The 56,258-nt window shown below is 61.7% G+C and carries 58 protein-coding genes (1 of these 58 running past the window's edge); 41 read left to right on the forward strand and 17 right to left on the reverse strand.

Features of this window, described 5'->3' with window-relative positions; genetic code table 11:
• Positions 1–26: 26 nt before the first annotated feature.
• The 9 genes from rsmI to ffh all read right to left on the reverse strand — a co-directional run bounded on the left by rsmI (position 27) and on the right by ffh (position 6,334).
• Positions 27–887 (reverse strand): 16S rRNA (cytidine(1402)-2'-O)-methyltransferase, encoded by an 861-nt coding sequence (rsmI, locus tag C6366_RS03770; protein WP_107736017.1) that lies wholly within the window; start codon positions 885–887, stop codon positions 27–29.
• Positions 829–1,233 carry a YraN family protein gene (locus C6366_RS03775; protein WP_107736018.1) on the reverse strand — a complete coding sequence of 135 codons (405 nt, stop codon included), beginning with the start codon at positions 1,231–1,233 and terminating at the stop codon, positions 829–831. Before C6366_RS03775 ends, rsmI begins: the two co-directional genes overlap by 59 nt.
• Positions 1,215–1,904, reverse strand: a complete 690-nt coding sequence (locus tag C6366_RS03780) for a ribonuclease HII (RefSeq protein WP_107736019.1) — start codon at positions 1,902–1,904, stop codon at positions 1,215–1,217. The genes C6366_RS03775 and C6366_RS03780 overlap by 19 nt, the downstream gene beginning before the upstream one ends.
• Positions 1,905–1,912: 8 nt before the next feature.
• Positions 1,913–2,266, reverse strand: coding sequence for a 50S ribosomal protein L19 (gene rplS, locus C6366_RS03785; RefSeq protein WP_028573449.1), 354 nt, complete (start codon positions 2,264–2,266; stop codon positions 1,913–1,915).
• 70 nt (positions 2,267–2,336) lie between these two features.
• Positions 2,337–3,632 (reverse strand): tRNA (guanosine(37)-N1)-methyltransferase TrmD, encoded by a 1,296-nt coding sequence (gene trmD, locus C6366_RS03790; RefSeq protein ID WP_107736020.1) that lies wholly within the window; start codon positions 3,630–3,632, stop codon positions 2,337–2,339.
• A gap of 19 nt (positions 3,633–3,651) precedes the next feature.
• Entirely contained in the window at positions 3,652–4,206 is a 555-nt protein-coding gene (rimM, locus tag C6366_RS03795; RefSeq protein ID WP_107736021.1) for a ribosome maturation factor RimM, read from the reverse strand.
• Between the two features lie 11 nt (positions 4,207–4,217).
• Positions 4,218–4,448, reverse strand: a complete 231-nt coding sequence (locus C6366_RS03800) for a KH domain-containing protein (RefSeq protein WP_028573445.1) — start codon at positions 4,446–4,448, stop codon at positions 4,218–4,220.
• 105 nt (positions 4,449–4,553) lie between these two features.
• Positions 4,554–4,808, reverse strand: a complete 255-nt coding sequence (gene rpsP, locus C6366_RS03805) for a 30S ribosomal protein S16 (RefSeq protein ID WP_107736022.1) — start codon at positions 4,806–4,808, stop codon at positions 4,554–4,556.
• A 74-nt stretch (positions 4,809–4,882) separates the two neighbouring features.
• On the reverse strand, positions 4,883–6,334 hold the full coding sequence (ffh, locus tag C6366_RS03810; protein WP_107736023.1) for a signal recognition particle protein: 1,452 nt from the start codon (positions 6,332–6,334) through the stop codon (positions 4,883–4,885).
• Positions 6,335–6,696: 362 nt separating this feature from the next.
• On the opposite strand from ffh, the gene C6366_RS03815 reads away from it, so the two are divergent.
• The 17 genes from C6366_RS03815 to yqeC all read left to right on the forward strand — a co-directional run bounded on the left by C6366_RS03815 (position 6,697) and on the right by yqeC (position 27,461).
• Positions 6,697–7,743 carry an ABC transporter substrate-binding protein gene (locus tag C6366_RS03815; protein ID WP_107736024.1) on the forward strand — a complete coding sequence of 349 codons (1,047 nt, stop codon included), beginning with the start codon at positions 6,697–6,699 and terminating at the stop codon, positions 7,741–7,743.
• A 17-nt stretch (positions 7,744–7,760) separates the two neighbouring features.
• On the forward strand, positions 7,761–8,627 hold the full coding sequence (locus C6366_RS03820) for an ABC transporter ATP-binding protein (RefSeq protein WP_107736025.1): 867 nt from the start codon (positions 7,761–7,763) through the stop codon (positions 8,625–8,627).
• The gene (locus tag C6366_RS03825; RefSeq protein WP_107736026.1) at positions 8,611–9,372 is read left to right on the forward strand and encodes an ABC transporter permease; all 762 of its coding nucleotides are present in this window, start codon (positions 8,611–8,613) and stop codon (positions 9,370–9,372) included. Before C6366_RS03820 ends, C6366_RS03825 begins: the two co-directional genes overlap by 17 nt.
• 21 nt (positions 9,373–9,393) lie before the next feature.
• Entirely contained in the window at positions 9,394–10,707 is a 1,314-nt protein-coding gene (gene thrC, locus C6366_RS03830; protein ID WP_107736027.1) for a threonine synthase, read from the forward strand.
• 897 nt (positions 10,708–11,604) lie between these two features.
• Positions 11,605–12,459: a KilA-N domain-containing protein gene (locus C6366_RS03840; protein ID WP_107736029.1), complete on the forward strand. Its 855-nt coding sequence runs from the start codon at positions 11,605–11,607 to the stop codon at positions 12,457–12,459.
• 56 nt (positions 12,460–12,515) lie between these two features.
• The gene (locus C6366_RS03845; protein WP_107736030.1) at positions 12,516–12,809 is read left to right on the forward strand and encodes a helix-hairpin-helix domain-containing protein; all 294 of its coding nucleotides are present in this window, start codon (positions 12,516–12,518) and stop codon (positions 12,807–12,809) included.
• Between the two features lie 219 nt (positions 12,810–13,028).
• Positions 13,029–14,510, forward strand: a complete 1,482-nt coding sequence (locus C6366_RS03850; protein ID WP_107736031.1) for a pyridoxal-phosphate dependent enzyme — start codon at positions 13,029–13,031, stop codon at positions 14,508–14,510.
• A 102-nt stretch (positions 14,511–14,612) separates the two neighbouring features.
• Entirely contained in the window at positions 14,613–17,309 is a 2,697-nt protein-coding gene (xdh, locus tag C6366_RS03855) for a selenium-dependent xanthine dehydrogenase (RefSeq protein ID WP_233248383.1), read from the forward strand.
• A complete protein-coding gene (locus C6366_RS03860) occupies positions 17,294–18,571 on the forward strand; it encodes an amidohydrolase family protein (RefSeq protein ID WP_107736032.1) in 1,278 nt (425 codons plus the stop codon). The genes xdh and C6366_RS03860 overlap by 16 nt, the downstream gene beginning before the upstream one ends.
• Positions 18,572–18,687: 116 nt before the next feature.
• Positions 18,688–18,915, forward strand: a complete 228-nt coding sequence (locus C6366_RS03865) for a type II toxin-antitoxin system HicB family antitoxin (protein WP_107736033.1) — start codon at positions 18,688–18,690, stop codon at positions 18,913–18,915.
• Entirely contained in the window at positions 18,902–19,105 is a 204-nt protein-coding gene (locus tag C6366_RS03870; protein ID WP_233248384.1) for a type II toxin-antitoxin system HicA family toxin, read from the forward strand. The genes C6366_RS03865 and C6366_RS03870 overlap by 14 nt, the downstream gene beginning before the upstream one ends.
• A gap of 48 nt (positions 19,106–19,153) precedes the next feature.
• A complete protein-coding gene (locus C6366_RS03875) occupies positions 19,154–21,886 on the forward strand; it encodes a hypothetical protein (protein WP_158269630.1) in 2,733 nt (910 codons plus the stop codon).
• Between the two features lie 107 nt (positions 21,887–21,993).
• Positions 21,994–22,950 carry a selenium-dependent molybdenum cofactor biosynthesis protein YqeB gene (yqeB, locus tag C6366_RS03880; RefSeq protein WP_107736035.1) on the forward strand — a complete coding sequence of 319 codons (957 nt, stop codon included), beginning with the start codon at positions 21,994–21,996 and terminating at the stop codon, positions 22,948–22,950.
• Entirely contained in the window at positions 22,947–25,238 is a 2,292-nt protein-coding gene (gene xdhA / locus C6366_RS03885; RefSeq protein WP_107736036.1) for a xanthine dehydrogenase subunit XdhA, read from the forward strand. The genes yqeB and xdhA overlap by 4 nt, the downstream gene beginning before the upstream one ends.
• A gap of 11 nt (positions 25,239–25,249) precedes the next feature.
• Positions 25,250–26,179 carry a xanthine dehydrogenase subunit XdhB gene (gene xdhB, locus C6366_RS03890; RefSeq protein ID WP_107736037.1) on the forward strand — a complete coding sequence of 310 codons (930 nt, stop codon included), beginning with the start codon at positions 25,250–25,252 and terminating at the stop codon, positions 26,177–26,179.
• Positions 26,173–26,688, forward strand: a complete 516-nt coding sequence (gene xdhC / locus C6366_RS03895; RefSeq protein ID WP_107736038.1) for a xanthine dehydrogenase iron sulfur-binding subunit XdhC — start codon at positions 26,173–26,175, stop codon at positions 26,686–26,688. The genes xdhB and xdhC overlap by 7 nt, the downstream gene beginning before the upstream one ends.
• The gene (yqeC, locus tag C6366_RS03900) at positions 26,685–27,461 is read left to right on the forward strand and encodes a selenium cofactor biosynthesis protein YqeC (protein ID WP_107736039.1); all 777 of its coding nucleotides are present in this window, start codon (positions 26,685–26,687) and stop codon (positions 27,459–27,461) included. Before xdhC ends, yqeC begins: the two co-directional genes overlap by 4 nt.
• On the opposite strand, the gene C6366_RS03905 is transcribed toward yqeC, so the two are convergent.
• Positions 27,458–28,090, reverse strand: a complete 633-nt coding sequence (locus tag C6366_RS03905) for an NTP transferase domain-containing protein (protein WP_107736040.1) — start codon at positions 28,088–28,090, stop codon at positions 27,458–27,460. The two genes, yqeC and C6366_RS03905, sit on opposite strands and share 4 nt — an antisense overlap.
• A 65-nt stretch (positions 28,091–28,155) precedes the next feature.
• Between C6366_RS03905 and hydA the strand changes: the two genes are divergently transcribed.
• Positions 28,156–29,571, forward strand: a complete 1,416-nt coding sequence (hydA, locus tag C6366_RS03910; protein WP_107736041.1) for a dihydropyrimidinase — start codon at positions 28,156–28,158, stop codon at positions 29,569–29,571.
• A gap of 133 nt (positions 29,572–29,704) precedes the next feature.
• Here the strand turns inward: hydA and qrcD are convergent, their stop codons facing one another.
• From qrcD to C6366_RS03935, 5 genes are all read right to left on the reverse strand, one after another.
• The gene (qrcD, locus tag C6366_RS03915) at positions 29,705–30,940 is read right to left on the reverse strand and encodes a menaquinone reductase integral membrane subunit QrcD (protein WP_107736042.1); all 1,236 of its coding nucleotides are present in this window, start codon (positions 30,938–30,940) and stop codon (positions 29,705–29,707) included.
• Between the two features lie 3 nt (positions 30,941–30,943).
• Positions 30,944–31,717, reverse strand: coding sequence for a menaquinone reductase iron-sulfur cluster-binding subunit QrcC (gene qrcC / locus C6366_RS03920; RefSeq protein WP_107736043.1), 774 nt, complete (start codon positions 31,715–31,717; stop codon positions 30,944–30,946).
• 15 nt (positions 31,718–31,732) lie between these two features.
• Positions 31,733–33,892, reverse strand: coding sequence for a menaquinone reductase molybdopterin-binding-like subunit QrcB (gene qrcB / locus C6366_RS03925; RefSeq protein ID WP_107736044.1), 2,160 nt, complete (start codon positions 33,890–33,892; stop codon positions 31,733–31,735).
• 17 nt (positions 33,893–33,909) lie between these two features.
• Positions 33,910–34,500 carry a menaquinone reductase multiheme cytochrome c subunit QrcA gene (gene qrcA, locus C6366_RS03930; protein WP_306460420.1) on the reverse strand — a complete coding sequence of 197 codons (591 nt, stop codon included), beginning with the start codon at positions 34,498–34,500 and terminating at the stop codon, positions 33,910–33,912.
• Positions 34,501–34,701: 201 nt separating this feature from the next.
• Complete coding sequence (locus tag C6366_RS03935) at positions 34,702–36,156, reverse strand: mannose-1-phosphate guanylyltransferase/mannose-6-phosphate isomerase (RefSeq protein ID WP_107736045.1); 1,455 nt, start codon at positions 36,154–36,156, stop codon at positions 34,702–34,704.
• A gap of 347 nt (positions 36,157–36,503) precedes the next feature.
• Here C6366_RS03935 and C6366_RS03940 point away from each other — a divergent pair, with 347 nt between their 5' ends.
• The 3 genes from C6366_RS03940 (at position 36,504) to C6366_RS03950 (ending at position 39,771) form a co-directional block, all read left to right on the forward strand.
• Positions 36,504–37,022: a ferritin gene (locus C6366_RS03940; protein WP_107736046.1), complete on the forward strand. Its 519-nt coding sequence runs from the start codon at positions 36,504–36,506 to the stop codon at positions 37,020–37,022.
• A 131-nt stretch (positions 37,023–37,153) separates the two neighbouring features.
• Complete coding sequence (locus tag C6366_RS03945) at positions 37,154–38,911, forward strand: 2-oxoacid:acceptor oxidoreductase subunit alpha (RefSeq protein WP_107736047.1); 1,758 nt, start codon at positions 37,154–37,156, stop codon at positions 38,909–38,911.
• Positions 38,912–38,916: 5 nt separating this feature from the next.
• Positions 38,917–39,771 carry a 2-oxoacid:ferredoxin oxidoreductase subunit beta gene (locus C6366_RS03950; protein WP_107736048.1) on the forward strand — a complete coding sequence of 285 codons (855 nt, stop codon included), beginning with the start codon at positions 38,917–38,919 and terminating at the stop codon, positions 39,769–39,771.
• A gap of 120 nt (positions 39,772–39,891) precedes the next feature.
• Here the strand turns inward: C6366_RS03950 and C6366_RS03955 are convergent, their stop codons facing one another.
• Complete coding sequence (locus C6366_RS03955; protein ID WP_107736049.1) at positions 39,892–40,593, reverse strand: FlgO family outer membrane protein; 702 nt, start codon at positions 40,591–40,593, stop codon at positions 39,892–39,894.
• Between the two features lie 269 nt (positions 40,594–40,862).
• On the opposite strand from C6366_RS03955, the gene C6366_RS03960 reads away from it, so the two are divergent.
• Genes C6366_RS03960 through C6366_RS03970 form a run of 3 tightly spaced genes read left to right on the forward strand, consistent with a single transcriptional unit; the run spans position 40,863 to position 42,763 of the window.
• On the forward strand, positions 40,863–41,594 hold the full coding sequence (locus C6366_RS03960) for a hypothetical protein (protein ID WP_107736050.1): 732 nt from the start codon (positions 40,863–40,865) through the stop codon (positions 41,592–41,594).
• 12 nt (positions 41,595–41,606) lie between these two features.
• Positions 41,607–42,458, forward strand: coding sequence for a FlgO family outer membrane protein (locus tag C6366_RS03965; protein WP_107736051.1), 852 nt, complete (start codon positions 41,607–41,609; stop codon positions 42,456–42,458).
• Positions 42,459–42,499: 41 nt separating this feature from the next.
• A complete protein-coding gene (locus C6366_RS03970) occupies positions 42,500–42,763 on the forward strand; it encodes a hypothetical protein (protein ID WP_107736052.1) in 264 nt (87 codons plus the stop codon).
• A gap of 11 nt (positions 42,764–42,774) precedes the next feature.
• Here C6366_RS03970 and C6366_RS03975 read toward each other — a convergent pair whose 3' ends face one another.
• Positions 42,775–43,008 carry a hypothetical protein gene (locus tag C6366_RS03975; protein WP_107736053.1) on the reverse strand — a complete coding sequence of 78 codons (234 nt, stop codon included), beginning with the start codon at positions 43,006–43,008 and terminating at the stop codon, positions 42,775–42,777.
• A 35-nt stretch (positions 43,009–43,043) separates the two neighbouring features.
• Here C6366_RS03975 and C6366_RS03980 point away from each other — a divergent pair, with 35 nt between their 5' ends.
• From C6366_RS03980 to C6366_RS04060, 17 genes are all read left to right on the forward strand, one after another.
• On the forward strand, positions 43,044–43,616 hold the full coding sequence (locus C6366_RS03980; protein ID WP_107736054.1) for a peroxiredoxin: 573 nt from the start codon (positions 43,044–43,046) through the stop codon (positions 43,614–43,616).
• Between the two features lie 8 nt (positions 43,617–43,624).
• Positions 43,625–44,245, forward strand: coding sequence for a redoxin domain-containing protein (locus tag C6366_RS03985; RefSeq protein ID WP_233248385.1), 621 nt, complete (start codon positions 43,625–43,627; stop codon positions 44,243–44,245).
• A gap of 195 nt (positions 44,246–44,440) precedes the next feature.
• Positions 44,441–45,085 (forward strand): protein-L-isoaspartate(D-aspartate) O-methyltransferase, encoded by a 645-nt coding sequence (locus C6366_RS03990; protein WP_255412077.1) that lies wholly within the window; start codon positions 44,441–44,443, stop codon positions 45,083–45,085.
• 114 nt (positions 45,086–45,199) lie between these two features.
• Complete coding sequence (locus tag C6366_RS03995; protein WP_107736057.1) at positions 45,200–46,144, forward strand: Mrp/NBP35 family ATP-binding protein; 945 nt, start codon at positions 45,200–45,202, stop codon at positions 46,142–46,144.
• 34 nt (positions 46,145–46,178) lie between these two features.
• Complete coding sequence (locus C6366_RS04000; protein ID WP_107736058.1) at positions 46,179–46,781, forward strand: transglycosylase SLT domain-containing protein; 603 nt, start codon at positions 46,179–46,181, stop codon at positions 46,779–46,781.
• A gap of 3 nt (positions 46,782–46,784) precedes the next feature.
• Positions 46,785–47,336, forward strand: coding sequence for a CDP-diacylglycerol--glycerol-3-phosphate 3-phosphatidyltransferase (pgsA, locus tag C6366_RS04005; protein WP_107736059.1), 552 nt, complete (start codon positions 46,785–46,787; stop codon positions 47,334–47,336).
• A gap of 59 nt (positions 47,337–47,395) precedes the next feature.
• Positions 47,396–48,478, forward strand: a complete 1,083-nt coding sequence (locus C6366_RS04010; RefSeq protein ID WP_107736060.1) for a type IV pilus twitching motility protein PilT — start codon at positions 47,396–47,398, stop codon at positions 48,476–48,478.
• A gap of 3 nt (positions 48,479–48,481) precedes the next feature.
• Positions 48,482–49,669, forward strand: coding sequence for a type IV pilus twitching motility protein PilT (locus tag C6366_RS04015; protein WP_107736061.1), 1,188 nt, complete (start codon positions 48,482–48,484; stop codon positions 49,667–49,669).
• 59 nt (positions 49,670–49,728) lie between these two features.
• Positions 49,729–50,355, forward strand: a complete 627-nt coding sequence (locus tag C6366_RS04020; RefSeq protein ID WP_107736062.1) for a hypothetical protein — start codon at positions 49,729–49,731, stop codon at positions 50,353–50,355.
• Positions 50,356–50,362: 7 nt separating this feature from the next.
• A complete protein-coding gene (locus tag C6366_RS04025) occupies positions 50,363–50,635 on the forward strand; it encodes a hypothetical protein (RefSeq protein ID WP_107736063.1) in 273 nt (90 codons plus the stop codon).
• A 51-nt stretch (positions 50,636–50,686) separates the two neighbouring features.
• Positions 50,687–50,986 carry a septum formation initiator family protein gene (locus C6366_RS04030; protein WP_107736064.1) on the forward strand — a complete coding sequence of 100 codons (300 nt, stop codon included), beginning with the start codon at positions 50,687–50,689 and terminating at the stop codon, positions 50,984–50,986.
• Positions 50,983–52,311 carry a tetratricopeptide repeat protein gene (locus tag C6366_RS04035; protein WP_107736065.1) on the forward strand — a complete coding sequence of 443 codons (1,329 nt, stop codon included), beginning with the start codon at positions 50,983–50,985 and terminating at the stop codon, positions 52,309–52,311. Before C6366_RS04030 ends, C6366_RS04035 begins: the two co-directional genes overlap by 4 nt.
• 52 nt (positions 52,312–52,363) lie before the next feature.
• A complete protein-coding gene (locus C6366_RS04040; protein ID WP_107736066.1) occupies positions 52,364–53,128 on the forward strand; it encodes a hypothetical protein in 765 nt (254 codons plus the stop codon).
• A 25-nt stretch (positions 53,129–53,153) separates the two neighbouring features.
• Positions 53,154–54,161 (forward strand): class 1 fructose-bisphosphatase, encoded by a 1,008-nt coding sequence (fbp, locus tag C6366_RS04045; protein WP_107736067.1) that lies wholly within the window; start codon positions 53,154–53,156, stop codon positions 54,159–54,161.
• 30 nt (positions 54,162–54,191) lie between these two features.
• A complete protein-coding gene (gene tsaD, locus C6366_RS04050) occupies positions 54,192–55,286 on the forward strand; it encodes a tRNA (adenosine(37)-N6)-threonylcarbamoyltransferase complex transferase subunit TsaD (protein ID WP_107736068.1) in 1,095 nt (364 codons plus the stop codon).
• A gap of 121 nt (positions 55,287–55,407) precedes the next feature.
• Complete coding sequence (gene trxA / locus C6366_RS04055; protein ID WP_107736069.1) at positions 55,408–55,725, forward strand: thioredoxin; 318 nt, start codon at positions 55,408–55,410, stop codon at positions 55,723–55,725.
• A 9-nt stretch (positions 55,726–55,734) separates the two neighbouring features.
• A protein-coding gene (locus C6366_RS04060; RefSeq protein ID WP_107736070.1) for an NAD(P)/FAD-dependent oxidoreductase crosses the window boundary here: on the forward strand, positions 55,735–56,258 show its 5' portion. It continues 397 nt past the right edge of the window; only the first 524 of its 921 coding nucleotides appear in the window; its start codon is at positions 55,735–55,737; its stop codon lies beyond the right edge, outside the window.

Here is a 56,258-nt window from a genome sequence, read left to right on the forward strand (position 1 = left end):
GGACATGGGAGCTGTCACGGGGGTGGTCATGGGGTCCTCGAGGCGGGAGCGGCCCGGGCCAGGGCGATCAACCTGGCGTAGACCTCCTTGGAAGACCATCCATGAGCCGTGGCCGCGACCCGAGCGGCCACCTGTTTTGGCGGGCCGGTCAGCATCTCTTCCGACAGCATCTGGTCCACAACCACGTCCAAAGTCTTCTCCCGAGCTTCCGGCGGGCCGACGAGCACGGTCATCTCGCCGCGAGGGTCCCACTCCATGTCCTGATGGCTTTCCAAACGGCCCAGAATAATCTGCTCATGCTCCTTGGTCAATTCACGGGCCAGGCAAAGCTCCCGTGGCCCCAGACATTCCAAGGCCGTTTCCAGGGTGTCGCGCAGCCGGGAGTTGCGCTCGAAAAAAATCAGGGTAGTGGCCGCCTCGGCCCACGAAAGAAATAGCCGTCTTTGGTCCCCGGCCTGTCGAGGCAAAAAACCCAGAAAGGTGAACGGAGAGGGCGGAAGGCCGGAAGCGCACAACGCTGCAACAGGAGCGCAGGGACCGGGAACCGGAGAAACCGGGAACCCAGCGTCCCAACAGGCCCGGACCAGCCGGTACCCCGGATCGCCGATCAGGGGTGTTCCGGCGTCGGAAATCAAGGCAACATCGTGCCCCTGTTCCAGAACGCTCAGGACCGAGGGAATCCGATCCCGCTCATTGTGCTCGAAAAAGCTGCGCAGCGTCCCTTTGGGCACGACGCCGTGGCGCTGAAAAAACAGCCCGGCACGCCGGGTGTCCTCGGCCAGAATCAGGTCCGCACCTTCAAGCGCCCCTTTGGCCCGGGGTGAAAAGTCACCAGGGTTGCCAAGGGTTCCGGCCACGACCCAAAGTCTGGGGGAAGGAAAAGGCATCGGGAATGTGCTCCAGTCGGTGTCCCTGGGCTGTGTGGATCACCGCGACCACGTCGAACCGGCATGGCCGCTCCCACCAGTCGCGCCGGCTGAGATAGTAGCTGGCAGCCCGGGTCAGCTTGGTGATTTTGGAGCGATTCACGCTTTGGGCCGGAGAGGTTCGGGCGCAAGCCCCACGGGTTCGAACCTCGACGAAAACCACGGTATCCCGGTCCTGACAGATCACGTCCACCTCGCCGGATTGGCAGCGCCAGTTGCGTTCCAGAATCTGAAAACCCAGTTCTTTCAGCAACTGAACAGCGGCGTCCTCGCCGATCCGTCCCTGGGTCAGATGTCCGGCAACCATAGCTGCTTCTGCCGAGCATCCCGGCCGGTAGCGGCCAAAACGCCTTTGAAGGTCAGCCGATGCACCGGAGCCGGTCCGAGACGCCGCAGGGCCTCCAGGTGTCGGGCCGTGGGATAACCTTTGTGGATCGCCAAGTCGTAGCCCGGATGCCGGCGGTCCAGAAAGGTCAGGAGTTTGTCGCGAAAGGTCTTGGCCAGGATGGAGGCGGCGGATACAGCCGGAACCGTGGCGTCCGCCCTGACCACCGCCTGTTGGGGCATGTCCAGCGGAACCCGATGAGGCCCGTCCACGATCAACGCGTCCGGGCACACTTTCAGGGTGCGCACGGCCCGGGTCATGGCCAGCAGGGAAGCCCGCAGGATATTCACCCGCTCGATTTCCCGCGGCCAAGCCAGTCCCAGGGACCAGGCCACCGCCTGATCTCGAACGGCACGGGCCACGCGCTCCCGAGCCTCGACCCGAAGTTTTTTGGAATCGGTTAGGCCGGGCAGATCGTACGATTCAGGGAGAATCACCGCCGCGGCCACCACGGGGCCGGCTAGACACCCCCGCCCGGCCTCGTCCAACCCGGCGGTCAGACCGAGGCCGCGCGGCGCTTCTTCACCGACCAAAAGTCCGGGAAAAACTCCGGACAGTTGCCCAGTCGCGGGCCGATGCGTTGGCCCGGACATGAAAAACCCTAGTTGTCCCAGGCGTTCTTGGACTTGATCCGGCTGGCCTTGCCCCGGAGTTTGCGAAGATAAAAAATCCGGCTACGACGGACTCGGCCTTCGCTGAGAACTTCCACGCGCTCGATGAAGGGGGAATGCAGAGGGAAAATGCGTTCCACGCCGATTCCATCGGACATTTTGCGCACGGTGAAGGTGGCGTTGGTGGTGCCGCGATGCCGACAGAGCACCACACCTTCGAACATCTGAATCCGTTCTTTGTCACCCTCGATGATCCGGACATGCACCTTGACCGTATCTCCGGCCTTGAACTGCGGGATGTCCATTCGCATCTGGGAATATTCGATCTTTTTCATCAAATCCATGACCAAGTCTCCTTATGAATCAAGTAAATGTATTGCGGCCGAACGAAGCCGGACGAAACGGGGCAGGACATCAGCCGTTGTCGCCCAGTATCCGATCTAGCATAATGGCCGCCGCGGCGCGTACCGAAAGATGGTTGTAGTCGCTGAAACAGCGCACCGGGCGCAGTGTTCCGACGCAGTGTTCCAGTACCTCCTGGGCCAACCCGTACCCCGTGCCCAGGACCAGTAAAACCGGCTGGTCCTCCAGCAGGTCGCGAGTCTGGGGATAGGTCATGCTCCCCGCGCCCTGGGCCGAAGTGGCCACCAGCACCGGCCGCTTGCCACACCGTTCGGCCACCGCGTCAGCGGCCTGCTCCAGGCCGTCCACGACGCTCACCAAGCGCAACGCCTCCCCCCGATCCGGGTTTGCCGCGGCCCCTGGCCCGCTCAGCCAGTGGCCCAGCAGACGATTGGCCAACTGCTGTTGGTCCCGCAAGGGGGTGCAGATGAAATAGCCGCCCAGGCCGTATGTACGAGAACAGCGGGCAATATCGTGGATGTCCAGATTTGTCAAAGAAACCGCCCCGCTCTGCCCGAACTTGTTCAGAACCGGAGCATGGACCAAGGCCAGGAAACAGTTTCTGGCCGCCAGTCGCCGCCCCTTGGCCAACTCCCGCAAGGTCCGGATGTCTCCTGGCTCCAGCGCGGCCCTGGGCAACAGGTCCGGGCGCGATTCCAGGGTTGTCCGCAAAGACTCCTCTCGTCGCCAGGCCGCGACCTTGGCATGATCCCCGGACAGAAGAATCTCCGGCACCCGCAAATCTTCAAAAACCTCCGGCCTGGAGTAGTGTGGATACTCCAGCAGGCCGCGCACGAAACTTTCGTCCGCCGAGGACTCCTCGTGGCCCATGAACCCAGGCAAAAGCCGGGATACCGATTCCAGGACGTGCAGGGCGGGCGTCTCTCCGCCATTGAGTACCACGCCGCCCACGCTGACCTTTTCCAGGGGAAACAGGGACTCCAAACGGTGGTCGATGCCCTCGTACCGTCCACAAATCAGGGTCACGACCGGCTCTTCGGCCAGGGACGCTGCCAGGTCGTGATCCAGCGGTCGGCCCTTGGGACACAGCAAAACCATCCTGCCAGGCGCTTCCCTGGACGCTTCCAGGGACCGCAGGGCCGTCACCAGCGGCGGCAGGGTCATGACCATGCCCGGCCCGCCGCCGTAAGGCCGGTCGTCCACGCTGCGATGTCGATCCACGGCGAAATCCCGCGGATTGATCAACCGAACCGTGACCGTCTCCTGCTCCAGAGCCTTTCCCAGCAAGCCGCATTGCAGCGCCGAAGCGAAAAACTCCGGAAAAAGCGTGACGATGTTGAACTGCATGCCGCCTGAGTCCTGGTCCTTATCCTTCTTCGCCCAGATACAATTCCAGAAGCCCCGGCGGCGGATCAATGCGCACCGTCGCGGTCGTCCTGTCCGCTTCCAGAACGAAATCCTGGTGCGCAGGAAAGAGCACTTCTTGGCCAGACTCGGTGCGAATGCTCCAGATTTCCTGGCCGACTCCGGATCCGGCACTTGAGTTGACGCTCTCGATCCGGCCCAGCAGTTTGCCGGAAGGCAGCAGCACTCGCATGCCGATCAGCTCATGAATGTAGATGTCCTCGTCCGAACGATTGGGCAGGTCTTCAGGGCGCGCCAGCAACTCCGCCCCGCGCACCTGCTCCACCTCGTCCCGCCCCTGGACCTGGTCCAGGCGCAGCAGAAGCCGTGCGTTGTGCATTCTCCAGGAGGTCACGGCCACTGGACGCGGACGATCTCCAGGAGTGCGGCGCAGGTACAGACACGGAACATGAGCAAAAAAATCAGGGGAGTCCACGTGCACTTTGACACTGAACTCCCCTGCCAAACCATGCGGCTTGATCACTTCTCCGACCAGGACCAACGGCTGCTCGGGCATGTCGAAACCGCCTATTCGATGATTTCCAAAACAACCCGCTTGTCGGCCTTGGCCGAAGCGGCGGCGAGAATCGTGCGCAAGGCCTTGGCCGTCCGACCCTGCTTGCCGATCACCTTGCCCAGATCTTCCTTGGCCACACGCAGTTCCACCACGGAGGACTGTTCACCCTCCACCAGGGAAACCTGCACGGCTTCGGGTTGATCCACCAAGGACGTGGCAATGTACTCGATGAGTTCCTTCATGCCGTCTTCACTCCGTAAAAGCTCATCGACGTGGAACAGTTCAAAAAAACGTCTGGGCCCGCGACGTATGAAACATGCGGACGACAAACGTTTTTCAACGAACCGCTAGGCCTGGGTTTGATTGAAGCCTACCTTGGTCAGCAGCGAGCGAACCGTGTCCGTGGGCTTGGCGCCCTTGGCAATCCACTCGCGGACCTTGTCCGTGTCGATCTTCAGTTCGTTGGGCTCTTTCATCGGGTTGTAGTAGCCGAGAAAATCCAAAGCGCGGCCGTCACGGCGGGTTTCGCTGTTCAGGGCGACGATGCGGTAAAACGGCTTCTTCTTGGAGCCCATCCGGGTCAGTCTGATTCTCATTGCCATTGCTGCGTTCCTCTCTTCAAGTTGATCTGAAATGTTGTCGTGAAATGGGAGCATCAATTTCCGCCGACGGATGATCAGCGGCGTTTTTTCTTGCGCCGTTCCTTTTTCTTCTTGGTCGCGGACTTGGTCCCGAGCTTCGGCATGCCCGCGGGAAGCCCCAAGCCGCCCATACCGCCGGGCAAGCCCATTCCTCCAGAGCCGGAGGGCATCTTCATCCCTCCAAGACCTCCTCCGCTGGTCATTTTCTTCATCATCTTCTGCATCTGCTCGAAATTTTTCAACAGCGCGTTCACGTCCTGGACTTTCACGCCGCTGCCCTTGGCCACCCGGAGCTTGCGGTTCGCGTTCATCAGCTTGGGGTTCTTGCGCTCCGCCGAAGTCATGGAGTTGATGATCGCCTCCATGCGGCCCATTTCCTTTTCCGGCATCTTCATCTCGCCAAGCTGCTTGCGCACATCGCCCATGCCCGGAATCAGCTTGAGCATGCCCTCCAGGGAGCCAAGCTTGCGCAACCGGCGCATCTGGACGCGAAAATCCTCCAGGTTGAACTCGGCCTTCTGCATCTTTTTCTGCAGGGCCTCGGCTTCATCCTGGTCGATGGAGCCCTGGGCCTTTTCGATCAGCGAGAGGATGTCGCCCATGCCCAGGATGCGTGAAGCCACGCGGTCCGGGTGGAAGGCCTCCAGGTCGCTGACCTTTTCGCCCATGCCCACGAACTTGATCGGCTTGCCGGTCACGGACTTGATGGACAGGGCCGCGCCGCCCCGGGCGTCGCCTTCCATCTTGGTCAGCACGATGCCGGACAGATCCAGAAGCTCGTCGAACTTGACCGCCACATTGACCGCGTCCTGACCGGTCATGGCGTCGGCCACGAAGAGAATCTCCTGGGGACTGAGAGCCTGCTTCACGGCCACCAGCTCTTCCATCAGCAACTCGTCGATGTGCAGCCGCCCGGCCGTGTCCACAAGGAGAACGTCCAAACCCTTGCGGGTCGCCTCGTCCCGGGCCTGGAGGCAGATGTCCACGGGCCGCATCTGGGCGGTGGAGGCAAAGGCCGGAACCTCCAGTTGGGAAGCCAGTTTGTGGAGTTGATCGATGGCGGCGGGGCGGTAGACGTCCGCGGGAACCAGGTAGGGGGAACGCTTCAGGCGGCGCAGATGCAGGGCCAGCTTGGCCGCGGTGGTCGTCTTTCCCGATCCCTGCAATCCGACCAGCATGATGACCACCGGCGGCTTGCCCTGCAGTTGCAGCCCCAGATGCTCCCCGCCCAGTAAATCGACCATTTCGTCGTGGACGATCTTGACCACCTGCTGACCGGGCGTCAGGCTGCCCAAAACATCCTGGCCCATGGCCCGTTCCCGGACCCGTTCCACGAAGTCCTTGACGACCTTAAAATTGACGTCCGCCTCCAGCAAGGCCAGACGTACCTCGCGCAGGCCTTCCTGGATGCTCTTCTCATCCAATCGGCCGTGACCGCGGATTTTTTTGAAGACGGATTGCAGACGATCCGCTAAACTGTCGAACATGGGGTATCCGGACTTGAAGCTTCAAGAAACAAAACGAAAACATATGCCAATATCGGAGAGCCGGACCGGAGTCAACCGCCCGCATAAAGCCGACGCAAGGTGAATTCGCCCTGCCGTTTTTGTAATCCGAACTTGCAAAAATGCACGTTTTTTGAAAGATTCCCAACGCGCAAGAGTTCGACGCGGACCCCGACGGCGGCAGGAACATCTTTGAAAACCTCTGGTTTCCGTCCATGGCACATCCGTTGCTATCGATCCTTTTCGTCGCCGGATTCCGCGCACGGCAACCCGGCAGTCAGATCCGGCGACCACGTTCGTCGCCCAGCCCCTCACCCCAAAACGCTCCCGCTTGGAGGAACCCCATGCTCAAGACCTTGTCCTCGCTGTCTTCCCGCATCACCCTGAGTTTGTCCACGCTGTGCTTATGCCTGGGCCTGTCCCTTGTCCTGACCGCCTCCGCCTCGGCCCAAACCCCGGTCCGCTTCACCCTGGACTGGAAGTTCGAGGGCCCCATCGCGCCTTATCTGCTGGCCCATGCCCGCGGCTACTTCGCCGAGGAAGGGCTGAACGTGACCATCGACTCCGGCACCGGATCGGCCGGGGCCGTGAACCGGGTCGCCTCCGGGGCCTACGACGTCGGCTTCGCGGACATCAACGCCATGATCGAGTTCAACGTGGGCAACCCGGACCAGGCCCTGAAGGCCGTGTTCATGATCTACGATCACCCGCCCTTCGCCATTTTCACGAAAAAGGAAAGCGGCATCCAGACCCCGGCGGACTTGGCAGGCAAGACCCTGGGCGCACCGGTCTTCGACTCCCCGCGCAAGACCTTTTCCGCCTTTGCCGCGGCCACCGGCCTGGACGCCGATGCCGTGAACTGGACCTCCATGGACCCGCCCCTGCGCGAGCCCATGCTCCTGCGCGGCCAGGTGGACGCCATTTCCGGCTTCTATTTCACCAGCCTGCTCAACCTGGAGAACCTGGGCATTCCCGCCGACGACCTGACGGTCTTTCTGTATCCGGACTATGGCGTTAATCTGTACGGCAACGCCATCATCGTCTCCCCGCAACTGGCCGCCCAGCCCGAAGTGGTCAAGGGCTTCCTGCGCGCCGTGGTTCGGGGTTGGGCTGAAACCCTGGAAGATCCAGCAGCGGCCATCGCCTACGTCCGCCAACGGGACGGCCTGATCGACGTGGACCTGGAAACCCGTAGACTGAAGCTGGCCATCGAGACCAGCGTGGCCACGGAATACGCCGCTGCCAACGGCATGGGCGACGTGGACGACGAGCGCCTGGCCAAGGCCATCGCCGAAGTGGTCAACGCCTTTGGTCTCTCCACAACACCCGCTCCGGAAGCTGTTTTCGACCGCTCCTTCCTGCCCGATCAAGAAACCCGGTCCATCTTCTAAGGGCGATCTTCCACCCCATGACATCGCAAGCAGATCACGCGGACCCGCACGGCCAAACCGGCCGTGCGGGCCTGTTCGTTGAAATAAAGGACGTCGACCTGGCCTATGGCGAGGACGCCGAAAGCCTGGCCGTCCAAGGACTGAACCTGGATATCCGCGAAGGGGACTTCGTGGCCGTGGTCGGTCCGTCCGGATGCGGCAAGTCCACCCTGCTCAAGCTGGTCACCGGCCTGATGCCCCCGACCCGGGGCGCGGTCTTCGTGGACGGCAACCGGGTCAACGGCACGCTCTCCTTCGTGGGCATGGCCTTCCAGAACCCCACCCTCCTGCCCTGGCGCGACACCCTGCGCAACATCATGCTCCCCCTGGAAATCGTGGAGCCCCACCGCGGCCGACTGCGCAAGGAAAAGGCCGCCTATCTGGAACGGGCCCGCAACCTGTTGCGGACCGTGGGTTTGGCGCCCTACGAATCCAAGCAACCTTGGGAACTCTCCGGCGGCATGCGCCAGCGGGCCAATCTCTGCCGCGCCCTGATCCACGATCCCCGCCTGCTGATGCTGGACGAGCCTTTCGGGGCCCTGGACGCCTTCACCCGTGAAGAATTGTGGTGCGTGCTGGCCGATCTGCGCCGCGCCAAGCAGCTCACCGTGGCCCTGGTGACCCACGATCTGCGCGAGGCCGTGTTCCTGGCGGACACGGTCCACGTGATGAGCAGCCGTCCCGGACGCATCGTGCACAGCCGCCGCGTGGACCTGCCAGGACCGCGCACCCTGGAAACCTGCTACGAACCGGCCTTCGTGGACATCGTCCACGAGCTGCGCGGCCACATCGAACGCGTGCGCTGCGACGGCCCCCAAGGAATAGCCGATGTCCCCACTGCGTAAGAACCTGGAGCGCTACTCCCCGGTGATCGTCACCGTGGCCATGTTCGTGGCTTGGGAAGCCGTCTCCCGGCTGGCCAAAATCCCCAGCTACATCCTGCCGCCGCCCAGCGAGGCCGTGATGGCCGGATACGAGTTCGCCGGCCCCATCAGCAAGCACGCCTTGCAGACCCTCTACACCACCCTGGCCGGATTCGGGCTGGCCGTGGTCTTCGGCATGCTCGTGGGCGTGATCATCGGCTCGTCCAAACTGCTCTACCGGGCCTTTTACCCGATCCTGATCGGCTTTAATTCCGTGCCCAAGGTGGCCTTGGTGCCCCTGCTGGTGATCTGGTTCGGGATCGGCACGGTCCCGGCGATCATCACCGCGTTTTTGATCTCCTTCTTTCCCGTGGTGGTCAACGTGGCCACCGGCCTGGCCACCATCGAGCCGGAGTTGGAGGACGTGCTCCGGGTCCTGGGCGCGTCCAGGCTCACCATTCTGCTCAAGGTGGGCATCCCCAATTCCATGCCTTATTTCTTCGCCTCCTTGAAAATCGCCGTGACCCTGGCCTTTGTCGGCTCGGTAATCTCCGAAACCGTGGCCTCCAACGAGGGCATCGGCTACCTGATGATGTCCGCCAGCGCCCGGTTCAACGTGCCCCTGGTCTTTGCCGGACTGATCGTCATCGCGGCCATGGGCATCGGCATGTACGCCATCTTCGCGGCCCTGGAAAAGCGGACCACGGGTTGGGCCTTCCGAAGCTAACCCTTCACCAAGGAATCGTTCATGACCACGGGCCACGCCGTAACGCCGCCCTTTCCCCAAGGCCCCTTCGTCACCCACGCCGTCTGCCAAATCTGCGGCAGGACCGTCGCCCCCAATGACATGGGCTACGTCTGCCCGGACCATGCCGGAGACCTCAAGGACGAGGGCATCCTGGACCTGCGCTACGACTACCAGGCGGCCCGATCAGCGTTCACCCCGGAAGCCCTGGCCCGGGGCCCTGAAACCCTATGGCGCTACCGTTCCCTCCTCCCCCTGCCCCTGGACGCCGAAACACCGCCCCTGACCGTCGGCTGGACGCCCCTGTACGAGTCGCCGCGCCTGGCCAGGCTGCTGGGCGTGGCCCGTGTGCTGATCAAGGACGAAACCCGCCAACCCACGGCCTCGCTCAAGGACCGGGCCAGCGCCCTGGCCGTTGCCCAGGCCAAGTCCATGGGCCTGACCACCGTGGCCTGCGCCAGCACGGGCAACGCCGCCGCGGCCCTGGCCGGCATGGCCGCGTCCATGGACCTGGAGTGCGTGATCTTCGTCCCGGCCTCGGCCCCCCAGGCCAAAGTGGCCCAATTGCTGGCCTTCGGAGCCCGGGTCTTCACCGTGCAAGGCAGCTACGACGACGCCTTTGACCTGTGCATGGCCGCCTGCCAGGTCCGCCCCTGGTACAACCGCAACACTGCCTACAACCCCTTCATGACCGAGGGCAAAAAGACGGCGGCCTTCGAGATCGCCGAACAGTCCGGTTGGGAGGTTCCGGACCGGGTCTTCGTGGGCGTGGGCGACGGCTGCATCATCGGCGGCCTGCACAAAGGCTTCGCCGACCTGAAAGCCCTGGGCCTGACCACCCGCCTGCCCCGATTGATGGGCGTCCAGGCCGCTGGCAGCGACTACCTCCACCAAGCCTGGCACAACAACGAAGACACGCTGACCAAACCCGCCATCCCGGCCCACACCGTGGCCGACTCCATCTCCGCCGGCCTGCCCCGCGACCGCCTCAAGGCCCTGGCCGCGGTCCGGGAAACCCACGGCGCGTTCATCAAAGTGGACGACCCAACCATCCTCCACGCCATCCCCACCCTGGCCCAAAACACCGGCGTCTTCGCCGAACCGGCAGGCGCCGCGGCCCTGGCCGGCGCCCTGACCGCGGCCCAAGCCGGAAATCTTTCCCCCGAGGATACCATCTGCCTGCTGATCACCGGCTCCGGCCTCAAAGACGTAGCCTCGGCCATTCAGGCCTGCTCGGACCAGAACCTTACACCGACGCCGGTGTCTGTTGGGCGGAGAGGTCTGGACCAAGTCTTGGATGTATTGACAGCGCGGTAGATCGATACGGTTGAAAGATGACGCGCAATATCTTTCCCCGGCGAACCTTGATGGACACCTGCAAAAACCTGTATAATCAGGCTATTATCCCTAAAGTGGAGTATCTATGAAACTTTACGCATTTGCATCAAAAAATCTTACGAATATCTGGGCAGGAGTTGGTGCGCGGATGTGGGCCGTGGCAGAGACGTCTGAAAACGATATGAAAACACGCACTACAAAGTCGCGTTCAATGCAGATTGGTGCGTCTGGAATTCTATATTGCAACGAAACGCATAGTTTTACTACACCGTTTCTAGTCTATTCGCCTCCTAATCCTGATCAAGTGGTAACAGGTATCTGGCCTGAAAGATGGAGGCTTCCATTTCGCATACTACCACTAGGAAATCCGGAACGTCAGATGCACAAAGATACTGCTTCGAAAAAGCTTTGAATTCTGTCGAATATGGGCCAAGGTGGTATCTCCGCAGCCATGCATATCACCGGAACCACCGTATTTGTACCGAAAGAAATTCCAGATGAAGATTGGGCCACTCTTCTCTCGAATTTGGCATCAATCTAAAAAACGTTGGCTTCGAAGAAATAATCGCTACTCATCACATCTTTTTCGTTAACCTGCAAAACGGATTTGCGATCCTCGAAAACATCGCAACAATCTTGCGCTCATCGTATAGAGTTTTTTCCATATTTATTTCCAAAGCACAAATCAACAATCATACGCGAGTATTAAATTTCATTTACAAATTGCAAGACATTTTCCGTTTTAACATCGTAATCTTTCGCAACCATTATCGCTTCAAAATCACGTTGAATTGCCATAGAATCTTCCACATCCACCGCACATAGCCAGCTAAAGTATTTTTAAATTCTCCTCACCACAGCTTGAAGGATATCCTGATGCGTAAAAACACGGAGATAACGGTTCTAAATGCAACAGTGCGGGTGCAGCGGATTGAGAGGGAGGATTTTATTTCCCTCACCGATATCGCCAAACACAAGAACTCGGATGACCCCCGTTTCGTCATTCAGAACTGGATGCGAACGCGTTCATCCATCGAATTTCTGGGAATTTGGGAGGTCTTGAACAACCCTGATTTTAACCGTGTGGAATTCGACACGGTTAGAAATAAGTCGGGAAGCAACGCTTTTGTGATGACGCCGTCCAAGTGGATCGAGCTAACTGGCGCCATAGGCATTTTATCCAAAGCCGGCCGCTACGGTGGGACGTATGCTCATCGCGACATCGCCTTCGAGTTCGCCTCCTGGGTTTCCGTGGAGTTCAAGCTCTACCTGATCAAAGAGTTCCAACGGCTCAAGGAGACCGAGCAGGCGCAGTTGGGCTGGGACATCAAGCGCAATCTTGCCAAGATAAATTACCGCATCCACACCGATGCCATCAAGGCGTACCTCATCCCGCCGGAGCTGACCGGCCAACAGGTCAATCTGGTCTATGCCAACGAAGCTGACGTGCTGAACATGGCGCTTTTCGGCATGACGGCCAAGCAATGGCGGGACGCGAATCCCAAGGAAAAAGGCAATATCCGCGATCAGGCCAACGCGGCCCAACTGGTTTGTCTGGCCAACCTGGAAAATTTGAACGCTCTGTTCATCAATGAGGCCGTTGAACAATCCGAACGGCTGCGAAAGCTGAACCGCATCGCCATCGAACAAATGGAAATCCTGACCACCGACCGGAGCATCAAACGACTGGAAGGTGGAGTCATCAATGCGTCCTCAAGGTCTGTAGATTAATTCCTGGTTGAAATATCTCAACAGCCCACGCACCGCATACAGCCAAGGAGCCTCCCTTGCACCCCGCCAAAGTCCACCGCGACCGTCTCCATGAACTGACGGACCTGCCGAACATCGGGCGGGCCATGGCCGAGGATCTTCGGCTTTTGGGCGTTCACCGGCCCGAACAGCTCAAAGGCATGGACCCGCTGGAAATGTATAAACGCCTCCAGGCCGTCACCGGCAAGCACCAGGATCCCTGCGTGCTCGACGTGTTTCTCTCCGTGACCCGGTTCATGAACGGCGAAGAGCCCCGGTGCTGGTGGGAATATACCCAGGAACGCAAACGGATGCTGGAATCTATTCGCTGAAATCCAGGCGGTGAGCGCCAACGGATCACCACGGCCGGATCACCCCGGCCCGCCCTCATCAAGCCATTGAGGCTTGAAGCACGTTCCTTCTGCTGGTAACTACCCGAGACAGCCTGCCTGAAAATCCATCCTCCCCGACACACGGGCGGCTCCGCTTTGCAAGCGGTGGACGACACGACACCAATCTCACCAACATCTTTACTGAAAAAGGAACTCATCATGTCCGCGGCCATCGATCTGACCATCAACGAAGCCGGGCTGGACCGGGCCGTGGAGCGGGCCCGGGAGCGCGGCGTCATCATTCCCACCTTTGCCCAGATGCGCGACCCGCAAACCATCCCCGCGGCCATGCGCGAGAAACTGTCCGGCCTCGGCCTCTGGGATCTGGACCCGGCCAACCTGTTCCGGATCACCTGGCGCAACGAGCCCACGGCCTCGGGCGGCGGATTCGGCGGAGTCAACCATCTGGTTCTGCCCCCGGAGCTGACCGGCGCGCCCTGCCGGATCGTGGTCCTCACCGGCAAATGGTTCCCCACGGGCGCGCACAAGGTCGGCGCGGCCTTTGGCTGCCTCGCGCCCCGGCTGGTCACCGGCCAGTTCGATCCCAGCACCCAGAAGGCGGTCTGGCCCTCCACGGGCAACTACTGCCGGGGCGGGGCCTATGATTCGGCCTTGCTGGGCTGCTCCTCCATCGCCATCCTGCCCGAGGGCATGAGCCGGGAGCGCTTCGAATGGCTGACCACGGTGGCCGGAGAGATCATCAAGACGCCGGGTTCGGAATCCAACGTCAAGGAAATTTTCGACAAGTGCCATGAGCTGCGGGCTTCCGGCGACGACGTGGTCATCTTCAACCAGTTCGACGAATTCGGAAACTACCTCTGGCACCACGAGATCACCGGCCCGGCCCTGGAAGAGGTCATGACCGGGCTGACGGACAAGCCCTCCCGGATTCGCGGCCTGATCCTGGCCACCGGCTCGGGCGGCACCCTGGCCGCCGGGGACTACCTCAAAGCCCGCTTTCCGGCCCTGAAAATCGCGGCCTGCGAGGCCGGCCAGTGCCCCACCCTGCTCTTCAACGGCTTTGGCGAGCACCGCATCGAGGGCATCGGCGACAAGCACGTGCCCTGGGTGCACAACGTCAAGAACACGGACATGATCCTGGCCATCGACGACGAGGCCCCCATGCAGCTCATCCGCCTGGCCAACGAGGAAGCCGGACGCGAGTACCTGACCTCCCGGGGCGTGGCCCCGGCCCTGGTGGAACAGCTGGACCTGATCGGCATCTCCGGGTGGTCGAACATCATTTCCGCGGCCAAGTTCGCCAAATGGTTCGAGCTGGGACCGGACGACGTGGTGGCCACCGTGGCCACGGACTCCATGGAAATGTACGGCAGCCGCCTGGAAGAACTGACCGCCGAGCGCGGCCCCTTCAGCTCCACGGACGCCGCCGTGGCCTTCGAACGCTACCTTTTGGGCCAGGGTCTGGACAACCTCCTGGAACTGAACCACTGGGACCGCAAACGCGTCCACAATTTGAAATACTTCACCTGGGTCGAACAACAGGGTAAGACCTTTGAGGAAATCCAGGCCCAATGGTACGACGAGAACTACTGGACCAGCATCCCCCGCCAACTGCCGGAGATCGACCGGCTTATCGAGGCGTTCAATGAGCGGGTGGGGTTGTTGGCGGATATGGGGTAGGAGCACGGCACCACCCGTAGGGGCACGGCGCGCCGTGCCCCTACGGGATGGCGCGTTACCGCATAGTTATGTTTGCCAAAGATATTTCTGCGGTCCCATTGCATGGGCACGGCGCACCGGGCCCTGACACATTGCACCCGCGCTAAAACCTTCAACCTCTTGCAGCACACCATGAACTTCATCCTCAACAACACCCCCACGACCTACGACGGCGACCCGGAACGCTCCCTGCTCATCTGGCTGCGGGAGGACCAGGGGCTGACCGCGGCCAAGGACGGCTGTTCCGGTCAGGCGGCCTGCGGGGCCTGCCTGGTGGAGGTGGACGGGCGGGCCGCCTTTGCCTGCGCCACGCCCATGCGCAAGGTGGCGGGCAAGCACGTCCTGACCCTGGAGGGTTTTCCGGAAGACCTGCGCCGCCTCCTGGGCCGGGCCTTTGCCGAAAAGGGCGCGGTGCAGTGCGGCTTCTGCACGCCGGGTTTTCTGACCCGGACCAAGCTTTTGCTGGAGCAAACCGCCGAACCCTCCGTCGAAGAAGTGGTCAAGGCCGTGCGGCCGCATCTGTGCCGGTGCACCGGGTACGTGAAGATCGTGGACGCCATTTTGGAGGCTGCCCGCATTCTTCGTGGCGATGTCTCCCCGCGTTTGGATGCCGACCCGCCGGTGCTCGGCACCAGTCCCGTCCGCTACGGGGCCTTTGAGCGGGCCGTGGGCAGTAAACTGTTTACCGACGACCTCCGCTTTCCGGGCATGCTCCACGGCGCGCTGCATTTCAGCGCCCATCCCCGGGCCCGGGTCGTGGCCATCGACACCAGCATGGCCCTGGCCGCGCCGGGCGTGGTCCGCGTGCTCACTTCGGCGGATGTGCCCGGAGAGCGCAGCGTTGGCATGATCGTCCCGGACTGGCCCATGTACGTGGCCCCGGACGAAACCACCCGCACCGTGGCCGACGTGCTGGCCTGCGTGGTGGCCGGGACCAGGGAGCAGGCCCGGGCCGCGGCCGCGTTGATTCAGGTGGAGTATGAAGTCCTGGAACCGTTGACCGACATGGAACGGGCTGAACAGAGTCCGATCCGGGTTCACGAGGCCGGGAACCTGCTGGCCGTGAAGACCGTGCGCCGGGGCGGGGACGTGGACGAGGCCTTGCGCGGCTCCGCCTTCGTGGTCACGGAGACCTTCCACACCGCGCCCATTGAACACGGCTTCCTGGAACCCGAATGCGCCGTGGCCCTGCCGGACCCGGACACCGGCGGAATCCACTTTTACACCCAGGGCCAGGGCATCTACCACGACCGGGACGACGTGGCCCGGGTTCTGGGCCTGCCCAAGGACAAAGTCCGAGCGACCATGGTGGATTGCGGCGGGGCTTTTGGCGGCAAGGAGGATCTGACCGTGCAGCACCATGCGGCCCTGGCCGCGCTGCTGCTTACGGCTCCGGTGAAGGTCAAGCTCTCCCGGCCCGAGTCCCTGCGCATGCACCCCAAGCGCCACCCCATGCGCCTGGCCTATGCCGCGGGCTGCGATTCCCAGGGCCGACTTACGGCTCTCAAGGCGCGCATCCTGGGGGATACCGGAGCCTACGCCTCGGTGGGCGCGGCGGTCATGGCTCGGGCCGCCACTCATGCCAGCGGGGCCTACCACGTCCCGGTGGTGGACATCGAATCCCGGGCCGTGTTCACCAACAACATTCCCAACGGGGCCATGCGCGGCTTCGGCGTGAACCAGGCCGTCTTCGCCATGGAGGCCATGGTGGAACGGCTGTGCAAGGCCGGCGGATTCGATCCCTGGCAATTTCGGTACGACAACGCCCTGGACCAGGGCCGGATGGTGGCCACGGGCCAGGTGCTGGGACCGGGCATCGGTCTGCGGGCCTGCCTGGAAACCCTGCGCGAGCCCTGGGAGCGGGTCAAAAAATCCGGCAGGGCCGGCCTGTCCTGCGGAATCAAGAACTGCGGCATCGGCAACGGCTTGGTTGAAGAATGCGTGGCCCTGGTGGAAATCCACGAGGGCGGCCGACTGGTTCTGCACCACGGCTGGTCTGAAATGGGCCAGGGCATCCACACCGTGGCCGCCCAGTTCCTGGCCGAGGTTCTGGGCATCGACGATCTGTCAAAAATCGCGGTGGACTCGGACACCCGCCACGGAGCCGTGGCCGGAGCGACCACGGCCAGCCGGGGCACCTTTCAGCTTGGCCGGGCCGTGTTGGACGCCGCGGAAAAGATCAAGGCCGACATGGCCACGGCGGGCGGACTGGAGGCCTTGGCCGGGCGGACCTACGAAGGCCGCTACCTGTGCACGGACACCGCCCCGGGCGGCGAGCCGGGCACGTTTCGCAGCCACGTGGCCTACAGCTTCGCGGCCCATCTGGTGCTCCTGGACGCCCACGGCAAAGTCCAGGAAGTAGTGGCGGCCCACGACGCCGGAACCATGGTCAACCGCCGGATGCTGGAAGGCCAGATCGAAGGCGGGGTGCTCATGGGCATGGGCGCGGCCCTTTCGGAACGGCTCCGCCTGGAGGGGGGGCGTCTGACCTCGGACAAATTCCGGGACGTGGGGCTGCTACGCGCCGACGTCATGCCCAAGATCACGGTCGTCGCCGTGGACAACGCGGACCCGGAAGGCCCCCGCGGGGCCAAGGGCGTGGGTGAGATCGGCTCCATTCCCACGGCCCCGGCCATTGCCGCGGCCTATTACCGCTACGACGGCCTGCCCCGCCGAACCCTGCCTCTGGAGCCCCTGGGAGAACCAGTCGGCGTAACCGCACAGGATAGCGAAGGAGACACCGCATGGAGCTGCTACTGACCAATGCCCGCTGGCTGGACCCGGACACCCTGACCCTGCATGACGCCTGCCTTCGGGTCACGCCGGGATCTGACGGCGACCTGGAAATCCTGGACCGCCGCCCGCAATTCTCTGACAACCAGCAAGAATTGGACTGCGCCGGGAAGCTGGTAACCCGCTCCTTTGCCCTGGGCCACCATCACCTGTACTCCACCTTTGCCCGGGGCATGCCCGCCCCGCCCCGCACGCCCACCAATTTTCCCGAGATTCTTGATCTGGTCTGGTGGCGACTGGACAAACGGCTGGATCTGCCCATGATCGAGGCCAGCGCCCTGGCCACGGCCCTGCTCTGCGCCAAGCGCGGGGTGACCTTTGTCGTGGATCACCACGCCTCCCCCTTTGCCGTGGAGGGCAGCCTGGAGACCATTGCCAAGGCCTTTGACGCCGTGGGGCTGGGGCATCTGCTGTGCTATGAAATGTCCTGCCGCGACGGCGAGGCGGTCAAGGAGGCCGGGCTGGCCGAGACCGAAGCCTACCTTGCATCGGGCCGGATCGGTCAGGTCGGGCTGCATGCCTCCTTTACCGTGGACGACGATCTGCTCGCCCGGGCCGTGGCCCTGGCCGAGAAATACCGGACCGGGCTGCACCTGCACGTGGCCGAGGATCCGGCGGACCAGAACCACTGTCTGGAGCAACACGGAAAACGGGTGGTCCAACGCCTGGCCGACGCCGGAGCCCTGACCTCGCCGTGCACTTTGCTGGCCCACTGCGTGCACCTGGACGACACTGAGCGGGAACTGCTGCGCCGCTCCCCGGTCTTCGTGGCCCAGGCCAGTGAATCCAATCTGAACAACAACGTCGGCCTGGGCCGCTACGACGACCTCGGCCCCCGGGTGATCCTGGGCACGGACGGAATGCACGTGGACATGCTCCGGGCCCTCAAGGCCGCCTTCATCGCCGGACAGAGCGCCGAAAGCCTGGACTTCCGCGAAGCCTACGACCGCCTGCGCCGCACCCACGAATTGATCCGCCGCGTCAACGCGCCGGGCGACGGCCCCAACAATCTGGTCATCCTGGACTACGACACGCCCACCCCCATGACCCCGGACAACATGCTCGGCCATTTCCTCTTCGGCCTGGAAGCCGTCCACGTGCATACGGTCATCGCCCAAGGCCGAATCGTGGTCGAAAACCGCCGTCTGGTCAGCCATGACGAAGCGGACATTCTGGGCTATGGCCGGGAACAGGCCCAAAGGTTGTGGGAACGATTGGCGGACAGTTGAGAAATGCAGCATAGTGATCGATAATTCCAGCGTGGGGCTGGACATAAAAATCGCGTGAATCAACGCCACAACCGGAGAGTATTTCTGAACAGTCACATCTGAAATTGGAGGATCATATGGCCAAGGACTTTTTCGTCGTGGTCGAGAAAGATGAGGACGGCTTTTTTGTCGGTGAAGTTCCAAGCTTACGAGCCTGTTACGCGCAGGGACGAACCATGGAAGAGATGTTGCGCAACATCCAGGAAGTCATTGAGATGTGCATTGAAGAACCCTACTCGCAAAACGAATTCATTGGAGTCCAAAAGGTGAGCATTGATTATGAACCTTCCCATGCTCACGTCTGAAGAGGTTCTCAAGGCGCTGAAGAGGCAAGGCTTTTTGGTTGTCCGCCAGCGTGGCAGCCATGTCCGACTGCGTCATCAGGATGGACGTACGGTAACAGTCCCTTCTCATTCCTGTCAGGATGTCGGCAAAGGCCTGTTAAGGAAAATCCTGAGAGATGCCGAGCTTTCCTTTGACGATCTGTTGAAATGAGAAGGAAAATTTTGATTACCAGCCGAGTAGCTGAATAGAGAAATGACCATGGACCGCTTCCACCCCATCCCCCACGACCAACTTCTGGCTTCCATGCTCGACGAACTCGAGCACGGACAAATCCTGGGCATTCCCAAAGGCTGTTTCTTTCGGCCAAGCCCCGAAGATCCCTTCACCACGACCCGCTACGGCCAACGCCTGGAAACGCCCATCGGCGCGGCCGCCGGGCCGCATACCCAGTTGGCCCGCAACCTGGTGGCCGCCTGGCTGTGCGGGGGACGGTATCTGGAATTGAAGACCGTTCAGATTCTGGACGAACTGACCCTGGCCAGACCGTGCATCGACATGCGCGACGAGGGTTACAACTGCGAATGGTCCCAGGAACTCAAGCTGGAGCAGTCCTTTGACGAGTACCTGCACGGCCTGCTGCTGATCCTGGCCCTGCGCCGAAAAATGAATTTTTCCGCCGGCGAGGACGGACGCGATCCCGGTTTCATCCTGAACATGAGCGCGGGGTACGATCTGGCCGGGATTACCAGTCCGGCCATGACCCGCTTCCTGGACCGCATGGCCCACTGTCCGGAGGACATGGCCGAGGCCGCGACGCGCTTGTCCCGCGTCTGCCCCGAACTGGCCGAAGTGGACCTGCCCGACGGGGTCAGCACCAGCCTGACCATCTCCACCATGCACGGCTGCCCCCCGGACGAGATCCAGCGCATTGCCCTGCATTTCATCGAGGACCGGGGGCTGCACACCACCTTGAAGCTCAACCCCACTCTGCTCGGGCCGGAACGGGTCCGCGCCCTGCTCCAGGGACTGGGCTGGGACCTGGAGGTGCCGGATGCGGTTTTCGCCAAGGATCTGTCACTGGATCAGGCCCTGCCCATCATCCGCTCCCTGTCCGCCGCGGCCCGCAAGCGGGGCGTGGAGTTCAACCTCAAGCTGACCAACACCCTGCCCTGCGTGAACCGCTCGGCCTTGCCCGAGGCGGAACAGCAGGTCTATTGCAGCGGCCGCCCCCTGCATCCCCTGGCCGTACACGTCGCCTTGCTGCTGCGGGAACACCTGGGAGGGCAACAGGACTCCAAACCGGAGAATACCGGAGCAAACGTCGAAGGCTGTCCGCCCATATCCTTCTGCGCCGGGGCCGACGCCTTCAACATTCCGGACCTGTTGGCAGCAGGACTGGGACCGGTGACCACATGCAGCGACCTGCTCAAACCCGGCGGTTACGCCCGATTGCGTCAATACCTGGACATTCTGATGGAACGGGTGGCCGCTGCCGGAGCCGGAAGTCTGGAGCAATGGCAAGCCCGCGGCCCAGGCATCGCCGCCTACGCCCGGACCACGGCCACGGCCTACCGCTATGCCAAAAAGGCCAAGCCCCATGCGGACGTAAAAATCCCCCGCCCCTTGCCCCGCCGGGACTGCTTCACCGCGCCCTGCGTCTCTGTCTGCGCCGCTGGGCAGGACATTCCGGCCTACCTGGGCCACCTGGCGCAAAACGCCCCCCAGGCCGCGCTGGCCACCATCCGGGCCACCAACCCTCTGGCCCATCATCTGGGCCTGGCCTGCGACGCCTTGTGCCGCAATCGCTGCACACGGGGCAATATTGACGCGCCCCTGCGCATCCGGGAGGCCAAGGCCGCGACGGCCCGCATAGGAGGATATGCTTCAGCGAGTTCACCTGACCACTCGCGAGCCGCTAGCCAAGCCTCCGTGGCAGTTCACGGCCTGGACGCCCGGAGCGTTAGTTGCGCCGGGATACTGATTCAGGCCGGAGTGGACGTGGCCCTGCTCGTACCGGAGAACGCCCTCCAAGCGGATGAGGCCACACCCGCCAAACGCGCCCTGCTCGCGGACATCGCGGATATGGCCGTCTTAAGCCAATCAAACACTCCCCAGAACGAGACACTGTACGGGGCCATGGTCGTCATTGAGAGTGCAACCCAGGATCCTCATAAATGTGACCATATCTTCACCTTTGACGCCCCCCTGCCCACCGGTCCCGCCGGCCTGCCCAAGGCCGTGGCCATGGGCCGCGAGGCCGCGCAAGTCTATTTACGATCCAGAGGCTTCAGTCCACGGCTTACGCCTCGCCCCGACGCCGACGTTGCACCCCTGCGCCTGGCCCGGCATGTCCGCGATTTCGGCCCATACGCCGATCCTGATTCCGGGTCTCGGAAAGTCACCGACGACGAGGCCATGCCCTTGGAGGCCGCCCGCTGCCTGCGCTGCGACAGTCTGTGTGAAATCTGCGTCACGGTCTGCCCCAACCGGGCCATCGTGGCTCTGCCGTCCTTTCTCGGCCCCATTGCCAGGGGGAAAGTCCACCGCGGCCCGGACGGTAAGCCCGCCCTCCGCATCACGGAAAACCGCCCCCTGGCCGACTGCACCCAGATCGTGATCCTGGCCGACGTCTGCAACACCTGCGGCAACTGCGCCACCTTCTGCCCCTCTTCCGGAGCGCCCTTCAGCGACAAGCCGCGCATTCACCTGACCAGATCCAGCTTCGAGGACGAGCAAAACGGCTATTTCCCGGCCACCCAGGACCGAATGGAAATCCTGCATCACGGCACCCCGGCCAGTCTGATCCGCACCGCCGAAGGCCTGCGCTACGAAAGCAATTCTTTGACCCTCACCCTCAACCCGGATACGTTGAGCCCCATTGATGCCGACCTGCCCCCGAACTCGAACCAGGCCGACCTTGAACCAGCCATGGAGGCGGGATTGCTGTTCACCATGATTATGAGGTCGAAACTGGGGATGTTTGCAACATGAATAGCGCTTTTTTTTCAGAGAAACACTATCAACAAGCAAAGGCGTTCGGATTACAGAGTAAAGAGACGAACGAACAGCATCCTACTTGAATTTTCTCACGCATTCTCATGCTCCCATCCAATATACCAACTTCCCCAACCATCCTCATCCGCGGAGCCGGAGACCTGGCAACCGGCGTCGCCTTGGAGCTGTACGAGGCCGGTCTGCGGCATCTGCTTTTATTGGAAAGGGATCGCCCATTGGCCGTGCGGCGGCTGGTGGCGTTTTCCGAGGCGGTTTTTGAGGATCGGGTTGACGTGGAGGGGATTGCAGCCTTTCGGATCGACGCTCCGGACCAAGCCGTGGTAGCCTGGGCCAAGGGCGAGATTCCGGTTCTTGTTGATCCGGACATGGCCTGCCTGAAGCAGTTCCAGCCCCGGATTGTCCCCCAAGTCTTGATTGACGCCCTACTGGCCAAGCGCAACACCGGGGTGCATCGCGGCTTGGCTCCTCTGGTCATCGGGCTGGGGCCGGGCTTCATCGCCGGAAAGGACGTCCACTGCGTAGTGGAAACCCATCGCGGGCATGGCCTCGGGGAAATCCGCTATACCGGCTCGGCCTTTCCGAACACTGGCATTCCGGGCCCGGTGCTGGGCAAGTCTCTGGAGCGGCTTTTGCGTGCGCCCCGGGACGGCGTCTTTACCGCTTGCCGGGCCATCGGCGACATGATCCAGGAGGAGGAGACCGTGGGCCAGGTGGAAGCGCACGGGACCATCGCCCCGGTGACGGCTCAGACTTCCGGGGTGATTCGAGGCCTGCTGCGCTCCGGCGTCATGGTCGAAAAAGGTTTGAAACTTGGGGATGTTGACCCAAGAGGCGAAACATGGCGTTGCCGCCGCGTCTCGGACAAGGCCAGGGCCGTGGGCCGGGGCGTGCTGCAAGCCGTTCGCGCTCATCTGGACGGCCTCCGGGCCGGGACCGTTCCCGAGCTTGAGCCTCGCCTTAAGCCTGATTCGGGCCAGACCCCGCCGAAGTCCCATCCTGAACCATCAATCGTACCCATCCATCTCGGGAGAACCGGATGAGCATCGGACAACCCGTCAAGCGTCTGGACGCCGAGGCCAAGGTCACGGGCCGGGCCCGGTACACCGAGGACCTGCTCCCAACGGGCATACTCTCGGCCGTGTATATCCGAAGCACCGTGGCCCACGGCAGGGTCGTGGCCATGGATGTTTCCGCTGCCCTGGCCCTGCCCGGCGTGGAGGCCGTTTTCACCCATGCCGACGTGCCCAAGCTACTCTTCGCTCCGGCCGGCCATCCTTACTCCCTGGACCCGGCACACGCCGACGTGGCCGACCGGTTGCTGCTCACCGAGCATGTCCGCTTTCACGGCGACGAGATCGGCGTGGTGGTGGCCCGGGACGAACTCACGGCCCAACGCGCCGCGGCTCTGGTCGCGGTATCCTACGAGGAACTCCCGGTGCTCACCGATCCACGGGAGGCCATGGTCGACGGGGCTCCGGCCATCCATCCCGGCGGCAATATCGTCAAGCAAACCGGATTCAGCGTGGGCGGGGACGTGGATGCGCTCCTTGCCCAGGCCGACGTGGTGGTGGAGGGCGAGTACCAGACCCCGGTGACCCAGCATTGCCACATGGAACCCGTGGTGGCCCACGCCTATATGGAGGACATGGACCGGATCACCGTGGTTACCTCCACCCAGATCCCGCACATCTGCCGCCGGGTTGTGGGCCAGGCCCTGGGCATGGACTGGAGCCGGGTGCGGATCGTCAAGCCGTATGTGGGCGGCGGGTTCGGAGCCAAGCAGGACGTGCTCCTGGAGCCCATGGTCGCCTTTCTGGCCTGGAAGCTGGGCCGACCGGTACGCATGGCCCTGACCCGTGAGGAAAGCATGATCACCCGCACCCGCCATGCCATGCGCATCCGGACCAGGGCGGGTTTTGCACGGGACGGGCGGCTGCTGGTCATGGACATGGACGCCGTTTCCAACACCGGAGGCTACGCCTCCCACGGCCATTCCGTGGTCTCCGCGGGCGGGGGCAAGCTGTGCAGCATGTATCCCCACGCCGCGGTGCGCTTCCAGGCGGCCACGGTTTACACCAATCTGCCCATTGCCGGAGCCATGCGCGGCTACGGTTCGCCCCAGATCATCTTTGCCTGCGAATGTCTGCTGGAGGATGCGGCCAGGGCCCTGGACATGGATCCCCTGGACCTGCGCCTGATCAATGCCGGTCGCCCCGGAGACGTCAACCCGCGCTCGGGAAAACCCATCGAAACCCACGGCCTGGCCGACTGTCTGCGCCTGGGCCGGGAGCGGTTCCGCTGGGACGAACGGAGGGCCGCGGCCCAGGCCACTCAAGCTGACCCGGAAACACGCCGCGGCTTGGGCGTGGCCTGTTTCAGCTTCAATTCCGGGGTCTACCCCGTGGGCGTGGAAATTTCCGGGGTCCGCCTGACCCTGGCCCAGGACGGCTGCGTGACGCTCCAGTCCGGGGCCACGGAAATCGGCCAGGGCGCGGACACGGTCTTCGCCCAGATGGCCGCTTCGGTCCTGGACCTGCCCGTGACCTCGATGCGCGTGGTCTCCACCCAGGATACGGACGTGACGCCCTTTGATCCCGGGGCCTTTGCCTCCCGCCAGACCTACGTGGTCGGCCCGGCAGTCAAGGCCGCGGCCCTGGAACTGCTGGATCGAATTCTGAACCATGCGGCGCTGATGACCGGTTATCCGGCGCATGCCCTTGCGTTGCAGTCCGGCTTCGTGGTCGCGGCCCGTCAGCCCTCCCGGATATTCATGAGCCTGAACGAACTGGCCCTGGACGCCTATTATCATAAGGATCGGGGCGGCCAGCTCACCGCGGAGCGCTCGGTCAAGACCCGGTCCAACGCACCCTCCTTCGGCTGCACCTTCGTGGAAGTGGAGGTGGACATCCCGCTGTGCCGGGTCCGGGTCACGGATATCCTCAACGTCCACGACTGCGGCGTGGTCATCAACCCGGTCACGGCCCGGGGCCAGGCCCAGGGCGGCATGGCCATGGGAATAGGCTGGGCGTTATATGAAGAGCTGCTGGTGGACCCGCGCACCGGCCGGGTGCGCAACAACAACCTGCTGGACTATAAAATGCCCACCTTCCTGGACCTGCCCGACCTGGACGTGGCCTTTGTCCAAACCGCCGAGCCCTCCGGGGGCTTCGGCAACAAATCCCTGGGCGAACCGCCCCTGCTCTCCCCCGGCCCGGCCATTCGCAACGCGATCTGGGACGCCACCGGCGTCAAGGCCGACTTCATCCCCCTCACCCCCAAGGCCCTGTTCCCGCTGTTCCGGGACGCCGGGTTGCTGGGACCGCGCTGAGGACATCCGCCATGTACGCCTTTGAATCCTATCATCGCGCCCAAAGCCTGACCGAGGCCGTGGAGCTGCTGGCCGCGAATCCGTTCGCCCGGCCCATGGCCGGGGGGACCGACATCCTGGTTCGGTTGCGGGAAAGGCACAAGGAATACGCCGAGATCGTGGACATCCACGACCTGCCGGAGCTGGAGGGCATCACCGAGGATCGCGGCGAACTGCGCATCGGTTCGGGCACGACCTTTGCCGCGCTGATGGCCTCGCCCCTGGCGGCCCGCCTGGCCCCGATGCTCATCGAGGCCGCGGGCTGGGTGGCCGGGCCGCAGATCCGCAATACGGCCACCATTGGCGGAAACATCTGCAACGGCTCGGCCTGCGCTGATTCCGCGGCCCCGCTGTTGATCCTCAACGCCCACCTGGACCTGATCGGCCCGGAAGGCGAACGGCTGATCCCCCTGCGCGGATTTCACCTCGGTCCGGGCCGGGTGGAGCTGCGCCAAGGAGAAATCCTGCGCTCGGTCCGGATCAAGCCCGAACCGGGTCAAGGCCAGACCCTGGGCCTGGGCACGGCCTACGTCAAGTATTCCATGCGCCAGGCCATGGACATCGCCACCATCGGCTGCGGCGCGGGTATTCGCCTGCGAGACGGACAATCGGAGAGGCGCGAGAGGATCGTGGACGAACTGCGCCTGGCCTTCACCGTGGCCGCACCCACCCCGGTGCGTTGCCCGGCCGCAGAAGCCGCGGCCAAAGGCCTGCCTCTGGACGAGGCCATCCAGGCCGCCCTCGCGGTCCTGGATCATGACGTCTCCCCTCGCACCTCCTGGCGGGCGGCGGGAGATTTCCGGATGCACATCATCCGCACCCTGACCGGGCGCATGATCCGCACCGCCGCGGAACGCTACGCCAAGCACGTCGCCAAACACTTCGAGGTCCGGACATGCTGACCATCTCCTGCGCCATTAATGATCGCCCCTACGAACTGACCATCGATCCCCGGGCCTCACTCCTGGATATGCTCCGGGACCAGGGCCTGACCAGCGTCAAACAAGGCTGTGGCATGGGCGAGTGCGGGGCCTGCACCGTGCTGGTGGACGACGTGGCCGTGAACGCCTGCCTGTATCTGGCGACCTGGGTTCACGGCAAACGCATCCGCACCGTGGAGGGGGAGGTGAAAAACGGCCAACTATCCCCGGTCCAGCAAGCCTACGTGGATGCCGGGGCCGTGCAGTGCGGGTTCTGCACCCCGGGGCTGATCATGACCACCACCGCCTTTGTGGAGTCCTGCCGCGACAATATCCGCAATCCGGAAGACATCACTCCAGAAGACATCCGGCGGGCCCATGCCGGAAACCTCTGCCGCTGCACGGGCTACGACACCATTGTCCAGGCCGTGCGCCAATCCCTCGGCCAGCCCGCCTCATCACAAGATATCACCAAGTCCTCGCCGCCTTGATCCTCAACGCACCGGACGAACTCTACCTGCCGGACGCAACGGTCGTTGCTCTGGTGGGCGCGGGCGGCAAGACCAGCCTGATGCAGTCCATGGCCGCCCATGCCGTGGCCTCGGGCCAAACCGTGATCCGGACCACGACCACCAAGCTGGCTGGCGATACGGATAACCCTTTTTTTTGGGATGGACGAAAGACGTCGCTTCCCTTGATCCAAACCCGACTCTCCCACGACCGGTCCCTGACCCTGGTCCGGGACCGGGATTCCACCACAGGCAAACTCCTCGGCCTTGCGCCCGAGGCCGTGGACCTCCTGGCCGCCTCCAGCCTGGCCGACCGCATCTTCGTGGAGGCCGACGGCGCACGCGGCAAATCGATCAAGGCCCCGGCGGACCACGAGCCAGTGATCCCCCGTTCCACGAACATGGTGATCGGGATCATAGGCGCAAACGCCCTGGACGCGTCCCTGGACGAGACACTTGTTTTTCGCCCCGAGCTGCTGGCCGCGATCTGTCGCGCACGTTCCGCCGAGCCCGTGGACGCCCGTATCCTGGCCTGCCTGGCCGCGCATCCCCAGGGTCTGTTCAAAAGCGTACCTCCACCTCCGTGTCGGCGCATCCTGTTCGTGAACAAAATGGACATGGCCGGTGAAGCCGCATGGGAAATGTTGGCCCAGGCCCGACGACTCGTCAGAGCGGAGCATCCGGACGAATCGGGGTTCGCGATGCAATGGTTCGCGGGGTCAGTCAACGAGGGGTGGCTGCGGTCCGTGGACTAGGGTTGAATCCCGGCTATCAAAAGCGCCTGATAGTCTTCGACCGTGTCCACGTCCCGCAGCACCCCGGAATCCTCCACGTCCACCAGATGCAGACACGCATCCGAATGATCCAGAAGCGCACGTGCTCCGACGTCCCCATCCAGAGTCATGACCCGTGGGAACCATGCCCGGGGAATGCAGACCGGGTTGCCCCGTCGCTCATCATATCGCGGTGCGACAAAGGATCGCGGATCGCCGCGAAACGCCTCGGCCAAGGCCGTTAAGGTTTCCAACCGCACCAGAGGTTGATCGCCCAGCAAGACCAGCGCTCCGAGCATGTCGCCCCCCTCTTTCTTTTCCACGTCGTCTAGTCCGGCCAGCCCCGCCCGCAGGCTCCGAGCTTGGCCGCGGTTCCAGTCAGTTGCCTGGATGATCCGCAAGGTGCTATCCACGTCCTTCAGGGCGTGGCCCACCTCGGCGGCGTTACAGCCGGTCACGACCACCACCGGATCGCAGACCGCCAAGGCTTTGCGGAGCACATGGACCACCAGCGGCTCGCCGCGGTACGGCAGCAACAGCTTGCCCCCAAGCCCGCCGCCCATCCGCCGACCGGCCCCGGCCGCCAGGATCAAGCCGGCTATCTTGTTCATTCGCAATCCTTGCCAACCCAACCGTATTTCATTCCCCACCCCTCACCTTTTTGCACGGAGGCAGCATGCAGCTCATGATCCGAGGAGCAACCGTGGTCAACGCCGACCACTCCGCCAGGGCGGAGATCCTCGTTTCCGACGGAATGATACTCGCAGTGGGCCGTGATCTGGACATCCCTTCCGGCGCCCGCATCGTGGACGCCGACGGTCTGCTGGCCCTGCCCGGCGGCATCGACCCGCACACCCACCTGGACATGCCCATTGCCGGAACCCGCACCGCGGACGATTTTGAACAGGGCGGACGGGCCGCCCTGGCCGGGGGGACCACCACGGTCATCGACTTCGTCATCCCCAACCAGGGGCAATCCCTGCTCCAGGCCTTCGACGCCTGGATGGACCTGGCCCGCACCGCCACCTGCGACTACTCCTTCCACGTGGCCGTGACCTGGTTCGACGCGAGTGTTGCCCAGGAAATGGGCGTACTGGCCTGGGAGCGGGGGGTCAATTCCTTCAAGCACTACATGGCCTACAAGGGCACGGTGATGCTCGATCCCGAACAGATGCCGGACAGCTTTGCCCGGGCCGGGGAGCTGGGCTGCCTGTGTACGGTGCATGCCGAGAATGACGAGATCATCCCCTTTCTGCAACGCAAGCTCCTGGCCCAGGGTGTGACGCATCCCCGGGGGCACCCTGTTTCCCATCCCCAGTCCGGCGAGGCGGATGCCACCTGGCGGGCCATTGCCGTGGCCGAGGCGGCTGGCGTGCCGCTTTACGTGGTCCATGTGTCCTGCGCCCAGGCCCTGGAAGCGATCATATCGGCCCGAACCCGCGGCCTGCCCGTGTTCGCCGAATGCCTGGGCGGCCACCTGACCCTGGACGCGTCAGTTTACGAGCAGGATGACGCCCAGGCAGCGGCCCGCTTCGTGATGAGCCCGCCGTTTCGGCCAAAACAGGACCGAGAGGCCCTTTGGAACGGGCTGGCCACCGGGGCCATCCAGGTGACGGCCAGCGATAACTGCGCCTTCACGGACGCCCAGCGCTCCAAGGGACTCGGCGATTTCTCCAAACTGCCCAGCGGCACGCCGGGGCTGGAGGACCGGATGCGGGTGGTCTGGGACGGCGGCGTGGCCCAGGGCCGCCTGACCCCGGAACAGTTCGTAGCCGTAACCTCCACCAACGCGGCCCGGCTGTTCAACATTTACCCGCGCAAAGGCTGCATCCTACCCGGCGCGGACGCGGACATCGTGCTCTGGGACCCGGAGGCCGAGCATACGGTCAGCGCCAAGACCCATCACCATGCCGTGGACTTCAGCGTGTTCGAAGGCATGACCTTTCGCGGTGGGCCAGTGGCCACCTACTTGGGGGGACGGGAGGTGTTTCGAGAGGGACGCGTTAACGCCGAACCGGGCATCGGCCAGCACATTGCCCGACCGACTTTTGGGCCTGGATTCAACTTCCTTCGAGACTTGCTGGAGAATTAACGACAAAGGGGCCTCCCTTTCCGAACTCGCATACCTCCTCTGCTCCGCCGAAACCCTTTCAAGCTCCAGACGTAAAAAAGCGCCCCTCTCCTCACGGAAAGGGGCGCTTTCTTTTTCAAAGCCTCAGTGGTTCTTAGGCCTGATTCAACTTCCGTTCCTGCGGGAAGACCGGAAGGTAGCGGTAAGCCAAGCTGAGGATTAGTGCGCCGTAGGCGATGACCGCCAACGAAGGAGCCCATTCAGCCCATGTCGGCACATAGACGTACCAGCGGTCGAAAGGCATGATCGGGTGGGCCAGGGTTTGGGCGGTTTGGACGTAACGGTTGATGATCACCCCGATGCCAACCATGGTGCACGCGGAGTAGAGTATCCACGGCGTATTGCGGGTCTTGGAGTAGAGCAGCAGGACAGCGGGGAACAGGCCGAAAACGACCAATTCAGAGAACAACAGCCACTTGCCGTAGGCCACCCCGTAGAACACTTCACTGAAGGTCAGACCGGACCGGGGCAGGATGCCGGTGGCCCAGGCCCACGTGTCCAGATACTTGAAGACCAAATAGATGGCCAGCATGGTACCGGAAATCTTGCCCATCAGGGCCTTGACGCTGAAGTCCACCAGCTTGCGGCCGGTCATCTTTTCCATCAGCGTGGCGACCAGCATGGTGAAACCCGGCCCGGAGGCCACGGCGGAAAGGATGAACAGGAAGAAGGTCCAGGGCCAGATGAAGAAGCCTTCACGGAAGGCGTAGGGCCGGGAAAACAATACGCCGTACATGCCGCCCAGGGAGCCCTGGTGGAAGAAGGACAGGAAGGCCCCGACGCCAGCGAACAAGGGCATGATCACATGGAAGTTGTGGGCCATGTGATGCAGGAACTTGATCTTGTTCAGCTTGCGGTTCTCCAGAATGATCGGAATGAACTCGATGGTCAGCACCAGCATGTAGCAGGTGATGCAAAAGATTACTTCCGTGAGCATGGAGTGGACGTTGGGGTGCCAGAAACCGAACCAGGCCCTGAGCGGCTGACCGACTTCCAGGGTCAGGATCAACAAGGCTCCGGAATAACAGATGAAGCCGATGATGACCGCCAGATTGATGATGTTTTTCAAGCCTTCGACGCGGACCAGATAGTACAGAAGCCCGCTGAAAAAGGCCCCGGCCCCCAGGGCGATCACGCCCAGGTCGAAGATGATGTACAATCCAAAGGCGAAGTAGTTGTCCATGCCCGTGACGATCAGCCCGCCGGACCAGACCACGTAGGCGGCGTAAACGCCCCAGACCAGCACGGCGAAGACGACCGCCAGCCACGCAATGAACAGCTTCAAGGAGCAACGCTGGACCCCTTCGGGCCACAATTCTTTATCACTCATGGTCTAGACCCCTCCGACCGTTTCATGTTCAAGATAGTTGTCGCCCTGTTTCCGGACCCATTCCCGTTTGCTGTAGTAATAGACCTGGGGCTTGGTGTTCAGGCGCTCCAACAGGCGAAACGCATACGGACTCTTGGACAGCTTGTGGACCTTGTGCTCCGGATTCTGCAGGTCGCCGAAAACCATGGCCCCGGTGGGACACATTTCCACACAGGCGGGGATATAGTCGCCCTCGTTCAAGGCGTTGGGGTCGCGCCCCTCGATCCGGGCCTTGTCTCGGGCATACATATAGCGATGGTGACAGAACAGACACTTTTCCACCACGCCGCGGGGTCGGGTGGAGACGTCCGGAGTGAGGGTCTTTTCCATGCCTTCAGGCCAGACCGGATCTTGCCAGTTGAAGTACCGGGCATGATAGGGACAGGCGGCCATGCAGTACCGGCAACCGATGCACCGGGCGTTGACCTGGCTGACAATCCCGCCCTCCTGGTTCTTGTCCGTTGCGATGACCGGACAGACCGGCACGCAGTTCGGCTTTCCGCACTGCAAGCACGGGCGCGGCATGTAGGCGACGTCGTGGTTCGGATAGGGCTGCTTGTTTGAGAGCTGGTAGACCAGCAACCAAGTCATGCTGTAGCGCTTGTTCGAGGCGTCCACCGGCGGGGCGATGTTGTTTTCCGCCTGGCAGGCGACCATGCAGGCCCCGCAGCCGGTGCAGCGGTCCAGGTCGATGACCATTCCCCACTTGATTTTGAATTCCTTGAGATACAAAACCATATGCTCAACCTTCCTTTAGGCTTTGGCGATGCGCACGCGGGAATCGGCCCAGACGGCCAGGTTGCTCCCCGGTTCGGTACGTACCGTCAACACTTTGTAGATGTTGTCTCCCTTGTTCCGGCTGAACTTGTCCCAAGCCGTATGGCCGAATCCCAGCGGAGCGGCGACCATGTTCCGGCCAACGCCCTCAAAGATGCGCACTTTGGCCAGACAGGAGCCGTTGGGGCCGGCCAGCTTGACCTTGTCCTCGGCTTGCAAGCCGTAGGCGCGGGCCGTGGCGGAGTTCATCCAGACGTAGAACACGTCGCCCTGGATTTCCTGTTCGCCCAAAAGCGGCAGGCAAAAGGGCGGGATGGCAATGTGCCTGGAACCGTAGGTCCGGCTATCCATTGCCGCCAGGCTGACCGGGAAGGTCCAGTCCTCGGCGTCCGGGGGAGCGGTCTGGGAAATGATCGTGGAGCCGAGCTGCATGGCGGTGGGGAAGGGTTCCTGGATGGAAGCCCAAAACGAGCCCCTGGAAATATTCCGCCACAAATTGCCCGAAGCCGCGGCGGGAACCTTGCCGGCTCTGGCCTCCCAAGGCTGAACCTTGTCCGTAAAGAAGCCTTCCAGCTCGCTCAGAGCGGCGACCTTGGCCTCCAGGACCTTGTCGAAGGAATCGTATCCGAGATCGATGTCCAGAGCCTTGGCCACGCCCAGCAAAACATCACCCGTGGGCTTGGTGTCGAAAATGGGCTGGCGGATTACGGGCCGCGTCAGGCTGTAGCTGGCGAAACCGGAGCCGTAAGGGGTCTGAACGTCGTCGAACCGCTCGATGAAGGTCGGCGTGGGCAGCAACAGATCCGCCTGAACGGCAGTTTCATCATAGAACGTGCTGAAGCTGACCAAATAGGAACCATCAAAGGCTTTGGCCGCCACGTCGGGCTGCGGCAGGGCGAAAAGCGGATTGGCCTCGTATACCAGATAGACGCCCGGCTTGCTCACTTTGCCATCGGCAACTCCCTGAACATAAGCGACCAGATCCTTGGCGCGAATCTGGGCCTGGGCCTTGGCCCCTTCGACCACCTTGGGCAGATCCGGCAGGACTTGAATCCCACCGACGGAGTTGACGTTGTCAAACAGCATGTTCAGGCTCAAGGCCGCGGCGAAGCTGAACACGCCGCCGCCCTGGGCGATGGTGGACCCCGGGATGATTAACGGCTTGTTTGCGGTGCGGAGCTTTCGGGCCAGTTCGGCCACCTGCTCCGGTGCCACGCCGGTCAGGCGTTCCACATAGTCCGGAGTGTACCGATTGATGACGAAATTGCGATAGGCGAAAAAATCATGGGCCTGGGGAGCGGACATCCCACCCTGAAGGAGGTGGTAGGCGATGCCCAGAGCCAAAACGCCTTCCATGCCCGGAGTAATGGCAATCCATTGGTCGGCCGCGCCGCCCGTGACGTTCTGCGTCGGTCCGACGTAGACGTATTCCGCCGAGGCTTCCTCGCCCACGGGGTGCGCAGCGCCGTAGGCTTTCTTGTTCCGAACGGCTGTGCCCCAGCTGTCCAGCATGTCCGCGCCGAAGGCCAACACGAAATCCGCGTTCTCGAGGTCGTAGCCGATGCTTCCCTCGCGAAGAATCTTGGAGGCCACGAGCTGTTCCCCGGGCATCAGGAAGCAGCCGTCCGATCCCAGGCCGCCCAGCAAGGCGGAAAAGAGTTCGTTGATGGTCCCGTTTTCATCCCCGCTGACACAGACCACGGCGTCCTTCCTGCCTTTCTGCTCGGCCAGCTTCTCCTGCAACAAGGCTTCGGCCTCATCCCAGGAAATGGGCTGGTGCGACCCGTCGGCCTGCTTTTGCATCGGCCCTTTGATCCTGGCCGGGGCGTACAGCAGTTGCACGGCCGCCGCGCCCAAAGGACAGATCCCGCCCTGGCTCAAGGGATGGTCGGTGCGCCCTTCCGCGGCCACTGGACGGCCGCCCGCGGTACGAATGTTCAGTCCGCACCCGGCGGGACAGAGCTTGCAGGTGGTCGCGGCATAGGCCCGCGGCCCGTACTCCAGCCGGGGAATCCACGGCCAGTTCTGGGTCCAGATGGCCGAGTCGTCGATGGATTTCCAAATCACCGGGGTGAACAGGGTTCCCGCGACACCCCCGGCAGCAAACGTGAGAAAACTTCTCCGATTAAGTGCCATAGTATATCACCCCTTTCCTATTTATGACAGGTCTGGCAAGCGTTGGGAGCACCAGCGAACCGCTCCGGCTCCTGGGCGGCCACCGTGGCGTGACACCGCTCACAGTCCTTCATCTTCATCGTATCCCGACTGTACTTGGTCAAGCGGTTTTCATAGTAGACCGGCAACTCATTGGAACTGCCCACGTCCGGGTGACACCCGGCGGTGGCGCAATCATACTCTCTGTGCGCGGCATGGGAGAAAAAGACGTTGTCCGGTTGATACTGATAAACCAGCCAGGGCACTTCAATCCCCTTTTCGTAATACTCTTCCACGAATTTGATTTCATCCGGATGATCCCCCATGGGAAAAGAGTGGCACTCCGCGCACTTGGCATTGTCGGGCAAGCCCGAAAAAGAGCCGTCGCGCCGAAAAGAGTGACAGTCGTCACAGCTCATCCCGTACAGTTCAATGTGGTTTTGGTGTGTAAAAACAAGCGGCTGGGTCTTCTTGCTGAATAACAGCTGTGGAACTCCCCACCATCCGAAGGCCAACGCGGCCACAAACCCCAACAAGAACGGCAGAACTACTCCGCCCGCACTCGTTCCCCCTTTCTTTTCTTCCATCATGTTGCCTCACATGCTGTAGTGTTGATGATGAAAAGAGCCTCAACGTATCCTGCTTGGATCCAAATTTTCGGCACCCTATGCAAGAGAGCAAAGCCCTGTCAAGCGCTAATGAAATAATTCACGAAACTTGGGAACACGTTAAGGTTAATAAAAAAAACAGGTTATCTGACTAATGAACAATTCAAACACCCCGTATCCGCCTCACTCGGATGTTTGAGGCCGACTCCGCCCGTAGACATCGTCGAAACGGACGATGTCGTCCTCTTCCAGATAGGGACCGCTCTGGATCTCGATGATCTCCACCGGAACCCGCCCCGGATTGGAAAGCCGATGCATGGCGGTTTTGGGAATGTCCACGGACTGATTCTCCGCGACAAGCGTTTCCTTGTCCCCCACCTGGACCAGGGCCGTGCCCTTGATCACCACCCAGTGTTCGCTGCGGTGGTGGTGCATCTGCAAGCTCAATCTCGCCCCGGGGTGGACCATGATCCGCTTTATCTTGTAGAACTGGCCCTCTTCCAAAACCGTGTAGCTGCCCCAGGGCCGACGCACGGTGACGTGAGCCTCCACCAGGGTGGACTTTTCGGCCTTGAGCCGGTTCACCACGTCCTTGACCCGCTGAACCTGATTCAACGGGCAGACCAGGGTCGCGTCCCTGGTCTGGACCACGGCCATACCCTCCAGGCCCACGGCGGCCAACTTGCCGCCCGAGGAGAACAGCAAGCTGTCCCTGCAATCCATATTCAGCACGTCGCCCTTGACCACGCAATGGTCAACGGCGTCCCGCTGGCCCATCCGGAACATGGCCTCCCAGCTTCCCAGGTCGTCCCAGGAAAACCCGGCTTCGACCACCGCCAAGTGTCGGGCATATTCCATGATCCCGTAATCCACCGAGATATCCGGGATGTCGGCGTATCCTGACGCAAGTCCCTGGTCTTCCCGCTCCAGCCACCAGGTCCAGAGCTGGGGCTGAAACTCTTCAACGGCGCCCAGGAACGCCGTAGCGGGAACGATGAACATCCCGCTGTTCCAGGAGTGGGTGCCGGCGCTGACGAACTCCCGTGCAGCATCCAATGGGGGCTTTTCCACGAAGCCGGCTACTTTGTAAGCTCCGGGCGCCAGTACTTCGGCCTTGGCAATGTACCCGTAGCCGGTCTCCGGCTTGGTCGGCGGAATACCGAAGGTCACGAACCAGTCCTGGTCCGCCAGGGCCAGGGCCTGTTCCCAGTCAGCCTCGAACCGCCCTTGATCGCCGATCATGTGGTCCGAGGGAAAAACGCCCACCAGGGCCTGACCGCGTTCCGGATCCTGAATCGTGACGATCTTATCCAGGCCGAGCAGGATCGCCGGAAGCGTATTCCGGGCCATGGGCTCCTTGAGCACCTGTTCCTTCAAGCCCGGATGCACCTCGGCCAACTGCGAGCAAACCTCGAAGAAGTGCTCCTCATTGGTCACGGTAACGATCCGTTCCGCGGGCAGTCGCCCCAGCAATCGCTCGGCGGTCTGTTGCAGCAAGGTTTTATCCCCGTTCAAGGCCAACAGTTGCTTGGGCAGCAGGGAACGGGACATGGGCCAAAGCCGAGTGCCGGATCCGCCGGCCAGCACAATGGCCCAGGCATTCTCCCATATCTGGGAACCAACTACATTTTTTACCATCAAATCAACTCCTTGCGATACTTTCCATGGAGAACTCCGTGGCAGCCCTGATGATGGCCAAGTGCCTTGTTCCGTTGTGCACAAGCGAACACGGCACTTCCTTACCCTGCTCAAGGCATCCCTGCAACCATTGCCCGATTGTTGAAGGATACTTGTTGAAGGCTCTGCCAAGCCATTCGTTTATTATTTTTTGTTCTTTCGACGACCTCAAGACGGCTTTGACCTGTGCATTGAGATTCTGTACGTTTCTTATCCATCTTGGACGAGCCTCTTGTGCTTCGGATTGATTCTGACCGCGAAAGCGAGGCTCGCCGCCCTACCCCCCCAACTTTCAGGAGGAATCCCGCATGCTGACCCCGAAAATAGAACAGGTCCTCAACGAGCAAGTCAACGCCGAACTGTACTCGGCCTACCTCTACCTGGCCATGGCCGCGTATTTCAGTGACCACGACCTGGAAGGCTTCACTCACTGGATGAACATGCAGTCCCAGGAAGAGCTTGGTCATGCCATGAAATTCTACGCATTCATCAACGAACGGGGCGGGAAAAACACTCTGAAAGCCATTGAGGCCCCACCTTCGTCCTGGGTCTCTCCGACGGCCGTGTTTGAGGCCGTTCTTGAACACGAACAAAAGGTCACTGCCCTGATCAACAACCTGGTGGACCTGGCCATTGCCGAGAAAGACCATGCCACGAACATCTTCTTGCAGTGGTTCGTCACCGAACAGGTGGAAGAGGAGTCCAGCGTGAACGCCGTGCTCCAAAAACTGAAACTCCTAGGCAAGGACGGCGGAGGCTTGTTCATGATCGACCGGGAACTGGCCGCCAGGGCCTCTGCTTGTCCGTGCTCCCAGCCGACCGCCTGATCGCCAGGCTGCCGATTTCTCGCTTTTCATCGCACCTCCCTTGATACGTCGCCTTGCTCGGCCCGAGGCAAGTCGTTTTTCCGATTTTCAGGCCGGACACATGCGGCCAACATTTCATCCCGGAGTCGTTTATGCGCCTATCCAAAAACATCCTGATCGCCGGGGAAGCCGGGCAGGGCTTGGTCACGGTGGGCATGCTTCTTGCCAAGGCCCTGGTCAGATCAGGTTATGAGGTTTTCGTCACCCAGGGCTACGAATCTCGCATCCGCGGCGGGCACAACACCTTTGCCGTACGCACCGGCCTCGGACCGATCCGGGCCGGAATTCGGGACGTAGATCTCCTGATCGCCCTGAACCAAGAAAGCATTTCCTTGCATCGCGAGGAGCTGACCGAAAACGCCCTGGTCCTCGTGGACGCTGAACACGAGGACCAGGGCGCGACTCGGGACGCGGATCAGGAAGCCAAAAAGGACCGCGCCCTGCGCGTTCCCTTCGCCGAGCTGGCACCCCAAAAAGTCTTCCACAACATTGTCGCCTTGGGAGTCGCGGCCCGGCTCCTTGGGCTGCCCGAAAACGTGATCACCGACCTGGTTCGGGAAACCTTCGCCAAAAAAGAGACTGACGTGGTGGAGAAAAACGTGAACGTCCTTCAAGCCGCCACCGCTTGGGCCGCCGAACATTCCGCGACCTTTCAGCCCCTCCCCGAACCCCCAAAACCGGCTAAGCGCATGGTCTTAAACGGCAATCAGGCCGTGGCCCTGGGGGCCTTGGCCGCCGGAACGCGTTTCTGCGCCTTCTACCCCATGACCCCGGCCACGGGCGTGGCTCTGACCCTGGGCGCCGCGGCCAAAGACTTCGGGCTGGTGGTGGAGCAGGCCGAGGACGAGATCGCTGCGATAAACATGGCCATTGGCGCGTCCTATGCCGGCGCCCCGGCCCTGGTGCCCACCTCCGGCGGCGGATTCGCCCTGATGACCGAAGGAATAAGCCTGGCCGGAATGACCGAAACGCCACTGGTGCTTGTTCTGGGTCAGCGCCCCGGACCGGCCACCGGCCTGCCCACCCGGACCGAGCAGGGCGACCTGAACCTGGCTCTGTACGCTGGACACGGTGAATTTCCCCGGGCCATCCTGACTCCGGGCAGTATTGAGGAGTGCTTCCGCCTGACCCACACTGCCGTGGATATGGCCGAACGCTCCCAAGGTCCGGTCATCGTCATGACCGACCAGTACCTGGCCGACACCATCCAGGCCATCCCGCCGTTTGACCTGGAAATGCTCGCCGAGCCGAGCCGCCCGGCCCGGACCTGCGACGAACCGCACGCCTACAAGCGCTACGCCTTCACCGAAGACGGCGTCTCCCCCCGGCTGCTGCCCGGCACCGGGGAACATTTGGTAGTCCTGGACAGCGACGAACATACCGAGGACGGACATATCACCGAGGATCTGGCCATCCGAAAGCGCATGGTCGAAAAGCGGCTGGGCAAGGAGCGGAAGCTGCGGGAAGCCGCTCTGGCCCCGACCTACATCGGCGACGAACAGAGCGACCTGCTGTTGATCTGCTGGGGATCAACCCTGGGGCCGGCTGACGAGGCGGCGGAAATTCTGCGCAAAGAAGGATGCAACGTAGGGCTGCTCCACTTCCGCCAGGTTTGGCCCCTGCGGCCGGAGCAGTTTCTGGAGCGGTTGCGGCAGGCACGGGAAACCGTCTGCGTCGAGGGCAATGCCACGGGGCAATTCGCCGGACTGCTACGCAAGGATGTCGGGTTCAGCGTCTCTCGCTCCATCCTGCGCTACGACGGACTACCGTTCACCGCGGCGGACATTTTGCGCGAGTTGAATATCGAAACCGGCCGGGCACAGGAGTCCCACGAGGCCATGGAGAGGTGAGGCACATGACGACAATCGAAGATTTCGGGGAGTTTGAGACGGCGTGGTGCCCGGGATGCGGAAACTTCTCCATCCTCAAGGCCCTCAAAAAGGCTCTGGCCGACAGCGGCCTGGCCCCCCACCAAGTACTGTTGGTCTCCGGCATCGGCCAGGCCGCCAAGACGCCGCACTATCTGCGCTGCAACGTCTTCAACGGCCTGCACGGTCGGGCCCTGCCCGCGGCCACCGGGGCTAAGCTGGCCAACCCAGGACTGCACGTCTTCGTGGAAAGCGGGGACGGCTGCTCCTACGGCGAGGGCGGCAACCATTTTCTGGCCGCGCTGCGGCGCAACGTGGACATCACCATGCTGGTTCACGACAACCAGATCTACGGCCTGACCAAGGGCCAGGCCAGTCCCACCACCCTGCACGGGCAGGCCACCAAGGCCCAGCCCCAGGGCGCGCCCTCCCAGGCCTTCAACCCCGTAACCGTGGCCGTGGCCATGCAGGCCGGATTCGTGGCTCGGGGCTTCGCCGGAAAACCGGACCACTTGGCCGACCTGATCCGCCAGGCCCACGCCTTTCCGGGCTTCGCCCTGGTGGACATCCTCCAGCCTTGCGTCTCCTTCAACAAGGTGAACACCTTCGCCTGGTACACGGAGCGCGTCTGGGACATTCCGGAAGACCACGACCCCGCGGATTGGAGCCAGGCCATGACCTTGGCCCGCCAGTTCGGCGACCGCATCCCCATCGGCGTGATTCGCCGCGACGAATCCCGCCCCACCTTCGAATCCCACTTCCCCGTCCTCCAGGAAGGCCCCCTCTTCGGGCGCACCCCGGACAGGGCCAAGCTGACGCAGCTGATGGAGAGTTACATGTAACGAGGGAGATTCCTTGTTCAGTTGTTCAGCGGTTCAACGATAAGCGGAGCGAGTGGAATTACAACCCAAGGCGATTCCTCCGTCGCCGGAGATCCAACGATCCAAGGCTCCTTGACGACCTCAACCCAGGAGTTCGCCGCCCGTGGCGCAGTCGCGGAGAAAGGACAGCCGCGTCAGAACGGATGGCTGAATCGTGCCGTCAAAGGGATCGGGAAGCTCTTCAGGGGACTGAAGAGCGGGAGGAGCGGTTTCCAAACCGCCTGGTCGTAGTGATCTACGGTCCACGGGCAGAAAGTAGTCCAGGGAAGCCAGCAGGGCGCCGTCGGTGCTGCGCAGGATCATGGCCGTGACGTAGACCCGGCCGTAGACCACGGAGTAGGTGCCGGTGAGCACGGCGAAGGCGTTGATATCCCGATTGATCTTGTCCAGCTCACGGGACAGCGCGAACTCGCCCTGGCCCTTGCGCACCAGCAGGGACTGGGTGCGCAAGCGTACGTCCACCATATGCATGCCGTGCTGGGCGAAGCGGGAACCGATCTGTTGAGGGATGATCCGCCCCAGTGGACTGGTCCGATCCAGGTCGTCCAGCATGACGAAGGAGGACATCAGCAGGGGCATTTCACAGGTTTCCGGCTTGCACAGGGCCTCGAACAGCGTGTCCGCCACGGCATAATGCACCGTGATCAGTTCCACCGCGGGCTGATGCACGATGTACGACGGCCGGGAGCAACCGACCGACCAGAATCCTGCCAGCCAGAGCATGACCAGCCAGAATATCGCCATGTCGCGCCGCCGTGACCCATGGAACATGTTTCCGAGCATGTTTTTCTCCATCAATGCCGTGTCGAATCCGACACGTGCTTGCCCTAAAGAAAACCGGATGACCGCCGATAAAAGAAGTACCTTGATCAATCCCCAGTGAACAACAATCCTGGCCTCATTTTTCCGAGGTCCTCCGGAATGCAGATTTTACCCGTTTTTCCGGATTCATCTCGGCTGGTAGCAAATTTCGATCCAATCTCGTGTGTCGGAGCGTCCGATCCTTCGGCTCATTGATACGCGGAACGCAACCATAAAAGGAACGACGTCTCATGCGGACATTATTGCTCGGAATTCTCCTCGGCTTCGTCCTCTTGTCGGGTCCGGGATGCGCAAGGCAACCGGCCCAGATGGTTTACACCCCGCTGCCGATCTTGTCCCAGGTTCCCGTTCCCACGGCCTATCCTTTGAAGACCCAACCAAAAATGCAGGCCGTGCATCACTGGGAAGTCCTGGCCGACGACGTGGCCCTCCGGGTCCACGAGGCCTTGGAACGCCGGGTCCTGGAGCGTCAATTTCCCGTCCACGTGGCCCCGTCCGGCACGACCCCCTTCGCCAAATCCTTTCACGCCCTGCTGATCACCAAGCTGGTGGAGCGAAACATCACCGTGTCCAGCGGCTTTACCAACACCATGGTCCTGAGCTTCGACATCGAGATGGTCCGCCATGGCCGCCGAACATTGCGCACGGGCCAGGGAATCTACAAGGCTCTGGCTCCGGACGTCTTTGTTCAGCGATCCTCCCTGCTCACTCAGGACGGCCAGGGCGCGCTGGCCAACCAGGCCATGCTGCACGCGGCGGAAGTCAACGTGGAGTCCGGGGCCTATACCCACGAGCTGCCCCGGATGGAGGTTTTGATCACCTCGTCCCTGGTGTTCGAGGAGCATTTTCTGATGCGGGACTCCTCCATCTACTACATCAACGACTCGGAATGGTGGCACTACAAGCAGCACGCCCAGCCCAGCCAACCGGCCACTGTCAACTATCAGCTCGTGGACCGCTAGGGAGAAGCAGCCATGCTCAGAAAACTCATAGCCGCTCTTCTCGTCGGCGCAATCTTGGCCTTGACCCAAACCGCCTCGGCCGCCCATCCGTATTACGGCTCCGGCCCCTACGCCCATGTCCACGGATTTCAGGGCTTGGCTTACGCCTTGGCCGACGGCCTGGATCAGAACCTCGTTCAATATGTCGACCGGACCCGGCCCATCCTGTTCACCAGCTTCGTGGACCTGGACGACCTGAACACGTCCAGCACCTTTGGCCGACTGCTGGGCGAACAGGTGGCCTCGCGGATGTCCCAGCTCGGATACCGGGTGGTTGAACTCAAGCTCCGCCAGGGCTCCATGATCGTCAGCCAAAACGACGGAGAAATGATCCTGTCCCGCGACCTGCGCGACGTGCGCACCAGCCACGATACCCAGGCCGTGCTGGTGGGCACCTACGTGGCAACCGACAACGCCGTGATCGTCTCCGCCAAGCTGCTCAGCACCCTGGACGGGGCCATTCTGGCGACCAGGGACGCCACTTTGCGAAAAACACGGGAGATCCACGAGTTGGTGAACAGGAATGTCACCACCTTTCAACCGACGCGACCCCAACCCTCCGGGGCGCAACAAGAACGCGAGACCGTGCCCGAAGGCCCCCTGGCTCGCGGAACCATCCTCCTGGATCCCAAGAACTCCCTGGCCGCGCGGCTGATTCAGGCCCGGCTGGCGGAGTTGAGCTATTATACCGACCGGGTCGACGGCATCTGGGGGAAAAACTCACGGGCCGCGTTGAATCGCTTCAAGTCCAACCGCCAGCTCGCCTCACCCACGACGTGGGATCTTTCGGCGCAACGGGAACTGTTCAAGGGAACAGGCCAATGACCTCCGGAACCTTATCCTGGACAACCGCATGGAGAACCCCTATGAGATACCTGACGATCATCCTCATCCTGACCGGCGTGGCTCTGACCACGTCCTCCTGTTGCCCCGCGCGCATCTCCTGCGCGCCGACGGTGATCACCCAGCCCATCCCCGCCGCGGTGCCCGTGCTCCCCACCTATGGACCGCACCGTTGCCATCCGGGCTATGTGGGCTACTGCACGCCCTATCACCTGCCCTACGTCACCAGGACCACGGTGGTGAACCCCGTGCTGCCGCCTTACGCTCCGTGCAATCCCTGTTATTGACGTCGATTCCTTCACCCGGAGCAAGTCCGGATCAAAATCCAACCGACGTGACCTAAGAAAGCTTCAAGCCTCAAGAAAGGGTGTGAGGGACGCGGAAAATATCCCAGCGCATGATTCAGGGTGCCGGAACGTGCGCAAGTCTCTGAAAACAGTTCTTGCAAGCGGCCATGAACGTGATAAAAAGGCATCACGATCATGGCCGTCAGCGTTTTCGGCCAAGTCTTTTCCACTTCATCAAGGCCCATTTCTTCGATCCTCAAATCTTGCCACAGGAGTCCCCATGCACCGCTTCGCCCCTTTCTTGTTCGCTCCGCTTTTCATCCTCGCCCTCACCCTCCCGGGCCACGCCCAAACCGAACCTTTCACCGCCGGGGATCACCTTCCCCACTTTTCCATGCCTGCTCCGGAGTCTTCCGCTCACCGGGATTATTTGGGCCTGACCTCGGAGACGTCCGAGTTCACTCTGGCCGACGTGGACGGCCCAGCGGTGCTGATCCAGATCTTCAGCATGTACTGTCCGATATGTCAGCGCGAAGCGCCGGAGGTGAACGCGCTGTACGCCGCCCTGCACCGCGAGGGCTTGGCTGACGCGATCAAAATTTTGGGCCTCGGCGCGGGCAATTCGGATCTTGAGGTCCATGTGTTTCAAGAGCGCTACGACGTCCCGTTCCCCCTGATCTCCGACCCGGACTACGTCCTGCACAAAGCCTTCGGCGGAGTGGGAACTCCCTATTTCGTCCTGGTCCAGCCCTCCGACTCGGCTGAGGATGGCCACGTTGTTCGACTTTCGCACCTCGGAGCGTTCGATTCCGTGGAAGATTTCCTGGAAGCTCTGCTCACCGCCAAACATTAGGAGACGCCATGCGCCCCGCACATGTCCGACTCACGACAAGAACGACGCTGCTTCTTTGTTTGCTCTGGATGCTCCTCGTCGCGGGGAGCGCCCTGGCGGGCACGCCTGAAGGGACCATGGGCAAGATTCTCCAGCCCCCGAAACTCAAACCCGTCGACAGCGAGTTGAAGGTCCGAATCGGCGATCCGGCTCCCGGCTTTTCCCTGCCCGCGGTACACGGCGAAACCATCGCCTTGCACGACTACCATGGCCGGAAAAACGTCATGCTGTCCTTCGTTCCCGCGGCCTGGACCCCGGTCTGTTCCGACCAGTGGCCCGGATACAACATCCTGCAAGACGTCTTCGACCGTCACGAGACCATCATCCTGGGCATTACCGTGGACAACATTCCGACGCTCCACTCCTGGCTCCAGGCCATGGACGGATTGTGGTTTCCGGTGCTTTCCGACTTCTGGCCCCACGGCAAAACCGCCGACGTCTACGGCCTGCTACGCGGCGACGGGACCACGGAACGGGCCCTGGTTTTTATCGATAAACAAGGCCTGATCCGCTTTCTACACGTGGAAGACATTAACATTCGTCCTCCGCTGGAGATCGTCATGCAAGGCCTGCAGGCCCTCACTGACTGATTTTGCTTCCTCAGCGGAACTCCCCTCGCTTCATCACCGATCCCGGGCACGGGTCGAGACGGGCACGCACCCGCTCGCACCCGTGCCGTCCACATTGACTTGGACGCGAAAATTTGTTTTCAAACCGGGGTTCAAGGTTCCTGCTTCCGGCTTGTCGTCGGCGCGGATATTTTTTAGAAGTACTGGGGCACCGGATTGAGAATCGACCCGAAACGCAATCGAGAGCGGATGGTCCGTGAACAGATCGAATCACGAGGCATTACGGACCCGGCGGTGCTCTCCGCCATGCGTAAGGTCCCCCGGCATCTGTTCGTGGAAGAGGCCCTACACTCACAGGCGTACGAGGATCATCCCCTGCCCATCGGCTACGGCCAGACCATATCCCAGCCGTTCATCGTGGCCCTGATGACGGCTGTACTGAACGTTCGGCCTGGGATGAAAGTTTTGGAGATCGGGACCGGCTCCGGCTATCAGGCCGCAATCCTCGCTGAAATGGGAGCCGAGGTCTATTCCGTGGAGCGCGTCCAGCCCCTCTATTCCGCGGCGCTGACCCGCCTGAACAAAATGCGCTATTTCAACGTCCATCTGAAACTGGACGACGGAACCATGGGCTGGCCGAAGGAAGGTCCGTTTCAACGAATCATGGTCACCGCCGGCGGGCCCGACGTGCCTCCGCCCCTGTTGGAACAGCTGGACGAATCCGGCATTCTGATCATCCCCGTGGGCGCCAGGCAGCGAAGTCAGGAGTTGATCCGCTTCGTCAAAAAGGAAGGCAAGATCATGAAGGCGAACCTTGGCTCCGTCATGTTCGTCGACTTGGTCGGCGCCCATGGCTGGTGATCATTTTAGCTCCACTCACGGTTCCCAACCGGCCAAGCTGGTCCCGCGAACCTCATCGTTCCGGCCCTCCGGCTCCAGCACTCCTCAACAATTGACTCTCAAAAAACGATCCCCATGACCAACGCTTCAAACACTTCACCCGACGCTTCCTGCTCCACCTGCCCATCACGCAAAAAGGACGGTCGCGGTGAGCGTTCCGCCAGCAATACGGTTCAAGACCAGTTGATCAAATCCACCCTGGACAACATCCGCTTCAAGCTCTTCGTGATGAGCGGCAAGGGCGGGGTCGGCAAAAGCTCCATCGCCGTGAACCTGGCCGCGGCCCTGGCCCTGAAGGGACACCGGGTGGGCCTGCTGGATGTGGACATCCACGGCCCCAGCGTCCCGCACCTTCTGGGTCTGTCCGGGCCCCTGGAGCAATCGCGGGGTTCGCTGATCGCACCGAAACGATATGGAGACCGCCTTTTCGTGGTGTCCATGGAATCGCTGCTCCAGGATCCGGATCAGGCCGTGCTCTGGCGCGGACCGATGAAAACCGCGGCCATCCGCCAGTTCATCTCCGACGTGGACTGGGGTCATCTGGATTACCTGGTGGTGGACTCTCCTCCCGGGACCGGGGACGAGCCCATGACCGTGCTCAAGACCATTCCCGAGGCCCTGAGCATCGTGGTCACCACGCCCCAGGAAATCTCCCTGGCCGACGTGCGCAAGGCCATCAACTTCCTGCAATACGCCCACGCCAACATTCTCGGATTGGTGGAAAACATGAGCGGGCTGATCTGCCCGCACTGCTCCGGGCGGATCGAGCTTTTTAAGACCGGCGGAGGAGAGGCCCTGGCCAAAAAGTACGGACTGGAATTTCTTGGCGCCGTCCCTCTGGACCCCGCGGCCGTGGTCGCCGGCGACCTGGGCAAGCCGGTGGTCATGCTGGACGAGGACACGCCGGCCAAGCGCGCCCTCCTGCAACTGGCGGACACGGTCATCCGGACATCTGAAAACAGCCTGGAAGCGGCGGCTGGCGGACCTCCGCCAGAGCATGCGCGTCTCCCTCAAACATGATCAAGGGCATGAGTAGAGCATGAGGAGGTCGACCATGCTGAGAAAACCGCGCCGTTTTTTCTCCCTCTTCGGGGCCGTGGCCGGCATTTGCGTGCTGTTGCTGCTCTGGACCGGACTGTGCGCCGCGGGCACGATCTTTTTCTACAAGGACGAACACGGGGTGATGCATTTTACGGACACACCCACCTCCTCCAAATTCCGCCCGTTTCTCTCCCTGCGTTCCCGCATGGGCAGCAGCGCGGACCGGGCCTCCATCACCCGCTACGTGGAACAGTACAGCCAGAGGTACGGTCTGGATCCACACTTGGTCATGGCCGTAATCGAGGTTGAATCCGGCTTCAATCATCAGGCCGTCTCCCGGGCCGGAGCCCAAGGCCTGATGCAGATCATGCCGGCCACTCAGCAGGACCTGGGACTAGCCGAGCCCTTCGACCCGGCGGAGAACATCGAAGCCGGCATCCGCTACCTGAAAATGCTCATCGACCGCTTCCCGGATCTCTCTCTGGCCCTGGCCGCCTACAACGCCGGACCGGCCAACGTGGAACGCTACAACGGCATTCCCCCGTTCCGGGAAACTCAGGACTACGTCCGCAAGGTCACGACCAATTACGACCGTCGGCGGGCGGCCCGGAACTAAGCCATGCTCAATCTCGCCAACCAGGTCACCCTGGGCCGCATCCTGGCCATCCCAGTCCTGATCCTGCTGCTGTATTTCCCGAGCAAGCCGGTCAACGCCGTTGCCATGATCGTCTTCATCCTCGTGGCTCTGACCGACCTAGCGGACGGCTTCATCGCCCGCCGCTGGAAAATGGTCTCCAACCTGGGCAAGTTTCTCGACCCTCTGGCCGACAAACTGCTGATCAGCTCCGTGCTGATCATGCTCGTATTCCACGGTTGGGTCCAAGCCTGGATGGCCATCGTAATCATCGCCAGGGAACTGACCGTCACAGGACTGCGGGCCATCGCCGCGGACCAGGGCCATGTCCTGGCCGCGGACAGTTTCGGCAAACTCAAGGCGGTGGTCCAAGTGGTGGCCCTGTGTCCGCTGATCCTCCACTATACATGGTGGGGTTTCGACCCCCGGCCCCTGGGCGCGGGACTGCTGGCCATCGCCCTGATCCTTACCGTCTTCTCCGGTGCGAAGTACGTAATCCACTTCTTTCGTCAGGTGAACCAGGACGACGCAATCTGAACTCCTAACGTAACCCCAATTCGACGAGACGATTTCGATCTCGCGCCAAGGAGCCCCATATGGCCCAAATAGACGCGTTTTTCCGGATGATGCATGAACTCGGGGCCTCGGACCTGCACCTTTCCTCCGGCTCCCAGCCCATCATCCGCCTGCACGGAGATATGCAACGCATCAAGTACAAAGTTCTGGAGCATGAAGAACTCAAGAAAATGCTCTATGAAATCACCCCGGAGCTAAAGGTCAAGGCCTTCGAGGAAAGCGGGGACGTGGACTTTTCCTACGAAATCCCTAACCTGGCCAGATACCGGGTCAATTTCTTTCAGCAGCGTCGAGGCAGTGCCGCGGTGTTTCGGGAAATACCGCAAAAAATCCTGAGCATCGACGAGCTGAAGCTGCCTCCGTTGTTCAAGAGCCTGGCCATGCTCCCCAAGGGACTGGTTCTGCTCACCGGGCCCACGGGCAGCGGAAAGTCCACGACCCTGGCGGCCATCGTGGACTACGCCAACCGCCATCGCAAGGACCATATCCTGACCATCGAAGACCCTATCGAATTCGTCCACGAGCCCATCAGTTGCCTGATCAACCAGCGGGAAGTCTCCAGGGACACCATAAGCTTCAAGTCCGCGTTGCGCGGAGCGCTGCGCGAAGATCCGGACATTATCCTGGTGGGCGAAATGCGCGACCTGGAAACCATCGAACTGGCCATCGAGGCCGCTGAAACCGGCCACTTGGTCTTTTCCACCCTGCACACCATTTCCGCCCCCAAAACCGTGGACCGGATCATCGAGGTCTTTCCCGGCGACGTCCAGGGTCAGATCCGCTCAGGGCTTTCGGAATCCCTGCGTGCGGTGATATCCCAAAACCTGTTCAAGCGCATCGACCGCCCCGGCCGGGTCGCGGCTCTGGAAATCCTCGTAGGCGTTCCGGCGGTGCGCAACCTGATCCGCGAAAACAAGACGTTTCAACTCAATTCCGTGATCGAAACCGGACGCAAATTCGGCATGCAGTCCCTGGACGACGCCATTCTCAAATTGCTTCAAGATGGCGTCATCTCCCCTACGGACGCCTACAACAAGGCCGTTACGAAATCTAAATTCCGAGACTTCCTGGCCGAGCCTCCCCAGGATTTCACCGAGGTCTGAGTCATGGAACGCACCCAGCTCGACAACATTATCTCCGAGGTTTTACGCAAGGCCCCGGACACTTCGGACATTTTGCTCACCGTAGGCAAACCCATCCAGGCCGAGGTGCATGGCAAACTGACCGATATTCCCACAGCATTGCTTCCTACAACCCTGGTTCCTTTCCAAATCGAGTCCATTGTCTTTTGCATGGTGCTCAACAAGCTCTCCGGGAGCTTGCGCCTGTTTCAGGATCTGATCGGCAACGGCTCATGCGACCTCTCCTATACCCTCCGGGGATCTTGCCGCTTCAGGGTGAACATTTTCTTCCAGAGGGGCTCGCCATCCATCGTAATGCGCAAGATGCCCAGCCAGATTCCAACCCTGAGCCAACTCAACATGCCACCCCTTTTCAACCGGATGGCCGATGAGCAGTACGGCTTGGTCCTGCTTACCGGAGGCACGGGTACGGGCAAATCCACAACTCTTGCAGCGTTGATCGATACGATCAACGAACGTCATGCCAAACATATCCTGACCCTGGAAGACCCCGTGGAGTTCGTCCATCAGCACAAGCTCGGCACGGTCAATCAGCGGGAACTGGGCCAGGACTTCGACCAATTCTCCTCCGGACTGCGCTCCGCGCTGCGCCAAGCCCCCAAGGTAATCCTCGTCGGAGAAATCCGGGATCGGGAAACCATTGAAATCGCCCTGCAGGCCTCTGAAACCGGACACTTGGTTCTGGGCACCCTGCATACCAGCGACACGGGCCAGACCATCAATCGAATCATCGGCATGTTTGATCTGGCTGAAGAACGCCTGATCCGACAACGATTGTCCCAGGCCCTGAAATATGTCGTGTCTCAGCGGCTGATGCCGCGCCTCGGCGGAGGACGTGTCGCCGCGCTGGAAATCCTGGTTAACAACCTGCGAATCCGCGAACTGATCGTCAATGGCGAAACCGGGGAAAAGAACTTCTACAATGTGGTCGAGTCCGGGGAGGCCTACGGCATGTTTACCTTCGATCAACACTTGGCCAAGCTGTTCCAGGAAGAGGCCATCAGCGAAGTAACGGCCATGAATACGGCCTCGGTTCGTTCCCGCTTGGCCCAGTCCATCAATCGCATCAAGGTGATTCGTGGAGAAAGCGTCACGAACATCCAAAGTCTGGAACTGGATATGACCTATGACGAGCACAACAACATGGACTGAACCCTGACCAATCACGCATCACTACGCTCATGACCTGCTTCCGGAGCTGGAGTCCTCGCATGCATCTTAATTGTCCACATTGTCGCAAATTACTCAAGCTGGCCGCAGACAAATTCCCGGCGGGCCAGCGTGTCAAGCTGGTTTGCCCTCAGTGCGCCAAATCATTCGTGATTGAACCGGAACAACAAACCGCGCCAAACAATTTGCCGAGCCTTGAGCCGGATCCACTCCCTCAGGCCAGCGACCTGGAGTTTTATCCTCCTGGTGCAAAAGTGGCCTTTCTTTTTGTACGTGACCCGGACTGGGTCGCCTCCTTAACACACTGCCTGAAGGAGCGGGGTTATCACGTGGCTGTTTCCGATAACCATGCAGATGCCTTTCGCAGAATCGACTCGGTTGGCTATCACCTTCTGCTCTTCGAACAGACGCCCGAGGCCCTCGGCTTGCTAGGCCACATCCATACCTGGGCGGGAATTCAGCGCCGATCCGTCAATGTCATCCTCATTGGTGAGGATTCCGCGAGCCTCCACCCCCAGGCCGCGTTTCGCCACGGCGTGAACTGCTACTTTAATCATGCTGACAGCCAAAATGCCCAATGGCTTGTCCAGTCGGCCATTGATGGCTATGATGAATTCTATAAAGTCTGGCGGTTAGCCGCGCAGACGTTGAGTAAAGTCCACGTGTGACCTGAACATGAAAATACATAAGAAAGCCCGGTTGATAAATTGCCTGGACACCATCTTGGAAACGGAGTCCCAACTGCGTTCCCTGCGCGAGGCCGGATCGCTGGCATCAGAGTTCTCCTCCCTGCGATCCCTGATCCGCGACCTCAAACTGGAGCGGATATCAATGGATGAGGCGGATATCAAACGGATTGAGTTGGCGACGACGTTTTTTTTACAGGAGCTGGAAGTGCGGTTTCAGTATCTGGAAACCCCGCCCCACGCCAACCGGCTGCTCCAATAGGATGCATTACGGTCCGGATGTCCACCCGGCTTATCAAAAAGCGACCACGCCATGAAATGGACCAAACTGCTCTTTTTTTTCCTCCTGCTGTTGAACGGTTTTTTGGCCTGGAAGCTCCTGGGCCAGGATCTGGGCTGGAAATCCTACGTGGAACTGCGGGACCGCCGGGATGTGCTCGTCGAGCAGATTGCCGCCGTGGACGAGGTCAACCTGGATCTGAGCCGTGAAATCCGTCGCCTGACCACGGACCACGACTATGTGGCCAGCGTGATCCGGGTGGAGATGCACTATCTGCGACCCGATGAAATCCTCTATATTCCGCAAAACGATACGTTCCGGAGACTGCCATGACCGAAAAAATCGCCTGGCTCGAAGAGGTGTTGCGCCTGGAGCCCAATTCCAAGCTGTTTTTCCCCCTGGCCCAGGCGTATACACGGAACCAGCGCCCCCATGACGCCGTAGCCCTACTGCGCAAGGGGTTGACCTCTCATCCGGAACACCTGGAAGCCCGCCTCCTTTTAATCGAATGCCTCTCCGAATTGGACGCCGTCTCCCTGGGCGCCTCCTCTTCCGGCGAAGCAACTCCCGGAGTCGAGGCCCTCTCCTTCCAGGAACTGGAATCGCTTACCGCCGTGCTGGCCGGACACCCCGCCTTCTGGAAACTATGGGCCGCCGGCAGTCGGGCACAAGGCCGAACCGACCTCGCCGTGACCCTGGACATGCTCGCGGTCCAGCTCAGCGGAACCCGGCTCAGCTGGGGTACACTCCTCGAACAGGGCCTGCGCGCGGTGATCGGAGGACGCGAAGATCCACCTTCCCCCGGCCCCCTGGACGAACAGGTGCCCACCTCCCCGGAACCCAGCCTATTATCTATGCCTGACCCTGAGCCTGAGGCGGGAACAGACACGGACCCGAAACCAGCACCGGGCCCGGATATCACACCCGACGCGAGCCACGAAACCGAACTGAAATCCGAGACGCCCTCCCTCGTCGCCTTGAAGGAACCGCCCGAGGCGGAGGCTTTTCGGGAAGAAGAAAGCCTGGACATGAAAGCTCCTGAGGACATGGAGACTTTAGAAGAGGAGACCGAGAAGGTTTCCGGGGTGGGGATTAACGAACTTCTCGATGATGCTCCCGAAGCACTTGGGCAAACGACCCAAGCGCCCCCCGTGTATCCAGTGGACCCCGAAGCCGTTGATGAGCCGAGCCCAGAGGCGGAGGGCGAGACGCCTCTTTCTGAAGGTGAGCGACGGTACTACGAGACCAAAACCTATGCCGATCTGCTGGCCAAGCAGGGCGAACACGAGGAAGCCCTGGGCCTCTACGCCAAGCTGCTCCAAACGTCCCCGGACGACGAACAACGCCGGGACCTGGAAGCTCGAATCCAGGAGTTGCGAGACCGGGCCGCTAAGAGCCCGAGGGAGCCGGATTCCCATCCAACAGACTCGAATCACGCGGAGCCACGGACTGAAACGGAAACAAAGCCGGGACCGGAGCCAAAAGTGGAGCCCGTACCGGACCTGGAAGCCGGACAGAGCACTGATCAGGAAACAATCTCACGAGGCGCGAAGAATTCTGCCGCTTCGCCCCCCACGTCCCCATCGCCGAAAACAGAGACCACGAAGCAAACCCTTAAAAAACTTGCGGAACGCTTAGAATCCAGGGCCGAAAAATAGGCCTTCGCGATACACGCGTTCCACGCCGAATGGGATTGGAGTTCACCCAATTATGACCAACCATCTTTTTTTTCGCTTGTGCCTTTTGGCCCTGTTTATTTCCCTGGCCGGTTGCTCGACCATCCAAAACGCCTGGGACAAAACCACCGACGCTTACGAGACCTATGTCGATCCCAAGCCTGAGATCGACCTGGACCGCCGCCCCGGTCTGTCCCGGAGCGAGCAGTTGTTGGCCACCCAGTTCAGCTTGATGGACCAGCATTTGGAAGAGGCCCTGCGGACCTTGGCCCCCCAGGACCGGTTTCCGTCCTCGGACTGGTTCGGCATCTTTCTGGAACGGTTTCCCTGGATGACGGCCGTTTTGGCGGTGGACGCCCAGGGCCGCTTGCTGACCAGCCGACCGGAAACCCCGCTGAAAAGCATTGCCGTCGAACCATTGCTGGAACGGGAATGGTCCATGCTCCAGCGCGACCTGCAAGGGTTCGTCGAGGAGTCGCCTTTGGGGCCGGAAATGATCATCGCCGGTCCATTCTTCCGCGACGGGACGTGGCAGGGACTGATCATCGCCCACTTCGACCCTCGCGCCTTGATGGCCTTCGCCACCGAGTCGGAACGCTTGGTTCTGTTGACCCCGGAAGCCCTTCTCTGGACCGGCGTGGATCAGAACACGACACGGGAAATCACGGAAGCCCCCTGGGAGAACATTCTCCGGGATCGGGTCCACGGACGCCGGTCGGCTGAGACCAAAACCTTCCTCTGGCTGTCTCGGCCCATCGGGGCTCTGCAACTGATCTACGCCTTGGCCCTGCCCAACTAACGTCCTCGTTTCAAGGAGTCGCTTCATGCCCCAGATCACGGTCATCGAACATCTGCTTTTCCACCAGAAGGAATCCCCCATGGCCACGGGGCGGTTCACTCGCCTTCTTTCGGAAATGATCCTCTCCGGAAAGATCATCAATCAAGAGGTGAACAAGGCCGGGTTGGTGGAAATCCTGGGTTTGACCGGAGAGACCAATATTCAGGGGGAAAAGGTCCGCAAGTTGGACGAATTCGCCAATCAGGTCCTGGTGCATCGCTTGCAGCGGGCTGGCGTGCTCTGCGCCCTGGCTTCCGAGGAAAACGCCGACCTGATCCAGATCCCCGCCGACTGCCCCCAAGGGGACTACATCCTGATTTTCGATCCTCTGGACGGCTCGTCGAACATCGACGCCAACGTCAGCATCGGCACGATCTTCTCCATTTTTCGCCGGACCAGCCCCTGCGGAGAAACGATCACCATGTCCGACGTGCTCCAAAAAGGTGCCCAGCAGGTGGCCGCCGGGTACATCATCTACGGATCGTCCACCATGCTCGTATATACCACGGGCAAAGGTGTTCACGGCTTCACCCTGGACCCCAGCGTCGGAGAATTCCTGCTCTCCCATCCGGACATCCAGATTCCGGAACGCGGCAAGATTTATTCCACCAACGAAGGCTATCGCCACTACTGGGACGAGCCCACCCGCAATGCCGTCGACTACTTCAAAAATCCGGACAACGACTCCCAGCGGGTCTATCGTTCCCGGTACATCGGCTCCCTGGTGGCGGACTTCCATCGCAACCTGCTCTACGGCGGCATTTTTCTCTACCCGGCGGACTCCAAGGACCCCATGCACCCCCACGGCAAACTCCGCCTGATGTGCGAGGCGAACCCCCTGGCCATGATCGTGGAACAGGCTGGCGGCATGGCCATCGACGGAGTCAATCGCATCCTGGACATCCAGCCCACGGAACTGCACCAGCGCGTTCCCCTGGTCATTGGTTCGAAACTGGACGTGATCAAGGTCCGGGAATTGCTCCAGGCCGGTTGAGCCGACCACGGGCCGGATCTTTTTTCTCCCATGCTCTGCCTCGGCATTGAAACCTCCTGCGACGAGACCGCGTTGGCCCTGGTCCACGACGGCCGACTGCTGGGACAGTGTCTGCACAGTCAGGAAAAGCTTCATGCCTTGTTCGGCGGGGTGGTCCCGGAACTGGCCTCTCGCGGACACCTTACGGCCCTGCCCGTTCTTCTGGAACGACTCCTCAAGCGGACCGGCCTGACCATTCGAGACGTCCAGGTCGTGGCCGCCGCGAGGGGCCCCGGTCTTCTGGGCAGCCTGCTGGTGGGCCTGGGCATGGCCAAAGGTCTGGCCCTGTCTCTGGGCGTTCCCCTGGTGGGCGTCAATCACCTGCACGCCCACCTGCTGGCCGCCGGACTGGAACGCGAGATCCCGTTTCCGGCCCTGGGGCTTTTGGTCTCAGGCGGACACACGCAGCTCTACCGGATCACTTCTCCGTTTCAGTTCGAACTTCTGGGCAAAACCCTGGACGACGCGGCCGGGGAGGCCCTGGACAAGGCCGCGTCCATGCTCAACCTGCCCTACCCCGGCGGACTGCATATCGACGCATTGGCCGCAGGGACCGAGCCGAACCAATCCTTGTTCCCCCGGCCCTATCTGGACAACCGGAACCTGGATTTCAGTTTCAGCGGCCTGAAGACCGCCTTTTCCCAGCACCTTGCGAGTCGTCCCGAACTGCGACTGCCCCGCCTTCCGGACAAAACCGCTCTGACCCGATGGGCCGAGGACCATCCAGAGTTGGGCACGGTTTGCGCATCTCTTAACTGGAGCATAGCTGAAACCCTGCGGACCAAGGTCAAACGAGCCCTGACGGATAAAACAGCATACCGCGCCGTGATCGCCGCCGGCGGCGTGGCCGCCAACACCATGCTCCGCTCCCTGCTGGCGGAAACCACGCGGGCCCACGGCCTGAGCCTGATCCTGCCCAGTCCGGCCCTGTGCACGGATAACGCCGCGATGATCGCCTATTCCGGCTGGCTGCTGGCCAGGGACGGTTGGCGACACGACCTGACCATGGAGGCCCTGCCCCGCGGCAAGCCCATTCCCTGGGATTTCCTGCCTCGGTCTTTGCCGAACCCGCCAGGCTCACCTTGACAGGTTCAGCCCCCGCAACTAGTTTCACTGTTTGCACGGGAGGTTGCTCTACTTCCGGCATTATCCGTTCACGCAACCAAACTGCACGTCATACGAACCCGCAAGCGAAAAGGAGACGAACATGGCTCATGAACTGAACGATACGAATTTCGACGCTGAAGTCCTGCAGTGCGACCTTCCGGTCCTCGTCGATTTCTGGGCCCCGTGGTGCGGCCCGTGTCGGGCCATCGCCCCGGTGATCGAAGAACTCTCCCAGGAGCTGACCGGGCAGGTCAAAATCGCGAAGATGAACGTAGACGAAAGCTCCAAGACTCCTTCCCGCTTCGGCATTCGGGCCATCCCCACGTTGATCCTCTTCAAGAACGGGGAAGTGGTCGAGCAGTTGACCGGCGCCGTCTCCAAGAGCAGCATCAAGGACATGATCTCCAAAAAAATCTAATACCCGCGTATGAAATCTTTTGACTCGGTCATCATAGGGGGCGGCCCGGCGGGCATGACGGCCGCCCTCTATTTATTGCGCTCCGGAGCCTCCGTGGCCATGGTGGAACGCCTCGCCCCCGGCGGACAAGTCCTGGCCACTGAATGGATTGAAAACTATCCTGGTCACCCCAAGGGCGTACGGGGCTACGAGCTGGCCGACCTGATGGTCGACCACCTCAAGGACTTCTCCCACACGACCCTGCGACAGGAAGTTCGTTCCATCGAACACCAGGGGCCCGGGAGCAACCTCGTGCACCTGGACGAGGAAACCATTCAGGCCAAGGTCGTGGTGATCTGCTCCGGCGTGGCCTGGAAACACCTGGGGCTGGAGCGGGAAGACTACTTCACCGGACGGGGCGTATCGTATTGCGCCCTGTGCGACGCCAACTTCTTCAGAGGCCAGGCCGTGGCCGCAGTGGGCGGCGGCAACACGGCCCTGGAAGAATCCATCTATCTTGCCAAAATCGTTGCCAAGGTCTACCTGATCCACCG

This window comes from Desulfonatronum sp. SC1, assembly GCF_003046795.1.
Classification (GTDB): Bacteria; Desulfobacterota; Desulfovibrionia; order Desulfovibrionales; family Desulfonatronaceae; genus Desulfonatronum.

Coding starts and splice junctions, on each gene's coding strand:
- qrcD (WP_107736042.1), bottom strand. CDS start 30,940: ATGAGTGATAAAGAATTGTGGCCCGAAGGGGTCCAGCGTTGCTCCTTG.
- yqeB (WP_107736035.1), top strand. CDS start 21,994: ATGCTCCCATCCAATATACCAACTTCCCCAACCATCCTCATCCGCGGA.
- C6366_RS03815 (WP_107736024.1), top strand. CDS start 6,697: ATGCTCAAGACCTTGTCCTCGCTGTCTTCCCGCATCACCCTGAGTTTG.
- C6366_RS03825 (WP_107736026.1), top strand. CDS start 8,611: ATGTCCCCACTGCGTAAGAACCTGGAGCGCTACTCCCCGGTGATCGTC.
- pgsA (WP_107736059.1), top strand. CDS start 46,785: ATGCTCAATCTCGCCAACCAGGTCACCCTGGGCCGCATCCTGGCCATC.
- rsmI (WP_107736017.1), bottom strand. CDS start 887: ATGCCTTTTCCTTCCCCCAGACTTTGGGTCGTGGCCGGAACCCTTGGC.
- C6366_RS03955 (WP_107736049.1), bottom strand. CDS start 40,593: ATGCTCGGAAACATGTTCCATGGGTCACGGCGGCGCGACATGGCGATA.
- C6366_RS03840 (WP_107736029.1), top strand. CDS start 11,605: ATGCGTAAAAACACGGAGATAACGGTTCTAAATGCAACAGTGCGGGTG.
- C6366_RS04040 (WP_107736066.1), top strand. CDS start 52,364: ATGACCAACCATCTTTTTTTTCGCTTGTGCCTTTTGGCCCTGTTTATT.
- fbp (WP_107736067.1), top strand. CDS start 53,154: ATGCCCCAGATCACGGTCATCGAACATCTGCTTTTCCACCAGAAGGAA.
- C6366_RS03965 (WP_107736051.1), top strand. CDS start 41,607: ATGCTCAGAAAACTCATAGCCGCTCTTCTCGTCGGCGCAATCTTGGCC.
- xdh (WP_233248383.1), top strand. CDS start 14,613: ATGGGCACGGCGCACCGGGCCCTGACACATTGCACCCGCGCTAAAACC.
- rimM (WP_107736021.1), bottom strand. CDS start 4,206: ATGCCCGAGCAGCCGTTGGTCCTGGTCGGAGAAGTGATCAAGCCGCAT.
- C6366_RS03980 (WP_107736054.1), top strand. CDS start 43,044: ATGCACCGCTTCGCCCCTTTCTTGTTCGCTCCGCTTTTCATCCTCGCC.
- xdhC (WP_107736038.1), top strand. CDS start 26,173: ATGCTGACCATCTCCTGCGCCATTAATGATCGCCCCTACGAACTGACC.
- tsaD (WP_107736068.1), top strand. CDS start 54,192: ATGCTCTGCCTCGGCATTGAAACCTCCTGCGACGAGACCGCGTTGGCC.
- C6366_RS03960 (WP_107736050.1), top strand. CDS start 40,863: ATGCGGACATTATTGCTCGGAATTCTCCTCGGCTTCGTCCTCTTGTCG.
- thrC (WP_107736027.1), top strand. CDS start 9,394: ATGACCACGGGCCACGCCGTAACGCCGCCCTTTCCCCAAGGCCCCTTC.
- C6366_RS03950 (WP_107736048.1), top strand. CDS start 38,917: ATGACGACAATCGAAGATTTCGGGGAGTTTGAGACGGCGTGGTGCCCG.
- qrcB (WP_107736044.1), bottom strand. CDS start 33,892: ATGGCACTTAATCGGAGAAGTTTTCTCACGTTTGCTGCCGGGGGTGTC.
- C6366_RS04025 (WP_107736063.1), top strand. CDS start 50,363: ATGAAAATACATAAGAAAGCCCGGTTGATAAATTGCCTGGACACCATC.
- C6366_RS04010 (WP_107736060.1), top strand. CDS start 47,396: ATGGCCCAAATAGACGCGTTTTTCCGGATGATGCATGAACTCGGGGCC.
- C6366_RS03995 (WP_107736057.1), top strand. CDS start 45,200: ATGACCAACGCTTCAAACACTTCACCCGACGCTTCCTGCTCCACCTGC.
- C6366_RS04020 (WP_107736062.1), top strand. CDS start 49,729: ATGCATCTTAATTGTCCACATTGTCGCAAATTACTCAAGCTGGCCGCA.
- C6366_RS04015 (WP_107736061.1), top strand. CDS start 48,482: ATGGAACGCACCCAGCTCGACAACATTATCTCCGAGGTTTTACGCAAG.
- C6366_RS03945 (WP_107736047.1), top strand. CDS start 37,154: ATGCGCCTATCCAAAAACATCCTGATCGCCGGGGAAGCCGGGCAGGGC.
- C6366_RS03935 (WP_107736045.1), bottom strand. CDS start 36,156: ATGGTAAAAAATGTAGTTGGTTCCCAGATATGGGAGAATGCCTGGGCC.
- ffh (WP_107736023.1), bottom strand. CDS start 6,334: ATGTTCGACAGTTTAGCGGATCGTCTGCAATCCGTCTTCAAAAAAATC.
- C6366_RS03860 (WP_107736032.1), top strand. CDS start 17,294: ATGGAGCTGCTACTGACCAATGCCCGCTGGCTGGACCCGGACACCCTG.
- xdhB (WP_107736037.1), top strand. CDS start 25,250: ATGTACGCCTTTGAATCCTATCATCGCGCCCAAAGCCTGACCGAGGCC.
- C6366_RS03975 (WP_107736053.1), bottom strand. CDS start 43,008: ATGGGCCTTGATGAAGTGGAAAAGACTTGGCCGAAAACGCTGACGGCC.
- C6366_RS03800 (WP_028573445.1), bottom strand. CDS start 4,448: ATGAAGGAACTCATCGAGTACATTGCCACGTCCTTGGTGGATCAACCC.
- qrcC (WP_107736043.1), bottom strand. CDS start 31,717: ATGGTTTTGTATCTCAAGGAATTCAAAATCAAGTGGGGAATGGTCATC.
- C6366_RS03850 (WP_107736031.1), top strand. CDS start 13,029: ATGTCCGCGGCCATCGATCTGACCATCAACGAAGCCGGGCTGGACCGG.
- hydA (WP_107736041.1), top strand. CDS start 28,156: ATGCAGCTCATGATCCGAGGAGCAACCGTGGTCAACGCCGACCACTCC.
- trmD (WP_107736020.1), bottom strand. CDS start 3,632: ATGCAGTTCAACATCGTCACGCTTTTTCCGGAGTTTTTCGCTTCGGCG.
- C6366_RS04035 (WP_107736065.1), top strand. CDS start 50,983: ATGACCGAAAAAATCGCCTGGCTCGAAGAGGTGTTGCGCCTGGAGCCC.
- C6366_RS03870 (WP_233248384.1), top strand. CDS start 18,902: ATGCTCACGTCTGAAGAGGTTCTCAAGGCGCTGAAGAGGCAAGGCTTT.
- C6366_RS03865 (WP_107736033.1), top strand. CDS start 18,688: ATGGCCAAGGACTTTTTCGTCGTGGTCGAGAAAGATGAGGACGGCTTT.
- C6366_RS03985 (WP_233248385.1), top strand. CDS start 43,625: ATGCGCCCCGCACATGTCCGACTCACGACAAGAACGACGCTGCTTCTT.
- C6366_RS03820 (WP_107736025.1), top strand. CDS start 7,761: ATGACATCGCAAGCAGATCACGCGGACCCGCACGGCCAAACCGGCCGT.
- trxA (WP_107736069.1), top strand. CDS start 55,408: ATGGCTCATGAACTGAACGATACGAATTTCGACGCTGAAGTCCTGCAG.
- C6366_RS03780 (WP_107736019.1), bottom strand. CDS start 1,904: ATGTCCGGGCCAACGCATCGGCCCGCGACTGGGCAACTGTCCGGAGTT.
- xdhA (WP_107736036.1), top strand. CDS start 22,947: ATGAGCATCGGACAACCCGTCAAGCGTCTGGACGCCGAGGCCAAGGTC.
- rplS (WP_028573449.1), bottom strand. CDS start 2,266: ATGGATTTGATGAAAAAGATCGAATATTCCCAGATGCGAATGGACATC.
- C6366_RS03775 (WP_107736018.1), bottom strand. CDS start 1,233: ATGGTTGCCGGACATCTGACCCAGGGACGGATCGGCGAGGACGCCGCT.
- C6366_RS03875 (WP_158269630.1), top strand. CDS start 19,154: ATGGACCGCTTCCACCCCATCCCCCACGACCAACTTCTGGCTTCCATG.
- C6366_RS03940 (WP_107736046.1), top strand. CDS start 36,504: ATGCTGACCCCGAAAATAGAACAGGTCCTCAACGAGCAAGTCAACGCC.
- qrcA (WP_306460420.1), bottom strand. CDS start 34,500: ATGATGGAAGAAAAGAAAGGGGGAACGAGTGCGGGCGGAGTAGTTCTG.
- C6366_RS04000 (WP_107736058.1), top strand. CDS start 46,179: ATGCTGAGAAAACCGCGCCGTTTTTTCTCCCTCTTCGGGGCCGTGGCC.
- C6366_RS03905 (WP_107736040.1), bottom strand. CDS start 28,090: ATGAACAAGATAGCCGGCTTGATCCTGGCGGCCGGGGCCGGTCGGCGG.
- C6366_RS03970 (WP_107736052.1), top strand. CDS start 42,500: ATGAGATACCTGACGATCATCCTCATCCTGACCGGCGTGGCTCTGACC.
- rpsP (WP_107736022.1), bottom strand. CDS start 4,808: ATGGCAATGAGAATCAGACTGACCCGGATGGGCTCCAAGAAGAAGCCG.
- C6366_RS04030 (WP_107736064.1), top strand. CDS start 50,687: ATGAAATGGACCAAACTGCTCTTTTTTTTCCTCCTGCTGTTGAACGGT.